General features: G+C 62.4%; 57 protein-coding genes (2 of these 57 cut by a window edge). 21 read left to right on the top strand and 36 right to left on the bottom strand.

The genetic code is table 11. From position 1 onward, the window contains the following. Window positions 1-465 carry the 3' end of an ATP-binding protein gene (locus ASD12_RS15145; RefSeq protein WP_056587309.1) on the top strand. It extends 1623 nt beyond the left edge of the window, so only the last 465 of its 2088 coding nucleotides appear in the window; its start codon lies off the left edge, out of view; the stop codon is at window positions 463-465. A 122-nt stretch (window positions 466-587) separates the two neighbouring features. On the opposite strand, the gene ASD12_RS15150 is transcribed toward ASD12_RS15145, so the two are convergent. Next, window positions 588-998 (bottom strand): hypothetical protein, encoded by a 411-nt coding sequence (locus tag ASD12_RS15150; RefSeq protein WP_056587311.1) that lies wholly within the window; start codon window positions 996-998, stop codon window positions 588-590. Between the two features lie 514 nt (window positions 999-1512). On the opposite strand from ASD12_RS15150, the gene ASD12_RS15155 reads away from it, so the two are divergent. Further along, window positions 1513-2715 carry an aromatic ring-hydroxylating dioxygenase subunit alpha gene (locus tag ASD12_RS15155; RefSeq protein WP_056587314.1) on the top strand — a complete coding sequence of 401 codons (1203 nt, stop codon included), beginning with the start codon at window positions 1513-1515 and terminating at the stop codon, window positions 2713-2715. Window positions 2716-2752: 37 nt separating this feature from the next. Here ASD12_RS15155 and ASD12_RS15160 read toward each other — a convergent pair whose 3' ends face one another. Next, the gene (locus ASD12_RS15160) at window positions 2753-3739 is read right to left on the bottom strand and encodes an ISAs1 family transposase (protein WP_348271719.1); all 987 of its coding nucleotides are present in this window, start codon (window positions 3737-3739) and stop codon (window positions 2753-2755) included. A 184-nt stretch (window positions 3740-3923) separates the two neighbouring features. Beyond that, window positions 3924-5345, bottom strand: coding sequence for an aminotransferase (locus ASD12_RS15170; RefSeq protein WP_056587323.1), 1422 nt, complete (start codon window positions 5343-5345; stop codon window positions 3924-3926). Between the two features lie 256 nt (window positions 5346-5601). Between ASD12_RS15170 and ASD12_RS15175 the strand changes: the two genes are divergently transcribed. The 3 genes from ASD12_RS15175 to ASD12_RS15185 are packed head-to-tail and all read left to right on the top strand — an operon-like array spanning window position 5602 to window position 8451. Continuing rightward, window positions 5602-6519, top strand: coding sequence for an ABC transporter permease (locus ASD12_RS15175; protein WP_056587326.1), 918 nt, complete (start codon window positions 5602-5604; stop codon window positions 6517-6519). Further along, window positions 6516-7340: an ABC transporter permease gene (locus tag ASD12_RS15180; protein WP_056587328.1), complete on the top strand. Its 825-nt coding sequence runs from the start codon at window positions 6516-6518 to the stop codon at window positions 7338-7340. Before ASD12_RS15175 ends, ASD12_RS15180 begins: the two co-directional genes overlap by 4 nt. 37 nt (window positions 7341-7377) lie before the next feature. Beyond that, window positions 7378-8451 carry an ABC transporter ATP-binding protein gene (locus tag ASD12_RS15185; protein WP_056587331.1) on the top strand — a complete coding sequence of 358 codons (1074 nt, stop codon included), beginning with the start codon at window positions 7378-7380 and terminating at the stop codon, window positions 8449-8451. Between the two features lie 69 nt (window positions 8452-8520). Here the strand turns inward: ASD12_RS15185 and ASD12_RS15190 are convergent, their stop codons facing one another. The 5 genes from ASD12_RS15190 to ASD12_RS15210 form a co-directional block, all read right to left on the bottom strand. Continuing rightward, entirely contained in the window at window positions 8521-9810 is a 1290-nt protein-coding gene (locus ASD12_RS15190; RefSeq protein ID WP_056587334.1) for a flavin monoamine oxidase family protein, read from the bottom strand. Next, window positions 9807-10883 carry an extracellular solute-binding protein gene (locus ASD12_RS15195; RefSeq protein WP_056587338.1) on the bottom strand — a complete coding sequence of 359 codons (1077 nt, stop codon included), beginning with the start codon at window positions 10881-10883 and terminating at the stop codon, window positions 9807-9809. Before ASD12_RS15195 ends, ASD12_RS15190 begins: the two co-directional genes overlap by 4 nt. 172 nt (window positions 10884-11055) lie before the next feature. Next, on the bottom strand, window positions 11056-12138 hold the full coding sequence (locus tag ASD12_RS15200) for an ABC transporter substrate-binding protein (protein WP_056587341.1): 1083 nt from the start codon (window positions 12136-12138) through the stop codon (window positions 11056-11058). A gap of 29 nt (window positions 12139-12167) precedes the next feature. After that, window positions 12168-12881 carry a transcriptional regulator BetI gene (gene betI, locus ASD12_RS15205; protein ID WP_056587344.1) on the bottom strand — a complete coding sequence of 238 codons (714 nt, stop codon included), beginning with the start codon at window positions 12879-12881 and terminating at the stop codon, window positions 12168-12170. Window positions 12882-12887: 6 nt separating this feature from the next. Then, on the bottom strand, window positions 12888-13682 hold the full coding sequence (locus ASD12_RS15210; protein ID WP_056587347.1) for a methyltransferase domain-containing protein: 795 nt from the start codon (window positions 13680-13682) through the stop codon (window positions 12888-12890). 200 nt (window positions 13683-13882) lie between these two features. On the opposite strand from ASD12_RS15210, the gene ASD12_RS15215 reads away from it, so the two are divergent. The 4 genes from ASD12_RS15215 to ASD12_RS15230 are packed head-to-tail and all read left to right on the top strand — an operon-like array spanning window position 13883 to window position 18580. After that, window positions 13883-15502 carry an NAD(P)/FAD-dependent oxidoreductase gene (locus tag ASD12_RS15215; RefSeq protein WP_056587350.1) on the top strand — a complete coding sequence of 540 codons (1620 nt, stop codon included), beginning with the start codon at window positions 13883-13885 and terminating at the stop codon, window positions 15500-15502. Then, window positions 15489-17054, top strand: coding sequence for an NAD(P)/FAD-dependent oxidoreductase (locus ASD12_RS15220; protein ID WP_056587353.1), 1566 nt, complete (start codon window positions 15489-15491; stop codon window positions 17052-17054). The genes ASD12_RS15215 and ASD12_RS15220 overlap by 14 nt, the downstream gene beginning before the upstream one ends. A 3-nt stretch (window positions 17055-17057) precedes the next feature. Then, window positions 17058-18317 (top strand): aminomethyltransferase family protein, encoded by a 1260-nt coding sequence (locus tag ASD12_RS15225; RefSeq protein WP_056587356.1) that lies wholly within the window; start codon window positions 17058-17060, stop codon window positions 18315-18317. 2 nt (window positions 18318-18319) lie between these two features. Next, the gene (locus ASD12_RS15230) at window positions 18320-18580 is read left to right on the top strand and encodes a hypothetical protein (protein ID WP_056587359.1); all 261 of its coding nucleotides are present in this window, start codon (window positions 18320-18322) and stop codon (window positions 18578-18580) included. Between the two features lie 6 nt (window positions 18581-18586). On the opposite strand, the gene ASD12_RS15235 is transcribed toward ASD12_RS15230, so the two are convergent. From ASD12_RS15235 to ASD12_RS15250, 4 genes are all read right to left on the bottom strand, one after another. After that, window positions 18587-19645 carry a dipeptidase gene (locus ASD12_RS15235; RefSeq protein WP_056587362.1) on the bottom strand — a complete coding sequence of 353 codons (1059 nt, stop codon included), beginning with the start codon at window positions 19643-19645 and terminating at the stop codon, window positions 18587-18589. Window positions 19646-19787: 142 nt separating this feature from the next. After that, a complete protein-coding gene (locus ASD12_RS15240; RefSeq protein ID WP_056587365.1) occupies window positions 19788-20087 on the bottom strand; it encodes a GNAT family N-acetyltransferase in 300 nt (99 codons plus the stop codon). Window positions 20088-20089: 2 nt separating this feature from the next. Then, complete coding sequence (locus tag ASD12_RS15245; protein WP_056587369.1) at window positions 20090-20710, bottom strand: alpha/beta hydrolase; 621 nt, start codon at window positions 20708-20710, stop codon at window positions 20090-20092. A 4-nt stretch (window positions 20711-20714) separates the two neighbouring features. Next, a complete protein-coding gene (locus ASD12_RS15250) occupies window positions 20715-21647 on the bottom strand; it encodes a VOC family protein (RefSeq protein ID WP_056587371.1) in 933 nt (310 codons plus the stop codon). 228 nt (window positions 21648-21875) lie between these two features. On the opposite strand from ASD12_RS15250, the gene ASD12_RS15255 reads away from it, so the two are divergent. Next, entirely contained in the window at window positions 21876-23441 is a 1566-nt protein-coding gene (locus ASD12_RS15255) for an alkaline phosphatase family protein (RefSeq protein WP_056587374.1), read from the top strand. 112 nt (window positions 23442-23553) lie between these two features. On the opposite strand, the gene ASD12_RS15260 is transcribed toward ASD12_RS15255, so the two are convergent. Beyond that, the gene (locus ASD12_RS15260; protein WP_056587377.1) at window positions 23554-24888 is read right to left on the bottom strand and encodes a PRC-barrel domain-containing protein; all 1335 of its coding nucleotides are present in this window, start codon (window positions 24886-24888) and stop codon (window positions 23554-23556) included. Window positions 24889-25162: 274 nt separating this feature from the next. Between ASD12_RS15260 and ASD12_RS15265 the strand changes: the two genes are divergently transcribed. Beyond that, complete coding sequence (locus ASD12_RS15265) at window positions 25163-26083, top strand: diacylglycerol kinase family protein (protein ID WP_056587380.1); 921 nt, start codon at window positions 25163-25165, stop codon at window positions 26081-26083. Window positions 26084-26112: 29 nt separating this feature from the next. Here the strand turns inward: ASD12_RS15265 and ASD12_RS34890 are convergent, their stop codons facing one another. After that, window positions 26113-26286 (bottom strand): hypothetical protein, encoded by a 174-nt coding sequence (locus tag ASD12_RS34890; RefSeq protein WP_082525448.1) that lies wholly within the window; start codon window positions 26284-26286, stop codon window positions 26113-26115. Window positions 26287-26440: 154 nt separating this feature from the next. Between ASD12_RS34890 and ASD12_RS15270 the strand changes: the two genes are divergently transcribed. After that, the gene (locus ASD12_RS15270) at window positions 26441-27973 is read left to right on the top strand and encodes an HWE histidine kinase domain-containing protein (RefSeq protein WP_082525449.1); all 1533 of its coding nucleotides are present in this window, start codon (window positions 26441-26443) and stop codon (window positions 27971-27973) included. Window positions 27974-28062: 89 nt separating this feature from the next. Here ASD12_RS15270 and ASD12_RS15275 read toward each other — a convergent pair whose 3' ends face one another. From ASD12_RS15275 to ASD12_RS15285, 3 genes are all read right to left on the bottom strand, one after another. Beyond that, a complete protein-coding gene (locus ASD12_RS15275; protein WP_056587386.1) occupies window positions 28063-28521 on the bottom strand; it encodes a hypothetical protein in 459 nt (152 codons plus the stop codon). An 11-nt stretch (window positions 28522-28532) separates the two neighbouring features. Then, complete coding sequence (locus ASD12_RS15280) at window positions 28533-28859, bottom strand: DUF883 family protein (protein ID WP_023811001.1); 327 nt, start codon at window positions 28857-28859, stop codon at window positions 28533-28535. 130 nt (window positions 28860-28989) lie between these two features. Beyond that, window positions 28990-29751: a Crp/Fnr family transcriptional regulator gene (locus tag ASD12_RS15285; RefSeq protein ID WP_056587389.1), complete on the bottom strand. Its 762-nt coding sequence runs from the start codon at window positions 29749-29751 to the stop codon at window positions 28990-28992. Window positions 29752-29902: 151 nt separating this feature from the next. Here ASD12_RS15285 and ASD12_RS15290 point away from each other — a divergent pair, with 151 nt between their 5' ends. After that, entirely contained in the window at window positions 29903-30283 is a 381-nt protein-coding gene (locus ASD12_RS15290) for a response regulator (protein WP_244482855.1), read from the top strand. A 42-nt stretch (window positions 30284-30325) separates the two neighbouring features. Here ASD12_RS15290 and ASD12_RS15295 read toward each other — a convergent pair whose 3' ends face one another. Both ASD12_RS15295 and ASD12_RS15300 read right to left on the bottom strand, forming a co-directional pair. Continuing rightward, complete coding sequence (locus ASD12_RS15295) at window positions 30326-30877, bottom strand: sigma-70 family RNA polymerase sigma factor (protein ID WP_056587392.1); 552 nt, start codon at window positions 30875-30877, stop codon at window positions 30326-30328. A 3-nt stretch (window positions 30878-30880) separates the two neighbouring features. Then, a complete protein-coding gene (locus ASD12_RS15300; RefSeq protein ID WP_056587395.1) occupies window positions 30881-31084 on the bottom strand; it encodes a NepR family anti-sigma factor in 204 nt (67 codons plus the stop codon). A gap of 223 nt (window positions 31085-31307) precedes the next feature. On the opposite strand from ASD12_RS15300, the gene ASD12_RS15305 reads away from it, so the two are divergent. The 6 genes from ASD12_RS15305 to ASD12_RS15325 all read left to right on the top strand — a co-directional run bounded on the left by ASD12_RS15305 (window position 31308) and on the right by ASD12_RS15325 (window position 34785). Next, on the top strand, window positions 31308-32102 hold the full coding sequence (locus ASD12_RS15305; RefSeq protein ID WP_056587396.1) for a response regulator: 795 nt from the start codon (window positions 31308-31310) through the stop codon (window positions 32100-32102). A 209-nt stretch (window positions 32103-32311) separates the two neighbouring features. Then, the gene (locus ASD12_RS33195; RefSeq protein WP_013529282.1) at window positions 32312-32479 is read left to right on the top strand and encodes a DUF1328 domain-containing protein; all 168 of its coding nucleotides are present in this window, start codon (window positions 32312-32314) and stop codon (window positions 32477-32479) included. A gap of 184 nt (window positions 32480-32663) precedes the next feature. Continuing rightward, complete coding sequence (locus ASD12_RS15310; protein ID WP_056587400.1) at window positions 32664-33695, top strand: sensor histidine kinase; 1032 nt, start codon at window positions 32664-32666, stop codon at window positions 33693-33695. Between the two features lie 154 nt (window positions 33696-33849). Then, a complete protein-coding gene (locus ASD12_RS15315; RefSeq protein ID WP_244482856.1) occupies window positions 33850-34014 on the top strand; it encodes a hypothetical protein in 165 nt (54 codons plus the stop codon). 113 nt (window positions 34015-34127) lie between these two features. Beyond that, a complete protein-coding gene (locus ASD12_RS15320; RefSeq protein ID WP_056587405.1) occupies window positions 34128-34454 on the top strand; it encodes a hypothetical protein in 327 nt (108 codons plus the stop codon). 85 nt (window positions 34455-34539) lie between these two features. After that, the gene (locus tag ASD12_RS15325; protein ID WP_015315393.1) at window positions 34540-34785 is read left to right on the top strand and encodes a YMGG-like glycine zipper-containing protein; all 246 of its coding nucleotides are present in this window, start codon (window positions 34540-34542) and stop codon (window positions 34783-34785) included. Between the two features lie 89 nt (window positions 34786-34874). Here ASD12_RS15325 and ASD12_RS15330 read toward each other — a convergent pair whose 3' ends face one another. The 4 genes from ASD12_RS15330 to xylF all read right to left on the bottom strand — a co-directional run bounded on the left by ASD12_RS15330 (window position 34875) and on the right by xylF (window position 40022). Then, window positions 34875-36512 (bottom strand): CHASE domain-containing protein, encoded by a 1638-nt coding sequence (locus tag ASD12_RS15330; protein WP_056587408.1) that lies wholly within the window; start codon window positions 36510-36512, stop codon window positions 34875-34877. A 161-nt stretch (window positions 36513-36673) separates the two neighbouring features. After that, window positions 36674-37474: an ATP-binding cassette domain-containing protein gene (locus ASD12_RS15335; RefSeq protein WP_056587463.1), complete on the bottom strand. Its 801-nt coding sequence runs from the start codon at window positions 37472-37474 to the stop codon at window positions 36674-36676. Between the two features lie 11 nt (window positions 37475-37485). Then, window positions 37486-38838: a sugar ABC transporter permease gene (locus ASD12_RS15340; protein ID WP_056587411.1), complete on the bottom strand. Its 1353-nt coding sequence runs from the start codon at window positions 38836-38838 to the stop codon at window positions 37486-37488. A 143-nt stretch (window positions 38839-38981) separates the two neighbouring features. Then, the gene (gene xylF / locus ASD12_RS15345) at window positions 38982-40022 is read right to left on the bottom strand and encodes a D-xylose ABC transporter substrate-binding protein (RefSeq protein WP_056587413.1); all 1041 of its coding nucleotides are present in this window, start codon (window positions 40020-40022) and stop codon (window positions 38982-38984) included. A 271-nt stretch (window positions 40023-40293) separates the two neighbouring features. On the opposite strand from xylF, the gene ASD12_RS15350 reads away from it, so the two are divergent. Then, entirely contained in the window at window positions 40294-41541 is a 1248-nt protein-coding gene (locus ASD12_RS15350; RefSeq protein ID WP_056587416.1) for an ROK family protein, read from the top strand. Between the two features lie 16 nt (window positions 41542-41557). On the opposite strand, the gene phoB is transcribed toward ASD12_RS15350, so the two are convergent. The 10 genes from phoB to ASD12_RS35325 all read right to left on the bottom strand — a co-directional run bounded on the left by phoB (window position 41558) and on the right by ASD12_RS35325 (window position 53583). Next, window positions 41558-42247, bottom strand: a complete 690-nt coding sequence (gene phoB, locus ASD12_RS15355) for a phosphate regulon transcriptional regulator PhoB (RefSeq protein ID WP_010911896.1) — start codon at window positions 42245-42247, stop codon at window positions 41558-41560. A 19-nt stretch (window positions 42248-42266) separates the two neighbouring features. Further along, window positions 42267-42974 (bottom strand): phosphate signaling complex protein PhoU, encoded by a 708-nt coding sequence (gene phoU, locus ASD12_RS15360; protein WP_056587420.1) that lies wholly within the window; start codon window positions 42972-42974, stop codon window positions 42267-42269. Window positions 42975-42999: 25 nt separating this feature from the next. Next, the gene (gene pstB / locus ASD12_RS15365) at window positions 43000-43803 is read right to left on the bottom strand and encodes a phosphate ABC transporter ATP-binding protein PstB (protein ID WP_056587423.1); all 804 of its coding nucleotides are present in this window, start codon (window positions 43801-43803) and stop codon (window positions 43000-43002) included. Beyond that, a complete protein-coding gene (pstA, locus tag ASD12_RS15370; RefSeq protein WP_056587426.1) occupies window positions 43800-44651 on the bottom strand; it encodes a phosphate ABC transporter permease PstA in 852 nt (283 codons plus the stop codon). Before pstA ends, pstB begins: the two co-directional genes overlap by 4 nt. 3 nt (window positions 44652-44654) lie before the next feature. Further along, on the bottom strand, window positions 44655-45644 hold the full coding sequence (pstC, locus tag ASD12_RS15375; protein WP_056587429.1) for a phosphate ABC transporter permease subunit PstC: 990 nt from the start codon (window positions 45642-45644) through the stop codon (window positions 44655-44657). A 62-nt stretch (window positions 45645-45706) separates the two neighbouring features. Further along, window positions 45707-46765, bottom strand: a complete 1059-nt coding sequence (gene pstS, locus ASD12_RS15380; protein ID WP_056587432.1) for a phosphate ABC transporter substrate-binding protein PstS — start codon at window positions 46763-46765, stop codon at window positions 45707-45709. Window positions 46766-47287: 522 nt separating this feature from the next. Further along, window positions 47288-51853: a PAS domain-containing protein gene (locus ASD12_RS15385; protein ID WP_056587435.1), complete on the bottom strand. Its 4566-nt coding sequence runs from the start codon at window positions 51851-51853 to the stop codon at window positions 47288-47290. Window positions 51854-52497: 644 nt separating this feature from the next. Continuing rightward, the gene (locus tag ASD12_RS15390) at window positions 52498-52734 is read right to left on the bottom strand and encodes a hypothetical protein (RefSeq protein WP_056587438.1); all 237 of its coding nucleotides are present in this window, start codon (window positions 52732-52734) and stop codon (window positions 52498-52500) included. Between the two features lie 102 nt (window positions 52735-52836). Next, on the bottom strand, window positions 52837-53214 hold the full coding sequence (locus ASD12_RS35320; protein WP_244482857.1) for a DUF2865 domain-containing protein: 378 nt from the start codon (window positions 53212-53214) through the stop codon (window positions 52837-52839). A 39-nt stretch (window positions 53215-53253) separates the two neighbouring features. Next, complete coding sequence (locus ASD12_RS35325) at window positions 53254-53583, bottom strand: hypothetical protein (RefSeq protein WP_244482858.1); 330 nt, start codon at window positions 53581-53583, stop codon at window positions 53254-53256. Between the two features lie 514 nt (window positions 53584-54097). On the opposite strand from ASD12_RS35325, the gene ASD12_RS15400 reads away from it, so the two are divergent. After that, the gene (locus ASD12_RS15400) at window positions 54098-54313 is read left to right on the top strand and encodes a hypothetical protein (protein WP_056587441.1); all 216 of its coding nucleotides are present in this window, start codon (window positions 54098-54100) and stop codon (window positions 54311-54313) included. 55 nt (window positions 54314-54368) lie between these two features. Here the strand turns inward: ASD12_RS15400 and ASD12_RS15405 are convergent, their stop codons facing one another. The 3 genes from ASD12_RS15405 to ASD12_RS15415 form a co-directional block, all read right to left on the bottom strand. Further along, window positions 54369-54737 (bottom strand): hypothetical protein, encoded by a 369-nt coding sequence (locus ASD12_RS15405; protein ID WP_056587444.1) that lies wholly within the window; start codon window positions 54735-54737, stop codon window positions 54369-54371. A gap of 361 nt (window positions 54738-55098) precedes the next feature. Continuing rightward, window positions 55099-55932 (bottom strand): glutathione S-transferase family protein, encoded by an 834-nt coding sequence (locus ASD12_RS15410; RefSeq protein WP_056587446.1) that lies wholly within the window; start codon window positions 55930-55932, stop codon window positions 55099-55101. Window positions 55933-55952: 20 nt separating this feature from the next. After that, a protein-coding gene (locus tag ASD12_RS15415; RefSeq protein WP_056587449.1) for a VOC family protein crosses the window boundary here: on the bottom strand, window positions 55953-55961 show its 3' end. It continues 573 nt past the right edge of the window; 9 of the gene's 582 nt are visible here — the last part of the coding sequence; the start codon falls outside the window, past its right edge; it ends in the stop codon at window positions 55953-55955.

The following is a 55961-nucleotide window of genomic DNA, read 5'->3' on the forward strand; positions in this document are numbered from 1 at the left end:
CGTTTTGTCGTCCAGCTGCCCGCCATCGTAGCCGGCCTTGCCACAGCCGGCGAGAACCAGCCGCGATCGAGCGGCCTGCGCCACGCCTTGATCATCGACGACGAGCCGGATGTTGCCGGCTCGCTCTCCGACATTCTCGAATTGATGGGCATCAAGTCGCGGATCGTGCCGGTCTGGGAATCGGGCGCCGCCACCTTGAGCGGTCACATGCCGCCGGACATCGTCTTTTCGGATTTGCGCATGCCTGGCGTCAGCGGCATATCGATCTATCGCGAGCTGCTCGCCCAAAAGCCTGACCTGGCGCGGCGTTTCGTGCTGGTTACCGGCGACCTGATCGGCGCGAAGGCCGAAATCGAGGCCCTGCCCGCACAGCAGCGGCCGCAGATCCTGGAAAAGCCGTTCAGCACGCTGGATGTGCGCAGTGTGCTGTCCGCCATTGCCGAACAGGCGGCAATAAAAGGATAAAAAAGAGGCCCCCAACCGACATCGCGGCGGGAGCCGAAAGGAGCGCTGGAGGAGCGCTCGGGGAGGTCAGAGCACGATCCCCAAAGAGGGAACCGGTTTTCGGGATCATGCTTCGACAGAAGTCAGAAAATGTTCGGCGTGCCGGTCAACGGCGCAGCATTGGCGATCATGCGGATTGCGCGGCTCTTGTGTGCTCCGGACTGCTCCGCAATGGCGCGCAGGCAATCGATGCTCTCGGCGCCCCAGGCCTGCCCCCTGCAGGCAAAGTCGGTCAGCGGCATCGGCAGACGCGCGGTCCTGGTCGTCGTCTGCGCACCCTCGACGAGGTTGGCCGGTGGATTCAGCGAAGCGAAGGCTGGCCCGATTGTCGGCGTGAACGCCATTCCGATGAGGGCGCAAGCAGCCAGCACCATGAACATCGCCATGGGGTGGTCACTGGCCCGCTGGCGCAGCGCCAGTTTCGGACGGCGGTCATTGCGCACTGGAGCCTGAAGGCGGCCCTCGCCGCGGATCGTCTGGACTTTCGCATGCATTGCCTTCCCCTTCGCTGAGTTTCCTTTGGTGATAAAACGAATTTAATCGCACTTGGTAACGGGCGAATGATACGGAGAGCTTGCCCGTGTAACAGCATCGCAACACTGGTAACGGGCATAATCGGGCAAAACCGGCCACGGCCGGATACGCTGGTCTGTTTTGCGAAGCTGTTTCATGCGCGCGATCAGGATATTGCTGGAACGTCGATATCCGGCAGCAAAGCCCAACCTCAGCCGGCGAACTATGAGCAACCTCACACTCCGGACAGGGAAGCAGTATTTTTTGCGAGAAAACGGGCGAGATTTTCTCGGAACGAGCGCTGCCCCTCGCCCAAGACGCTCGTTCCACAAGCCATGTTAAGGCTCGGAATTTCCCGTATTTTCCTCGGTTGCTTCGGTCGAAAATCGACTTCGGCACGGATGAACAGAAATACGATACTTTCACAAGCCATTGCATTTCAATGAAAAATATGATTTTATTGAATGAGTATTCAATAAAAAGAAGAGACGTTTTATGAACCCGCACCTCCGTGACGTGGCGATCCCCAACGATTGGGACCGGCGGGGACTACCGGGCTGGAGTTACCACTCCGATGCCCTTCTCGATCTCGAGAAGGAGCACGTCTTCCGCAACCACTGGCAGATCGTCGGGCATGTCTCAGACGTCCCTGACGCCGGCGACTACCTGACCATGGACGTCGTCGGCGAGCGCGCCTTGATCGTGCGCGGCAAGGATGGAGTCGTGCGCGGTTTCAACAACATGTGCCGCCACCGCGGCAGCCGCGTCGTCGCCGACAGCCAGGGCAATTGCAAGAATGCGCTCGTGTGCCCGTTCCACGGCTGGGTCTACAATCTCGACGGCACGCTGCGCGGTGCCGCACGTCCGCGTTCCTTCCCCGACCTCGACAAGACCGAGTTCGGCCTGATGCCGCTCGATCTGGAAGTCTGGATGGGCTTCATCTTCATCCGCTTCCGAAATGGCGGGCCGCAGCCCTCGGTGGCAGAATTGATGAAGCCGATCGAGCCCGAATTCGCGCATTACAACGCCGCCGACATGGTGCCTTCCTGGGGCATCTGGAACCAGAAGACGCCGGTCAATTGGAAGTCGGTGCGCGACGTCGACAATGAGGGCTATCACGTCGCCATGGCGCATCCCGCCTTGCAGGATCTTTACGGCGCCACCTATTTCGACGAGCCCTTCATCAACGGCGTGTCGCGCTCATTCGCCACCTACAACCCGCATGCCGGCCGGCGGTGGAGCGTCAGGAACTACGTCAAGATCGCGCCGGAGCCGGCGCATCTGCCGGACTATCTGAAGAAGGCCTGGGTCTATTACGGCATCTTCCCCAATGCGGTCATTTCGGTGATGCCGGAATCGGTGCAGTTCTATCAGGAGTTTCCGCTGTCGACGGGTGAGACACTGCTGCGCGGCGCCATCTATCGCTACCGCGACGAAAGCCGCGAGCAGGCCGCTGCCCGCTACCTCTCCTTCCGCATCGACCGCGACACCATGTCGGAAGATGTCCAGCTCTCGGTGTGGTCGAACGAATCCATGCTGTCCGAAGCCTTCGAGGGCTTCTATCTCTCGGACCTCGAATATGGCGTACGCACCCACCACGACCATCTGCGCAAGATGCTGCCGGTGCTGGGCCTGGAGACCGCACCCGAAGAGAAGGACATGTGGAATTTGAACGACGCGCTGAGGTCGCGGTCTTAGGACCTTGAAGCTAGCGGTCTCCCCCACGAGGGCAGGGCTATCGCATATGAGCGATTGCCTGGATGAGATAGTCGTCATTCCAAGCGCATTTCTTGATGCGGTGGCTGATGGGGACTTTGTCGATGTCGGCGGCCTGAAGGATATTTCTGGCGATGCGGTTAATGAGCGCGGTGTTGGCTGGGGCGTTGTCCTTGCGGGCACGGCTGAGGTCTTCATGCAGATGAACGTCGAGCATCCAATGCAGTCCGTTCTCGATCTGCCAATGAGCTCTTGTAAGATCGATCGCCTGCTGTGGCGACAGCAGCGTTGAGGTCATGAACAGGCGCGTCAGCGGCTCGGCTTGATCGCGCCGACTGGTGATGCGGATAAAGGCCTTGTGAGCGGGCATTAGCGGTTCGGCAGCCGCCACAACCTCTGTCTGCCGCCATTCCTTGCGGCCATGGCTGGTCTCGGTCCGCTCAGTGACGGCGGGAATGGTCTGGGCCAGATGTTGTTTGGCCCGAGCCAGCCAATGCCGGCGGTTTCCCTTGAGCGCGAGCAGATAGTCGCCGCCGCGCTGAATGATGGCCTGGGCCATGCGCGTGTGGCAATGGAGCGCATCAGCCGTGACCAATCGGCCAGTAAGATCAATGAGTTCGACGACTTTGAGGGCAGCCTCGACTTCATTGTCTTCATCGCCGGGCGAGACCGCCGCCAAACACAGCCGCGTCTGGCTGGCAAAGGCCGACACCGTCAGGGGTGGGCTGGCCGCAAAGCCTTTCTCATAGGCCCGCCGCAGCGCCTTGCCATCAAGCGAGACCACACCGTGGCGTGCCTGGGCAAAGCCTGCGGCAAAGGCGGCGAACGCACGTCCGAAGGCCTCCGGATCGAGCAGGCGCAACAGCCGCGAGAAGGTGTCGTGACTGGGCGCCTCCTCATAGTCGATCAAGCGCGACAGCGCCTGCTTGCGCTCTTGCGCGAACAACGAGAACTCCGTTGCGCTGGTCGCGCCACATAAGCTCGCAGCGATCATCATCACGATCAGGTCGCCAAGCCGGTGTGTGGCATTGGCCGCGCGCGGATCAGGGACGCGCCGAAATAGCTCTCAAGGCTGGAAATGGCAGTCACTCCTTCGGTGGACTGCCTTCCCAAAGAATCCGTTCTCAAACCAACTTCAAGCTCAAAATCGCCATATGCGATTCCCCTGCCCTCGTGGGGGAGATTGACTGTCATCCCCGCCACACCCCTTCTTTCCGCAAATCATCCATCGTCCTTGAAATGCCTTCGCGCAGGATGCCGACCATGTCGTCGATCTGCTCGCGCGTGATGATCAGCGGCGGCGACATCACGCACATATTGATCAGCGGCCGGACCAGCAGGCCAAGTTCGTGGCAATGGGCGTCGATGCGCTTGCCGACGTCCTTGTCGAGTTGCAGAGGGTTCTTGTTTTCGCGGTCCGCCACACATTCGACGCAGCCCATCAACCCCATCCCGCGCACCTCGCCGACCAGCGGCAGCTCCTCCAACGTCTTCAGCTGCGTCTGGAAATAGGGCGCGACCGCCTGCGTGTGGGCAAGCACGCCCCCCTCCAGCAGGTCGAGGTTTTTCAACGCCACGGCGCAGCCGACCGGATGGCTGGTGTAGGTCAGGCCATGGCCGAACATCGCATCGGGATGGTTCGACCGGCGTAGCTCTTCCAGCAGCCGCTCCGAAATTATGACGCCGCCGAGCGGGAAATAGCCTGAGGTGACGCCCTTGGCGAAGGTGATCATGTCGGGATCGATGCCGAACACGTCGCCCGAGGCGAAGACATGGCCAAGCCGACCGAATGCCGTCACCACCTCATCGGAGACATAGAGGATGTCGTTGTCGCGGCAGATCTCGCGGATGCGCTTGAGGTAGCCATCGGGCGGCACGACGACGCCACCGGATGCCTGCACCGGCTCGCCGACGAAAGCACCGATCCGCTCAGCGCCGACACGGGCGATCGTGTCGCGGAACTGATCGACGAGGAAATCGGTGAAGGCTGTAAGGCCCATGCCGCGCGGGCGGCGGAACGGATCGGGCGAAGACAGCTTGATGACCAGCTCGTCGGCACCGTCCATCCAGTCGCGGTCGCGCGGACGGCCGTTGAGCGAGGCCGACAGGTAGGTCGAGCCGTGATAGGCGCCGCCTCGGCTCAGGATCAGCTTCTTTTCCGGCCGGCCGCGCACATTGTTGTAGAACTGCATGAAGCGCAGCGCCGTCTCGACGGCCGAAGAGCCGCCGGTCGTGTAGAAGACATGGCTGAGATCGCCCGGCGCATGGCCGGCGATGCGCTTGGCGAGTTCGGCCGACGGCGCGTTCATCGTGTACCACGGCGTGTTGTAGGACAGCGCTATCGCCTGATCGTACATTACCTTGGCGAGCTCCTCGCGGCGATGGCCGACATTGACGCACCACATGCCGGCCGGGCCGTCGATCAGCCGCTTGCCGGTGCTGTCGGTGATGTAGATGCCGTCGCCCTCGCCGATCAGCGCGCGTGCTTCGGCACCGACCGAACCGGCGAACGGCCAGGGCTGGATAAGATGGCGCTTGGCCAGTTCGACGGCATCGTCGCCGGACTCCGCGCCGCCCATCTCGGTCGCCTTCAGGTCTCTTGCCGCAGCCATCATCGCCTCACATTGCTTCACAAATTCCATCGGACATGAAGTGCGATGCCAAGCACCGGAAACAGCGGCTTTCTTCACTTCATTTTGAATGTCCGTTCAATCAATATTACAGAATTAGCGCTTGATTTCAATCCAAGGATGCGCGCATGATGAAAGAAAGCCGGCAAGGGGAACAAGCAGCTGGCGCCAGCACAATGGGATACCGCATGGCGGGACAGTCCAGGCCAGCAACCGAGATCACACCCGGAGCCCTGCAATGACGGCGGCCGTGGAAGGGTCGCCCTCGTTGCGCATGACGCGGGCCAGACGAAATGCCCTTCTGCAGTCCGAACCCGTACAGGGTCTTGCCCTGATCAGCCCGACCTTCATCTACGCGCTCATCCTTCTGGTTCTGCCGATCCTGGTGGTCATCGCGCATTCCTTCTGGACGCAGCACTATCTCACCATCGACCGCACCTTCACGCTGGAAAACTACCGCGTCGCGCTGACCGAGCCGATCTACCGCGATCTCCTGTGGCGTTCGCTCTACATTTCCCTGACGGTCAGCCTGCTCACCGTCCTTTTGGCCTATCCAATTGCCTATTTCATTTCCTTCCACGGCGGCCGCCACAAGAGCCTGTGGCTGTTCCTCATCACCATCCCGTTCTGGACCAGCTACCTGCTGCGCGTGATGTCATGGAAGGTCATCCTCGGCTATAATGGCGTGCTCAATTCCGGCCTGATGGGCCTCGGCGTCATCGACGAACCGTCGACCGCGCTGCTCTACAACTCGAGCGCCGTCATCATCACGCTCACCCATGCCTGGGCGGCCTTCGCCATCCTGCCGATCTTCGTCTCGCTGGAAAAGGTCGACCGCACGCTGGTCGAAGCGGCCACCGATCTCGGCGACGGCCCGCTGCGCTCGTTCCTGCGCGTGACCTTGCCGCTTTCGGCGCCAGGCATCATCTCGGCGTCTCTGATCGTCATGATCCCGACCGTCGGCGATTATGTCACGCCGAAGCTGGTTGGCGGCAAGGATGGCGTAATGATCGCCAACGCCATCCAGGCGCAGTTCGGCAAGGCCTCCAACTGGCCGCTGGGTGCCGCACTTTCCGTCACCACCATGCTGGTCGTGACGCTGATGGCGGGCGCTACGGTGCTGATCATCCGTGCCCTGCAGAGGCTGGCGCGATGATCGCGCTGCGACGCTTCCTGTCCGGCGGCTGGCTGAGGGCCTATGCGTTTCTCTACGTCGTCTTCCTCTATCTGCCCGTCATCTTCCTGCCGATCTTCTCGGTCAACACGGCGGCGACACCGAAATTTCCGCTCACCGGCTTCACCTTGCATTGGTACCAGGACCTGCCGCGCACGCCGGCTTTGCTCGACGCCGCCTGGAACAGCCTGATCGTCGGCGTCTCGGCCGCTGTCCTGTCCACCCTGCTCGGCATCCTCGCCGCCCGTTCGATCACCCGCTATCGCTATCCCGGCCGCAGCACCATCCATGGGCTGATCATGGCGCCGCTGGTGCTTCCGGAGGTGATCGTCGCCATCTCGATGCTGCTGGTGATGCTGCAGCTTGGCCTCAGCCTATCGCTGTTCACGGTCGTGCTCGGCCATGTGCTGGTCTGCATTCCCTATTCGATGACGGTGCTGACCTCCGGCTTCGAGGGCTTCGACCGCAGCCTGGAAGAGGCATCCGCCGACCTCGGCGAAAGCGCCTTCGGCACCTTCCGGCGGGTGACGTTGCCGATGGTGGCGCCGGCCATCATCTCCAGCCTGCTGGTCTGCTTCACCATCTCGCTCGACGAGTTCATCATCGCCTTCTTCCTGACCGGCACCGAGGCGACGCTGCCGATCTACATCTGGGGCCAATTGCGCTTCGCGGCCAAGCTGCCCGGCGTGCTGGCGCTGGGCACGCTGCTGCTGGTCGCCTCCTTCCTGCTGATGACCGTCGCTGAAATCCTGCGTCGCCGCGCGGCCGGACGCACCCAGAACGAGGGAGGCCTCTATGCCTGAGCAGCCCCAAATCTTGCGCCCCCAATCCGACCGATCCATGATCGAGATCAAGAATGTCACCCGCAGCTATGGGGCGTTCAAGGCGCTCGACGACGCCTCCTTAACCATCCGGGAAGGCGAGTTCTTCTCGTTGCTCGGCCCGTCCGGCTGCGGCAAGACCACGCTGCTGCGCATGATCGCCGGCTTCGACAATCCGACCAGCGGCTCGATCTCTGTCGGCGGTCAGCCGATGGAGGGCATCCCGGCCAATCGCCGGCCGACCAACATGGTCTTCCAGAGCTATGCGATCTTCCCGCATCTCAATGTTGAACAGAACGTCGCCTATGGACTGAAGCGGCTGAAGCTGCAGGGCGGTGAGGAAAAGCGCCGTGTCGAGGAGGCGCTGGCGCAGGTGTCACTCACGGGCCTCGGCAAGCGCCTAGCCACCGAACTCTCCGGCGGCCAGCGGCAGCGCGTGGCGCTCGCCCGCGCGCTGGTGATGCGGCCCAAGGTGCTGCTCCTCGATGAACCGCTGTCGGCGCTGGACAAGAAGCTGCGCGAGCAGATGCAGGTCGAATTGCGCCGTCTGCAACAGGCTGTTGGCATCACCTTCGTGCTGGTCACGCACGACCAATATGAAGCGCTCGCCATGTCCGACCGCATCGCCGTGATGTTCGGCGGCAGGATCGCGCAGGTCGCCTCGCCCAAGGAAATCTACCAGCGGCCGGTCACCCGCCAGGTCGCCGACTTCCTCGGCGGCATGAATTTCGTCAAGGCGCAGATCGTCGAGGAGGATGGCGCCTCGCTGGTCGTCGACACGCTTGGCTTCGGCCGCATCAAGACTGACAAGCCGAAGGCTTTCGTCCGCAATGGCGGCGGCGCGACCCTCGGCATCAGGCCGGAGCGGCTGCGCGTGCTGTGGGACAATGCGACGGCCAAGTTCGAGGTCGCCGGCAAGGTGGTCGAACGCCACTATTTCGGCGAGATCACTCATCTGATCGTCGAGATACCGGGGCTGGAAAAACCGCTGTCGGTGACCGAAACCAACGATTTCGGCGCCGACGACATCCCGGTCGGCACCTCGATCCGCCTCGCCTACGATCCCGAGGCTTTGGTGGCGATGGCCGACTAGAGCATGATCCCGAAAAGTGGAAACCGGTTTTCTCGGACAAACGGGAACCGTTTTGTGCAGAGATCATGCTCAGCTAAGAATCTGAAGCGCGGCGATCATCTTGCGCGCCGCGATGCGCCCGGCGACGATGGCGCCTTCGACATAGCCCGGAAATGACGGCGACAGTTCCGAACTGGCGAAATGCAGGGGTGGTGAGCCGGCCCGGATTGTCGACTCGGCATCGACAGCCGTCACATCGACGATGAGGTCGCTGTAGGCGCCGCCACTCCAGCGATCATCCGTCCAGTCCCGATAGCTGAAATCCAGGACGTCCGCCGCCTCCTGGCCAAGGGCGTCCTTCAGCCTTGCCGTCACTTCGGCGCGCAGCGCCGTTTCGTCAAGCGCATGCCAACGCAGCGCCAGCGGCCCACCGACGAAGACGACAAGCGCGGCATGGTCCACATCCTTGCTGGCATCGCAGGCAAACAGGCCAGGCAGATCGAGCCACATCACCATGCCGCACAAGTCGCGATCGCGCCAGAACTGCCTAGCATAGCGCACCTGGATCTTGATCACCGCTCCGCTTTCCCACACGCCAAGTGCTTTCCTAAGCAGCGCCGGCAAGGCAGGTGCGAAATCGAGTTTCGCGGCCGTTGCCGGCGGCACGGCAATCAACGCCGCCCGTGCTTCGACAATGCCGTTGAGCGAGACGGTGCGAACACCATATTGTCCATGTTCGATGTGCGTGACCGGTTCGTTCAGCCGCACCCGGCCAACGAGTTCCCCGGCCAGATCCTCGGCCAGCGACTGCATGGTGTCGCGCAGGAAGTATTGCAGCTCCGGCACCTCGTTGGTGATGCGCCGGTCATTGTCGATCAGGTGCCACAGCGGCACCTTGTCGAGCGCCAGGCACCACAGGCCTTCGATCATCGACCGGAAGGCCGCCTTGGCATCGGTTGCGTCCTTCTGACGATCGAGCCAGACCTTGACGGTCAACCCTGCTATCGAGGGATCGTCCGGCTCGATCCTGTTCATGCGCTCGCGGATTGCCATCGCGCCATGATAGGTCCGCTCGGCCTGTTCGACCGACATCGATGGATGGGTGATGAAATCGCCATTCACATAGGTCTCAACGAAGGTCTTGCCGCGCGCCTCGGCCAGCACCATCACCTCGGGCATGTCTTCGCAGAAGAACTGACCGCCGCTATCGAGCCGCTCACCAAGCCCGTCCAGAACGGCCTCCACCCGCCCGCCGACGCGGTCGCGCGCTTCAAGCAACAGAAAGTCGATGCCGGCTGCCTTCAGCTCAAGCGCTGCCGACAGGCCGGTGAAGCCGGCGCCGACTATGACGACATCGGTTTTTTCCGGTTCACCCGTCAATAGCCAGCCTTGATCTTCTCGAACTCGGCCACCATCCGCTGCTTGAGTTCTGGCGCCACCGGCTGCTGGAACAGGGTCTTGTCGAGGAATGTGTCGAGATTGTCGAAGCCGCGCTCGACCAGCACCTTCAGGTCGATCGCTGCCATGCCGGCGCCATTGCCATGGCCATAGCCGAAGGTCTTGACCATGTAGTCCGAGACGCCGGGTGCATTGACGGCACTCAGGAATTCATAGGCTTCATCGAGCTTATCAGGCGCGTCCTTCATCAGCACGTAGCCGCACACCCAGGTCGAAATGCCTTCCTTGGTGTCGCGGTTCATGGCGATCGGCATGCCTTGCCCCTTGAGCGTCACAAAGGTCTCGTTCCAGCCCCAGACGAGATCGACCTCATTACCGATAAAAGCCTGGTTGAGGTCGGTGTCGTCGGTCCAGTAGAAGCGGATGTTCTTGTGCACGTCGCGCAGGAAGGCGGACGCCTCCTGGAACTGCGCGTCGGTCATCTTGGTCCAGTCCTTGAGGCCGACCACCAGGCTTGCCAGCGCATAGGCGTCATCGACATTGTCGCCGATGGTGACACGGCCCTTGAACTTGGGATCGGCGAAGATCCTGAGCGACTGCGCCTCTTCAGCCGTCACCTTGTCGGTGCGGTAGAGCAGCGATGTGTTGCCCCAGTCGAACGGCATGAACCAGGCCTTGCCGTCGGCTGTGGTAGCGAGATCCTTCATCGCCATGATGCCGGGATTGAGGTCCTTCCAGCCTGATATCCTGGAGGTGTCGAGCGGCTGCAGCATGTCGGCCTCGCGCCATTTGACCACGCTTTGCGAGCAGGGGTGGGCGATGTCGGCCTTGAAGCCAGCCCGCATCTTCTCAAAGGCTTCGTCCTCGTCGCCGAAGAAAGCGAAGGTGGGCTCGGCGCCGTATTTGGCGGTGTAGGCGGGATGCAGCAGCGGATCCTCATAGCCCGACCAATCGAACACGACGAGATCACCGCCGCCTTCGGCCAAGGCGTGGATCGCGCCTGCGCCGATCGTGCATGCGGCGGCAAGGGTAAGGCGGCGTAGCATCGATTTCATGGCTGAGAATTCCCCCGGGTCGCGAAAAAATGCGGTGAGGTTAGGAGAATTCGGCTCGATTGGCGAGCCCGTCCACCGCCATCTAGGCGGCGGGCGGGCAGTCGAAACAGGACTCAAATTTATTTGAGCATGATCTCTTCCGAAAACCGGAGTCCACTTTTCGGGATCATACTCAGTACCCTGCTTTGATCTTCTCAAACTCGGCAATCATCTTGAGCTTGAGGTCGGACGGCACCGGCGACTGGAACAGCGTCTTGTCGACGAATTTCTGCACGTCGTCATAGCCCTTTTCCTTCAGCACCGCCTGGTCGACGCCGGCCATGCCCTTGGCATTGGCCTGGCCATAGCCCCAGTCCTTGACCAGCACCTTGGCGGTCTCGGGATCGTTGACGGCGTTCAGGTAGTCATAGGCCTTGTCGATATTGCCGGGCGCGTCCTTGAACAGCACATAGCCGCAGACCCAGGTCGAGATGCCTTCGTCGGTGTCCTTCTTCGCCATGATCGGCACGCCGGCGGCGACCGATTGCACGGTGGCGTCATTCCAGGCCCACGCGAGGTCGACCTCGCCGCCGCTCAGCAGTTGCACGACATCGGTGGTGTCGGTCCAGTAGGAGCGGATGTTCTTGTGCACCTGGCGCAGGAAGTCGGACGCCTGCTTGAACTGGTCGTCGGTCATCTTGGTCCAGTCCTTGAGGCCGATGGCGAGGCTGGCCAGCGCATAGGCATCGTCGACATTGTCGCCGATCGACACCCTGCCCTTGAACTTGGGGTCGGCAAAAGCCTTCAACGATTGCACGTCCTTGGGGTCGATCTTGGAGGTGTTATAGGTGAGCTGGGTGTTGCCCCAGTCCCAGGGCATGAACCACGCCTTGCCATCCGGCGTGGTGGCAAGATCCTTCATCGCCATGATGCCGGGATTGAGGTCTTTCCAGCCCGTGATCTTCGACGTGTCGAGCGGCTGCAACAAACCGGCTTCGCGCCATTTGACCACGCTTTGCGAGCAGGGGTGGCCGAGATCGGCCTTGAAGCCGGAGCGCACCTTCTCGAACGCCTCGTCCTCGTCGCCAAAGAAGGCGAAGGTCGGCGAGTCGCCGTTCTTCTCGACATATTTCGGGTGGAAGCTGGGGTCCTCGTAGCCGGACCAGTCGAACACGATCAGGTCCTTGTCGGCGGCGACCGCAAGTGCCGCGGCCGAAGCCGCCAGCGCGCCAGTCAGCGCCAGGGTCAATGTCAGGTGTCGGGTCAGTTTCTTCATTGTTCCATCCTCTGTCCGTTCTGGTGTTCTTATGGTTTTGTCGCGCCGCCGGCCTTCGACGGATAGTGTTTCGGGAAGGCCACCGACAGGAATTCATTGGCCGCCTGCAAGGCGGTCTCACGGGTGGTGTCCTCGGTCCCCATCATCAACCGCAGCCACAGCCCTTCCAGCATCGCACTGAGCGCCAGCGCCATGACCTGTGGCTCATAGGCATAGGAGCCACTCAGCTTCAGCGTCGCGCACAGGTCGATGAAGATGGTTTGATAGACGGCGTCGCGCGCGCTGCTCAGCGCTTGGTAGGTTGGCCGCGACTTGGCCTCGCCCCAGAAGGCGCACCAGGCGGCCAGCTTGCGCTTGTTGCAGATCGACCGGTCGAAATCGGCGGAGACAAGCGCGTGAAGCTGATCGGCGGGGTCATCGCCTGCCTTATACAAGGCGTTGCGCCAATGCGCCGAGTACTCGTCATACATATGCTGCAAGGTCGCGATGAGCAGCTTTTCCTTGCTTTCGAAATGGAAGTTGACGATGCCGCGCGACAGGCCGGCGCCGTCGGCGACATCGGCCATCGTCGTTTCCGAATAGCCGCGCTTGGCGAGCGAATCGATCGTCGCCTCGATGAGCTGAAGCTGCCTGACCTCCTTCGAGGCCTTGCGTCCACGCTTCTCGGCCTCGCTTTTCCGCACCGATTCAAGGAGGGCTTCCTTGACGACTGCTGTCTTCATGGGTCTGATGGTCTCCAGCATCGCCGGCTATCCAACCGGCTTTCGACCGCGAAGATGAGTGGGACGGTGTTCGCCACTGTCAAGCACCTTCTGCATGGCTTCCCAAGTTCGTATGTTCTTGTCGACATATGCCGCGCCGACTGCGGCCGCGACCGTCGGGTAGAGTGGCCCCTTCAGCCTTTCCAGTTCGCCGCGCGCGACGTCGCGGTACCAGGGATTGCGGTCCCTAACGGCGACATCGGTAAAGCCGGCGCTACGCATCGCCTGCGCATAGCGCACCGGTGAAGCCATGGCGAAGGACAACCCTTCCGCCGCGATATAGGCCTTCATCTCGGGCGATGGTTCGCCGTCATGCGAGATCATCCAGTTGGAGGCGGCAAAGACGCCCCCCGGCCTGAGCACGCGAAAAATCTCGGCAAACAGCGCGTCCTTGTCCGGCACGTGCAGCAGCGCATCCTTGGAGAAGACGACATCGAAGGCGCGATCGGCGAAAGGCAGTGATCCCGGTGGCGCCTGGATGAAGCTGACACGATCCGCGAGCCCTCGCGCAGCGGCTCGCTGCCTCGCCGTCTCGACCACCGGCTGTTCGACATCGAAGCCGGTGGCGTGGGCGGCACCGTGGCGCTCGACCAGATGCAGCGTGATGCCGCCGGAGCCGCAACCGATATCGAGTATCACCTTGCCCTTGAGTGAAAGTCCTTCGACCACCCGGTCGACCTCGTCGGGCCCGCCCGGCGACAGATAGCCGTCGCCCCACAGCGCCTCGAGGAAGCGGATGGCAGTATCGTCATACTCCGGCTCGGCACCTGCCGTCTCAATCATCGGATGTCGTCCCCGTCAGCCGATTTAAGCACCTTAGAATGCCGGCAAAGCGTATCTCAAGGATGAGAAAACGCAACACCATTTGTTGAACATTCATTCAGTATGGCTGGACAGAATGACTGATGCCGTGCCAAATTCTCCGCATTCGGGAACAGATCACGCAAAAATGAAGAGCGGTCGTACGGGAAGACTGGGCCAAAATGAAAGCTTGGGATGCGATCATCATCGGCGGCGGACACAACGGACTGGTCAACGCCTGCTACTTGCAGCGCGCCGGTCTTGACGTGCTGGTGGTCGAGAAGAACGACTGGGTCGGCGGTGCCGCCACCAGCAGGGAACTGACGCCGGGCTTCCTCTACTCCAACTGCTCCTATGTCTGCTCGCTGTTCCGCCCCGAGATCATGCGCGACCTCGAGCTGCCGCGCTTCGGCCTGCAGGTCATCTCCTACGAGGGCGGCGCGGTGTTCACGCGCGACGGCGACTACCTCGCCAACTACCGCGATCACGATGCGCACCGGCGCGAATTCGCCCGCTTCTCCAAGCGCGACGCCGAAGCCTATGACCGCTACGCCCGCGACGTGACTCGGCAGTGCCGCTTCATCCAGCCGTTGTTGATGCGCACCGCACCCGACCCGACCAGCCTGCGGCCCCGCGACCTCGGCGAGCTGCTCTATCTCGGCAAGAAATTCGCCGGCCTGTCGGCTGAGGAAATGGCGCTGACGCTGCGCTTCTGGACCATGTCGATCTCGGAGTTCCTCGACGAATATTTCGAGACCGACGTCATCAAGGCGAACTTCGCTTTGTCCGGCATCATCGGCACCGCGCTCGGGCCGATGTCGCCGGGCACGGCTTACGTTCTTCTGCACCACTATATGGGCGAGGTCGACGGCTCGGTCGGCGCCTGGGGCTACGCGCGTGGCGGCATGGGCGCGGTGACCAAGGCACTGGCCGCATCCTTCAAGGCGTCGGGCGGAACCATCCGCACCGGCGCCGAGGTCGACCATGTGCTCATCCAACGCGGCAAGGCCAAAGGCGTGGTGCTGGTCGGTGGCGAGGAGATTTACGGCAGGCTCGTCGTCTCCAACGCAGATGTGAAGCGCACCTTCCTCAAGCTGGTCGAGGAGAAGGAACTGCCCGACATCTTCCTGCGCCGGGTCAGGAACTTCAAGATCCGAGGCTCCTCCGGCAAGGTCAACATCGCGCTCAATTCGCTGCCGGAATTCCCGGCGTTGCCGAAGGATTCGCCGGTTTATCGCGGCGACATGCATTTCACCGATTCGATGGAGCGCATGGAGCGCGCCTATGACGACTGGAAAGCTGGCCGCTGGTCGGCCGATCCCTTCCTCGACATGGTCATCCCGACGACGCTCGACCCGACGATGGCACCGCCGGGCAAGCATTTCATGAGCTGCTTCGTGCAATACGCACCGCCCAAGATCGGCGGTCGCGAATGGACCGATGCCGATCGCGACGGCTTCGCCGAAAGCGTGATTGCGCAGATCGCGGAATACTCGCCTGGCTTCCGCGACCGCATCGTCCATATGGAGGTGCGCACGCCGCGCGAGATCGAGGCCGAGGTCGGCCTCACCGAAGGCAACATCTTCCAGGGCGAACTGACCTTCGACCAGCTTTTGTTCAACCGGCCGGTACCGGGCTACGCGCAGTACCGCTCACCGGTAGGCGGCCTCTATATGTGCGGCTCCTCGACTCACCCTGGCGGCGGCGTCATGGGTGCGCCCGGCCGCAACGCCGCGGCGGAAATCCTGCGCGATCTTGCCAAGTCGACCTCCCACATGAGCCCGGCCCATGACGTCATTTGAAACAATCGTCATTGGCGGCGGCCACAATGGCCTCGTCGCTGCGGCCACGCTGGCGAAAGCCGGTCGCAAGGTGCTTGTGCTGGAAGCCGGAGGCGAAATCGGCGGCGCCGCGCGCACCGAAGAATTCGCGCCGGGCTTTCGCGCCTCCTCAGTCGCTCATCTGCTGAACCGTCTGCATCCCGATGTGGTGAAGACGCTGGAGCTGGAAAGGCACGGACTGCAATTTGCTCGCGCCGACTTCGTGCCGTCGGTGGCTTTGTCGAAGGACAGCCCGCCGCTTGTCCTGCATGGAGCCTATGGCGAGGTGCTGACCGGCGCCAGTTCCTCCGAGCAATCGGCCTGGAAGGACCTGCGCGCGCAGCTGCTGCGCTATGCCGGCATCCTGAAGCCCTTCCTCTCTCGCCGGCCGCCCGATCTTGCCGGCATGTCGCTGCTGGAGACCGCTTCCCTCGGCCAGACCGCACTGGCGCTGAAGAAGCTCGGCAAGGAAGACATGCGCGACTTCCTGCGTGTGCTGTTGATGAATGTCGCCGACTTGCTGGACGAACAGCTTGAAGATGATCGGCTGAAAGGCCTGCTCGCCTTCGATGCGACGCTGGGCAGTCACCTCGGCCCGCGCTCGCCGACCTCGCTGCTCGGCCTCTACTATCGGCTGGCGGGCGAGACCGGTGGTACGGCCGGCGCTCAAGTCCTGCCGCAAGGCGGCATGGGCGCGGTCGTCGCCGCCATTCGTGCCTCGGCGGAGAAGGCTGGCGTTGAAATCCGCACATCGGCGCCCGTAGCAAAAATCATCGTCGAGAAAAGCCGCGCCGTCGGTGTCGCGCTCGACAATGGCGAAGTGCTGCGCGCGAACACGATCGTCTCCGCCATCAACCCAGCGACGACTTTCCTCGACCTCGTCGGACCGCGCGAGATCGACACCGGCTTCATGCGCAAGGTGAAAAACATCCGCATGAAGGGCGATGCCGCCAAGCTCAATCTGGCGCTCGACCGGCCGCCGCAATTCACCGGTGTCGATGCAGCCAGCCACAAGGGCCGGCTGGTCATCGCCCCCTCGCCCGATCACGTCGAGCGCGCCTTCAATCCCTGCAAATATGGAGAGTTGTCGCCCGAGCCGGTGATGGAGGTTACGCTGCCAAGCCTCGCCGATCCATCGCTCGCCCCCGCCGGCGCCTGCGTGCTGTCCGCGGTCGTGCAATACGCTCCCTATGCGCTGAAGGAGGGTTGGGATGCCGGCAAGCCGAAATTCCTGAGGGCGATCATGGAGCAGCTCGAAGCTTACACGCCTGGCATCGGCAAGAGCGTGGTCCGCGCCGAGCTCCTGACGCCAGCCGATATCGAGACGCGCTATCGCATGCCGGGCGGCCATTGGCATCATGGCGAATTGCAGGCCGACCAGATGCTGGTCTCGCGCCCGGTCTCGGGCTGGTCAGGCTACGATACGCCGGTCGAAGGGTTGTTCCTGGCCGGCGCCGGCTCGCATCCCGGCGGTGGCGTCTCCGGCGCGCCTGGCCTCAACGCCGCGCGGCGCATCATCGCGATGAAGGGATAGGCCATGGCCCAGGCAACCAGAAGGAAACCTGTTGCAAAGGCAGCCGGCGCGACCGTTTCCGCCCGCATCGCCGCCCAATCTCATTTCCAGACGCTGCGTCTGGGCACACCGTTCCAGCCGCGCATCGACGCGCTGGCCAAAACCCAGGACTGGTACAATTGGGCCGGCTACCGCGCCCCCCACTCGCTGTGGGACGAGGAGCTCGAATATTTCGCCATCCGCAGCCAGGCGGCGCTGTTCGACATTTCACCGATGACCAAATATCGGATCGAGGGACCGGACGCCGAAGCCTTGCTCAATCGCGTCACTTTGCGCGATGTCACCAAGCTCAGGCCCAGCCGCGTCCACTACACCGCGTGGTGCGACGACAAGGGTTTCGTCCTCGATGACGGCACACTGTTCCGTCTGTCGCAGACCCGCTTCCGGCTGTGTTCGCAGGAGCGGCATCTGCCCTGGCTGCTCGACAGCGCCGTCGGTTTCGATGTCAAGGTTGAGGAGGAAACCGAAGCTGTCGCCGGGCTCGCCTTGCAAGGCCCGACCTCCTTCGCCGTGCTGCGCGATGCCGGCTTCGCCGGCATCGAGAGGCTGAGAATATTCGACCTTGCCGACTTCCCGCATGGCGGCGGCACCGTCAGCATATCGCGCACCGGCTTCACCGGTGATCTCGGCTACGAGTTGTTCGTGCCGGCCGACAAGGCGCTGAGCCTGTGGGACCGGCTGATGACATCAGGCGAACTGCGCGGCATCCGCGCCATCGGCTACACCGCGCTCAACCGCGCGCGGCTCGAGGCCGGGCTGATGGTTGCCAATGCGGATTTCACAACCGCCGAGCACGCCATCCGCGCCGACCGCCTGCGCATGCCCGACGAAATCGGGCTCGGCTTCATGATCGATCTGGAAAAGGGCCATTTCAACGGCCGCCGTGCCATCCTCGAGGCGAGAGCGAAACGCAAGTTACGCCATGTGCTGGTCGGGCTGGAGATCGACGGCAACGTCCCGGCCGAACACGCCATCGTCTACCACAAGAAAGCCCAGGAGGTTGGCCTGGTCAGCGCCGCCATGTGGTCGCCGATGGCCAAGCGCAACATAGCCATCGCCTCACTGGCGCGGCCATACGGTGATACAATGGTCGAGGACCTCTGGGTTGAGATCTACGCCATGCGCGAGCTGCAGTATCAGAAGCTGATGAAGCGGGCCAAGGTGGTGGCGCGACCGTTCATCAATCTCGACCGCCGCACGGCCAATCCGCCGGCGGACTTCTGATCATGACCGACGAAGCCGACAAACAGCAAGACGATGAGGAAGCCGCCGAACAGTGGGAGCTGGTCAACACGCCGCTTGGCGAGAAATGGTCGGGCCGCACGCGCTATGCCGCCGCCATGTTCTTCTACAAGCGCGACGAGATGACCTCGGAGACGCTCGAAGTCTACCGCATCTGCGCGCGGCTCGATTCCGAAGATCCGCTGCCGATCATCCGCGATCGCGGTATCGGTAAGGACTGGTTGAAACGCATGGGCTTCCAATAAGCCGTTCTAACCTATCGTTTTCTCGAGCATGCCCAGCCAGTTGCGATAGGCGATCTTTTCGATCAGCGCGCGGCCAAAGCCACGCGCCGCCAAGGCATCGATCAGCTTCGGCAGGCCGGCAACGTCGCCGATGACGGCCGGGATCATGGCGCCGTCGAAATCGGAGCCGAGGCCGACACCGTCTTCACCCAAAGCCTGCAGCAGCGAATCGACATGGCGCACCATGATATCGAGGCTGGTGTCGGCATTCATGCGCCCGTCCTCACGCAGGAAGCCGGTGGCGAAGTTCAGCCCGACCATGCCGCCTGACTCGCGGATCGCGCCGAGCTGCCAGTCGGTGAGATTGCGCGAATGGCCGCAAATCGCATGCACATTGGAATGGGTGGCGACCAGCGGCGCATCGCTGAGCGCGGCGACATCACGAAAACCCTTCTCGTTGAGATGCGAGAGGTCAATCATGATCTTCAACTGGTTGCAGATCTTGACCAGCGCCTTGCCCGCATCGGTCAGGCCGGGCCCGGTGTCGGGCGAGGACGGAAAGCGGAACGGCACGCCGTGGCCGAAAGCATTCGGCCGGCTCCAGACGATGCCGAGCGAGCGCAGGCCGGCGGCATGCAGCACGTCGAGCATGGTGAGCTCGGTGTCGATCGCCTCGACCCCTTCGATGTGGAACACAGCTGCGATCGACCCTTGCGCCATGGCGTTGCGCACATCGCCGGCACTGCGGCAGAGGGTGAGCGCTCCGGCCCGTTCCAGCCGAAACAGGATCGAGGCCATCGCGATCGTCGAGGTCAGCGCATCATTGCGCGGAACCTCGGGCGGCAGCGGCTCGGCAGCGCTCGGCGCCAGGGGCACGGCGCTGCGCCTGGATTTCTCGACCGGCGGCGGGAAGATAGCGAACATGCCGCCGGCAAAGCCACCGGCTTTGGCACGCGGCAGGTCGATATGACCGCCCGATTTCCCCTCGATGAACAGCTTTTCGACGTCCGTGTCTTTCGACTGGTAGAGTCTGAGCAACGTATCGTTGTGGCCGTCGAAGACGGGAACGAGGTCGGTTTCGGTCATACGGGGATCATTCGGTTCGTTTGTCGGCAAGGGGCTGAGATACACCATACCTACTTAGGCAGGATGTGCCACCCGCGCAAATGCCAAAGCCATCCCGGTGGATGGCAGCCACTTGCCGCGCCGCTTCCTGACGACGAAAATCCTACTGCTTCAGCACGTCGGCCCATTCCTGATGGCGGCGGAACTGGGCGTTGGCGAAGGGGCAGAGCGGGATGATCTTCTTGCCCGCCGCCCGCGCATCCTCGACGGCGCGGGTGACGAGCCGAAGCCCGGCACCCTGGCCACGAAACGCGTCCGGCACCTCGGTATGGTCGATGATGATCTGGTGCTCGCCGATCTTGGTGAAGGTCATCTCGGCCTCGGCGCCGCCGGGTCCGCGCAGGACATAGCGACCCTTGGAACCGCGGTCCTCAAGTTCGATCTCAGGCAGTTGGTCAGGCATCGCTATGCTCCTTGGGCAGCATCGGCAAAGAACCGCCGCGCCGCCTCGATTTCGTTCGGCCGCACCTCGTGCCCGCCTTCATGCCATTCCACTGTGACATCGGCGCCGTCGGCACGCAAATAGGCTTCGAGCCGCGTGGTCAGGTTCGGCGGACAGATCGGATCGCGCTGGCCGGCGGTCAGCAGGATATGGCGGCCGGCGAGACTGCCCTTCACCTCCGGTTCGAACGGGATCAGCGGATGCATCAGCACCGAGGCGTCGAACAGCAGCGGTGCTACAAATACCACCGAGGCCAGCACGTTGGCGCCGTTGGAGTAGCCGAGACCCAGCACGGCTGACGGCTTCGCCGCCTCGACATGGGCCTTGACGAAGCCCGCCATCTTGTCCGTCGCCCGTGCCAGATCGTCCATGTCGTAGACGCCCTCGCCGGTGCGGCGAAAGAAGCGCGCGGCACCTTGTTCCGACACATCGCCGCGCGGCGAGATGATGGTTGCCTGGGGCACGAGATCGCGCCCCAGCGACAGAAGCTGGTTCTCATCGGCTCCCGTGCCATGGAAGACGAACAGCAATGGGCCATCAGGCGAACCGGGCAGCAGCTTGTGGATGTAAGCGTCCTTGCTCATGGCCTCAGCCTTCCAGCTTCTGCAGATGCTGTTCAAGATAGGGCCGCAGGTGCTGGTGCTGCGTCGGCAGCTTCAGCGCCTCGCCGAGATGAGCGGTGTCCTCATCGCGATCGAAACCCGGCTCGTTGGTGGCGACTTCGAACAGCACGCCACCCGGCGTGCGGAAATAGATCGCCCAGAAATAGTCGCGGTCGATCACCGGCGTCACGCCATAGCCGGTATCCATCAACGCCTTGCGCACTTCGAGCTGCTTGGCGCGATTCTCGACGGCGAAGGCGACGTGGTGGACGGAGCCGGCGCCGAGATCGGCGAAGGCAGCAGCCGGTAGGGATTCGATGTCGACGACATCGGCGCCGTTGCCGTTCTTCAGCGCCAGCCGCCTGACAGGGCCGGACCTGTCGACTTCCTCATAGCCCATGAACTTCAGCAGCTCCTCGGTGGCGCCGCCATCCTTCAACCGGAGCGACACGGAATGAAAGCCGCGGATCGCCTCATCAACAGGGACACCGCCTTTCGCCCATGGCGCTCTGCTGTCACCCTTATCCTCGACCAGCGCGAAACCGTCGCCGTCCGGTCCGGCAAAGGCCAGGCGATTCTCGCCGAATGTCTCTTCGCGCGACAGGCCGGTAACACCCTCATCGGCAAAACGCTTTTCCCAGTAGGCGAGCGTGCCTTCCGGCACCGAGTAGACCGTGGTACCGACTTCGCCGACGCCATGCCGGCCCTTGCCGATGTCGGGGAACGGGAAATAGGTCATCACCGAACCGGGCGTCCCGGCCTCGTCGCCATAGTAGAGGTGGTAAACATCAGGCGCGTCGAAATTGACGGTCTTCTTGACCCGGCGCTGGCCGAGCTTTTTGGTGAAGAACTCATTGTTCTGGCGGGCATTCCTTGCCATCGATGTGACGTGATGCAGGCCTTTGATCTGGTCGAGCATTGTCTTTGCTCCTTCCCTTGGTGCTTGTGCGGCCCTCGCCGCTGTCCACGCCAATATGAGGACGCGAGCGCTCTAGGCAAAGGCGGCAAACACAGAATGGACTGTGCTACAAAAATGAACAATAGAAAGCGGTTTGTTCACCAATCGCCTCGCATGACAGGCTTGCGCCAGCCCCAGAATTCGGTTCCATGAGGGGCGTTCGACCATCCCAGGACAAGGGTATCGCGTGTGACTGGAAAAGCCAGGCGACCTAACATTTTGCTGATCACATGCGACCAGTGGCGCGGTGATTGTCTGTCGTCCGCGGGCCATCCGGTTGTGAAGACGCCGAATGCCGACGCGCTGGCCGCGGAGGGTGTGCTGTTCAAGCGGCATTATGGCGCTGCGGCGCCCTGCTCGCCGGCCCGGGCCTGCCTCTACACCGGCCTCTACCAGATGAACAACCGCGTCTGCCGCAATGGCACACCGCTCGATGCCCGTCACGGCAACATCGCGCTGCACGCGCGCGGCCTGGGCTATGATCCGACGCTGTTTGGCTACACCGACGTCTCGCTCGACCCGCGCCTGCTGGCGCCGGGCGACCCACGGCTGCAAAGCTATGAGGGCGTGCTGCCGGGCTTTACGGTGCGCCAGTTGCTGCCCGAACATCAGAAACAGTGGTTGTCCTGGCTGAAGCTGCGGGGTATCGATGTCAGCGCCGGATCTCCAGATATTCATCGCCCGGTGAACGATGGCGGCGCGGCCGGTGCCGTCAGCTACTCCCCACCCATTTATTCCAGGGACGAAACGCCCACTGCCTTCCTGACCAGCGAATTCACTCGCTGGCTCGGCGAGCAGGAGCAGGATGCACCGTGGTTCGCGCATCTGTCCTTCATCAGCCCGCACCCGCCTTTCATCGTCCCGGCGCCATACAACACCCTCTATGATCCGGCTGACGGCCCCGCGTTCCACCGTGCGGCAAGCTGGCAGGAAGAGGCGCAAAGCCATCCTTACCTCGCCTATGACATCGGCCAGCAGAAGCAGGCCAAATTCCGTCCCGACGCCAGGGGCAAGGTGCACGACTGGAGCGATGACGACTTCCGCCGCATCCGGGCGATCTATTACGGCATGATCTCCGAGGTCGACGCGCAGCTCGGCCGCGTCTGGCAAGCGGTCAAGGCCGCGGGCGCATGGGACGACACCATCATCGTGCTGACGTCAGATCACGCCGAGATGATGGGCGACCATTTCATGCTGGGCAAGGGCGGCTACTTCGACGGCAGCTACCACATTCCGCTGATCATCCGCGACCCGCGCCACGGCCAGGCGGCCGGCGACAGCGTCGATCGCTTCACCGAGGCGGTGGACATTGTGCCGACGCTACTCGACCTGCTCGGCGGCGATGCCGCGCCACACCTCGACGGCACCTCGCTGAAGCCGTTCCTGAGCGGAGGGAGCCCTGCAGACTGGCGCGATGCCGTCCATTGGGAGTTCGATTTCCGCTCGATTGCCGAAGGCGAGGCCGAACGCCATTTCGGCATCAACTCACGCCAATGCAACCTCGCCGTCATCCGCACGGAAAAACTCAAATATGTGCATTTCAGCGGCGGCTTGCCTCCACTGCTGTTCGACCTGGAAACAGATCCGGGTGAATTGAACAACCTGGCCAAGCACCCGGCTTATCTGGGCGTGCGGCTGGAGTTCGCCGAGCGGCTTCTCGCCTGGCGGGCTGAGCATCTTGACCAGTCGCTGGCGCTGGCTGAACTGACGGAGCACGGCGTTGTCGGCCACGTCGCCAGGGCCGCAAGCGAATAAGGCAGTAGGGGAACACCGAACCGGTACTACGACGGGCCGACCCTACTGCCTACTGCCTACTGCCTACTGCCTACTGCCTACTGCCTACTGCCTACTGCCTACTGCCTACTGCCTACTTCACAATCAAGCGCTGCTGATCCCGCTTCTCGGCATAACTGCCCTTTTCATAGGCGGTTTGAGCCTCGAGCTGTTCCTTGGTGAAGGTCGTGTACAGGTACTTCTTGCCGTCCTTGTCGGTCATGAATTTGAGATTATCCATGCCAACCGCGACCTCCTTCTCGCCGATGCCGAGGAAGCCGCCGACATCGACGATCACCGCGTCCGTCTTGTTGTCGGGCGCGAGCACGACATCGCCGATTTCGCCGACCTTGGCGTCGTTGGCGCCGTAGACAATGGTGCCCTTCAGATCGTCGGCACGGATCTCGCCAACCGGCATTTCCGTCAGCGTCGACTTGTCGATAGCTGCCGTCTGCGTCTGGTCGGGAGCCGAGGCATCAGGGGTCGTCGCTGCGGGAGCCTCGGTCGTCTTGTCTGCGACAGCAGGAGCCGTCGCATCGGACGGCACAGCGGTCGGGACGGTTGCAGCGGGCTCATTAGATGCCGTTGTCGCGGGTACCGCATCATAGGCCTTGCGGTTGAAATCCGGCTGCGTCTGCAATTCTTCCTTGGTGGTCTGGGCCACCAGCCAGCGGTCGCCATTCTTCTCGGCCCATTGCGCCTTGGAGAAATCATAGGCGACATTCTTGGCACCTAGGCCAAGGAAACCACCGACCCCGATGACCAGCGACTCGGCCTTGCCTTCCTTGGTCAGAACGATGTCGTTGACGCTGCCGATGTTCTGCGCGTCATCGCCGGTGCCATTGTAGACGGTTTCGCCGATTATGTTGGTGGCGAGATTGCCATCTGCGCGCTTCACGGGTTCCGCCGGAGCGGCGTTTAGATCGACAGGCTTCTGCGCCGTATCCGTCGTCGCGGGTGCCGTCGGAGCTGCTGCGTCGGTCGATGCTGCAGGGGCTGGAGCCGGGCCATAAGGCTTACTGTCGAACTCCGGAAGCGCCGTCAGCTCGTCCTTGGTCGTCAGGGCGATCAGCCAGCGGTCGCCGTTCTTCTCGGCCCATTTCAGCTTGTCATAGTCGAAAGCGACGTTCTTCGCTCCGACGCCCAGGAAGCCACCGACGCCGATGACCACTGATTTCGCCTGGCCATCCTTGTCGAAGACCACGTCGCTGACCTTGCCGATGTTCTCGGCATCACCGCCAGTGCCGTTGTAGACGGACTCACCGATGATGTTGGTGACAATGCTGCCCTCGGCGCGTGTTACCGGAGCTGCGGCGGGCTCCTGCACGACAGGGGCATCGGCAGGTGCTGGGGTTGTCGCGCTCTGTGCATAAGCGCCAGTTGCGATCAGTGTTGCGAGTGCGGTCGTGGCTAAAAGATTGCGGATCATGATAGTCTCTCCTCGTGCGTGATCTCATGCACGCCGCGCCCGGTTGAACCGTCGCTGGGGAGATCGGACGCGGCATCTACATGTTCACAACGTCGCGACCATGCTGTTGTTCCGACAAAAGCGCGGGAGTCCGTGGCAATCAACAAGCGTCTCCGCCGCAGCCGTAAGACCGATCGCGCGTTTCGCCGCACACGGAACCTTTCCGGTCTCGCCGCGTTGCAGCCTGCGGCTGGGTTCGTCCCGGTCCGACTATGGTCGAATAACGGAGTGGGGTATGAAATTCGCAGCGGTGCTGAACCGGGACGGCGGCACCTTGCGGACCACTGATCTTGCAGCTTTCTCCGAAAGGATGCGTCAGGCGCTGGAGACTGCAGGTCACTCTCTCAGCATCGAGATTGTTGCCGGCAAGGATGTGGTGGAAACGCTCGACCGCGTGGCTTCACGCCGCTCCGTCGACGTCGTGCTGGCCGGTGGCGGCGACGGAACCATTTCCGCCGCGGCCGCCCGGCTGATGGGGACGAAGAAGACGCTTGCCATATTGCCGGCCGGCACCATGAACCTCTTCGCGCGCGGGCTGGGCATTCCGCAGTCCCTGGATGCCGCGCTGAAGTCCTTCACTGACGGCGAAATCATCGCGGTCGACATCGCGACGGCCAACGGCCGGCCGTTCGTTCACCAGTTCTCGATCGGCATGCATGCGAAGATGGTGCAACTGCGCCAGAAGATGGAGTTCGGTTCTCGCCTGGGAAAGATCCGTGCCTCGGCCAAGGCGGCTTGGGCGACGATCAACAATCCACCGGCGATGCACGTGACGCTCAGCATCGGCGAAGCCGAGATGGCGGCCCGCATTACCGGCATCGGCATCACCAACAATTTGTTCGGCGAAGGCCACTTGCCGTACGCCGATAACCCGGCGGGCGGCGTGCTTGGCGTCTATGTCACGGTGGCGCAGCAGCGCGCCGAACTGGTCAAGTTCTTCTTCAACATGGCGCGCGGCAAATGGCGCGACAACGAACATGTCGAAATCCATCAGGCAGGTAGGACGGTCCTGAAAATCCATTCTGGGAGCAGCAAGTTCCGCGCCGTCATGGACGGCGAACTGGTCAGGCTTGAGCGTGCAACAACGATCGAAATCCAGCCAGGCGCGCTCAATGTTCTGGTGCCGGCCAGCGTCGCCGAGGCAAAGGCTGCTTGATGCGATTCGAACCCATTGCAGCCGACAAGCTAGCCGCCGGGAGCGCTGCCCTGTTGGGTCGTGTCCTTCTTGATCAATTCGCCATAAATCTCGGCAGCACCCCAAGCGACAAAGGCCAGCAGCAGCGCAGCGATCAGAATGCGCAGGCCATGCCGGCCCCACCCCCCCTGACGGGCTTTGTCCTCAGGAATGATCTTGATCATGGTCGGCCCTCGGATCGTTTTGCGCCAGCTGATGCGTCGGGCAAAACAACATGGTCGGGTAACGGTTCGTCGCTAGGATGGTTCCGGCCGGCCGGCTGGTTCTGGACAGACAGACCGGCGAAGCGACTACGAAGACGGGGCAACGGGGACCTGGGTGAATAATAAGGCGGAAAGAGTGCCGGATCTGCCGGCTGACGTTGCGCGGGCGGTTAGCGCCGAAGACCGGCTGGCCGTGCTACATGGGCTGGAGATGCTGGATACGGCGGCAGACCCGGATTTCGACCGCATCAGCAGCCTTGCCGCAGCGGTGATGCAGGTGCCAATCGCCCTGGTCACGCTCGTCGACCACGAGCGGCAGTGGTTCAAATCCTGCTTCGGGCTGGACGAGACCGAAACCGCGACCGACATCTCCTTTTGCGCTCATGCGATTGCCGCCGGCGACGAGCCGATGGTGGTGGCGGATGCAACGACGGACCCTCGTTTCAAGGCCAACCCGCTGGTCACCGGCAAGCACCATGTCCGCTTCTATGCCGGCGCGCCGATGGTCGTGGCAGGTGCCCGCATCGGCACGCTGTGCGTTCTCGACCGCAAGCCGCATGCCTTTCCATCCCGCGCCGAGCTCGACCAGTTGAAGGCGCTCGCCAGCCTCGCCGCCAGCCTGTTCACCTTGAAGGACGCGACCCGCAGCGGCGCCATCGCCGAGGCCGCACTGGCGCGTGAGGAGAAACGACGCGCCATCGCGCTCGACGCGGCGTCGCTCGCCAGCTGGGCGTGGGACATCCGCACCGACATCATCGAATGCGACACCTTGCTGTCGGAGCTGTTCAACTTGCCGCGCTCGAACCGGCTGCGGGCGCGCGACATCCTCACCGCCATCGATCCGCGCGACGTCTACCAGACCGAAACCCGCTTTCGCGACGCCTTGACCGGCAGCGACGACTATTTCGGCGAATACCGGGTGAAGGGCTTTCATCCGCCGCGCTGGCTCGTCACGCGCGGCCGTGTCATCGAGCGTGACGGCGACGGCAAGCCGACGCTGATCTTCGGCGTCAACTACGACATCTCGGAGCGCAAGCTTGGCGACGAACGGCAACGGCTGTTGCTGCGTGAGCTCAACCATCGCGTCAAGAATACGCTGGCGACCGTCCAGGCGCTGGCGACGCAAACCGTGCGCCATGCCCGCCAGCCGAGCGAGTTCCTCGAGGCCTTCGGCGCCCGGCTTCAGGCCCTGGGCATCGCCCACAATCTGTTGTCGGACCGCGAGTGGCGCGGCATCGGCATCCGCGAACTCGTCCAGATTGAGGTCAGGCCATTCGAAACGGCCGAGCAGCCGCGCATGACGATCTCCGGCGACGACTTGCTGCTGTCGCCCGACCAGGCCGTCGGGCTTGGCCTGATCCTGCATGAACTGGGCAGCAATGCACTGCAATATGGATCGCTGTCGGTGGTATCGGGCAAGGTTGATCTCGGCTGGAAGACGCAAGGCAGGAAGGGTGCCCGGCGCCTTGTGCTGACCTGGCGCGAAAGCGGCGGTCCGCAAGTCGCCCCGCCGGAACGGCACGGCTTCGGCTCGATCCTCATCCGCCGCAGCCTTGCCAAGGTCATTTCAAGCGAAGTGACCCATGAGTTCCGGCCGGAAGGGGTGTTTGCCGAAATATCGATGCCGCTGGAAGATCTGTCGAAGTGACAGACCATGATCCCGAAAAGTGGAAACCGGTTTTCGCGGACAAACGGGTTCCGTTTGTCCAGAGATCATGGTCAAAGGAAAACACAGGTCTATTTCCGCTCGCTCTCATCCGGATCGTCGGATTTCACATTCTCGCGGTAGATCGCATAAGCCGCGAGCGCTACGGCTGGACCCAGAATGACGCCGAGACCGCCTTTTCCCTTGAGCAGCGTCGGCAGCACGGCGAGTGCGGCGGTGATGCCGATCGCCTTCATGTCGGCATTGCGGCGTTGCGCCCGACGCCGGGCGCGCGAGCCTGCGGATATCTGGTAAATCAGCAGGATCAGCCCGGCAAGCACCAGAAAACCGGCGCCAAAGCCCAGTGCGGCGGCAAGCGACCCGTAGCGCATCGCCGCCCAGATATAGGCTGCCCCGACCAGAAAGCCGAGACCACAAAGCGCTGCCGACAGGGCGAGCCCATAAACGATTGCCGCCGTGCGCGCCCGGCGCATGGCGGCAACGGTTTCGCCCGAGGCGAGACCTGAAAGTAGGGATGCGAGCATTCCCATCTGCGAACCGACTAGCGACGTGCGATGAGCGCGAAGAGGAAGCCGACGCCGGCAGCGATCGCCAATGACGTCACCGGCTTTTCACGCACGCTTGCCATCATCTGCGCTTCGATGTCCTTGGCGTTGCTGCGCAGACTGTCAAAGGCTGCTTCGCCCTGCGCGCGCAGCTGCTCGACCCCTTCCGTGGCCGCGCGACGGGCAGTGCCATAGCCATGCTCGCCGGTCTTGGCCAATTGCTTGGTGAGCTTGTCGATGTCGGCCTTCAATTGCCTGATGTCGGCTTCCAGGTCCGCATTTGCGCGGGCGTCGTTTGCGGTCTTTCCTGCGGCAGTTGCCATGGCTTAACTCCTTGTGATTGCTCGATTTCAAACGCGCCGCGCGCCTCAAGGTTCCGGCATTGGGGGACAAAGTAGCCGAAAACGCATCCGCGCGCACCCGATCCGACGGCTCTGGCAAAAACGCGCTTCGTCAGATCAGCGGCCGGCGCGCCTCGCCCAGCCCTTCCCATCCAGCGAGCCGCTTGAGCCCTTCAATGTCGGTGACCTCGCAACCGCCGTCGCGCCAGACGATCAGCTTGCGATCCATCAGCTTGCGGATCGTCTTGTTTGTATGAACCAGCGACAGGCCGAGGGTGTCGGCGATGTGTTGTTGCGTGATCGGTATCTGGATGGACTGCTTGCCGTTCAGCCCGACGACCTTGGCCCGGCTGGCGATGAAGGCGATAAGATAGGCGGCGCGCTCGATCGCGCTGCGACGCCCGAGGCTGAGCAGATTTTCATCCAGCATGCGCTCTTCGCGCGAGGCGATCCAGGTGATGTCGTAGGCCAGCCCTGGATGATTGCGGTAGAGCTCGTGCAGATACTCACGCTCGAAAACGCACAGTAGCATCGGCGACAGGGCCTCTACGGAATGCTGCATCTCGCCCATCACACTGCCCTGCAGGCCGATCAGATCGCCGGGCATGAGATAGTTGAGGATCTGTCGGCGACCGTCTCGCAACAGCTTGTAGCGGAATGCCCAGCCGGAGAGAACGGTGTAGAGATGGGCGCTGTGGCTACCCTCGACCAGCACGGTAGCCCCCTTGTCGACGGCGAGTTCGCCCTTCTTGAATGTACTGATGAAGGCCAGCTCCTGTTTTTCGAAGTCGCGAAAAATCGGCAACGGCCGCAACGGGCAGTTCTCGCAAGGATATTGGCGGCTGGAGAAGGCGCGACTGTTCTGGGCTGACATTTCGACCCCTCTTCGAAAGCCCGCTCTTTGGAGGAGCTGCGTTTCAACGCGTTGCAAGGATTGAGGTTCCGCCACTGCCCACATGTCTTTTTTAAATGACAGCACGCCAATTAGCGATCATGACTCCATACGTTTCAAGGAGTCCTTGCCTGTGCCCACATTGCTTGACGGATTGCGGATTCTCGTCCTGGAGGACGAATTTCTCATCGCCATGGATGTCGAGCAGCTTTGCCGTGACCACGGCGCCGGCGAGGTGGTCATCGCCCGCGATCTGACCGAGGTCGATGGCCGGGAAGTCGCCACGCAATTCGACGCGGCCATTGTCGACCTCATGCTGGGAGGCACCTCGACACTCGATTTCGCCTCGGGGCTGCGCGCGGCAGGCGTACCTTTCGTGTTTGCGTCGGGCTATTCGGATGCCGATGAAATCAAGGCATCCTTTCCGGGCGTCAGGCTGGTCGGCAAACCCTATTCGGGTGAAGACCTCGTGCAAGCGGTGGCGGCAGCCTGCGGACGCGCTTCTCCCGGTTGAGCGCGATCCCGATCATTGCGGATGGCGCCTGGCGATTGCAGGTCAGCTGGCCGGCGAGCCCGTTACCTGGGTCGAAATCGCATCCGGACCATACTCGTCTTCGCCTGATATTTTCAGGATCTCCTGCAAGCGTGTGCGGGCTCGGCTGACGCGGCTCTTGATCGTCCCGACCGCGCAACCGCAAATCTCGGCGGCCTCCTCGTAGGAGAAACCCGACGCACCGATGAGGATGATGGCTTCGCGCTGGTCCTCCGGCAATTGCTCCAGCGCCCCGCGAAAATCCTTCAGGTCGAGCTGGCCATGCTGAGCCGGATGAACGGCAAGCCTGGCCGTCATGATGCCGTCGCTATCTTGCACTTCACGTCCACGCTTGCGCATCTGCGAATAGAATTCATTGCGCAGGATGGTGAAAAGCCACGCCTTGAGATTGGTGCCAGGCTGGAAGCTTTCATGCTTGTCCCACGCCTTGACCAGCGTTTCCTGGACGAGGTCGTCGGCCTTGTCGGCATTTTGCGTCAGCGATACCGCAAAGGCGCGCAGGCTTGGGATCGCCCCAAGCAGATCGGTCTTGAAGCCTTGGGAGACCGCTGCCATGCCTCAGTCCTTCTTCTGTGTGGGTTCGGCCTGTTCCAGCTGGCTAAGCAACTGGGAAAAGCGATCCGGCACATCGTCGGAGACCAGCTCGTCGTAATATTGTTTGAGTTTGCGCCCGATTTCGGAGTTCGGCCCAAGGGCGTCACCGGCACCATTCCGGCGCCTGCTCTCGGCGCCAGCCAGAATATCTTTCGTCATATCCTTCATTCTGCCCTTGTATTCCCAGCGCCCAAGCCGCTCACAATATTACTCGACACAACGCAAGCGACACCCTCGTCTGGTTGCCCATCCCGACTTCAAACGCAGTCGCGACGCATTAGTTCCATCGAGGCCGGAACTTTTTCTCAAGATCGGCGTTGTTTGACCGGGCTTGCAATCAGCTTGACCTGCAATCTATGCAATCACGTCATTCTGAGGGAGACGTCTTATCATGAGTTTATCCGCCACCATCGCACCAAACCTGCCATTCCTGCGCCGCTTCTCGCGGGCCGTTTCCGGATCGCAGGAGAGTGGCGATGCGCTGGTCGCCGCAATGCTCGAAGCCATCATCGCCGATGTCGAGATCTTTCCCGAGGCATCGACCGACCGCATCGCGCTGTACAAGGTTTTTGCCAAGCTGTTCACATCGGTGGCGATCCGCGTCCCACAGGAGCACGCGCAATCGGCATGGGAACAGCGCGCCGCGGCCAATCTGAATGCAATTGCGCCGCGCCCGCGCCAGGCCTTCCTGCTCGTTGCCGTCGAAGGCTTCAGCGAGGACGAGGCGGCCGAAATTCTCGACGTCGGCGACCAGGAGTTTTCCGAGTTGCTTGCCCAGGCAAGCAACGAGATATCCCGTCAGGTGGCAACCGACGTGCTGATCATCGAGGATGAACCGCTGATCGCCATGGATATAGAAGAAATGGTCGAGAGCCTCGGGCACCGCGTCGTCGGAACGGCGCGCACCCATGCTGAGGCGGTGATGATGTTCGGCAAGACACGGCCGAAAATGGTGCTCGCCGACATCCAGCTTGCCGACGGCAGTTCGGGCATTGAGGCCGTGAACGAGATCCTGTCGTCGACATCGGTGCCGGTCATCTTCATCACCGCCTTTCCCGAGCGTCTGTTGACTGGCGAGCGTCCCGAGCCGGCCTTCCTGGTTACCAAGCCGTTCAATCCCGACATGGTCAAGGCGCTGATCAGCCAGGCGCTGTTCTTCGACCGTCAGGCCAAAGCCGCGGCATAGGCTCGCAGTACGTCCTGACAGCACGACACGATATTGAAGGCCGCTTGATGCGATGCATCGGGCGGCCTTTTGGCAAAGCGGAACCGTCGTCAGCGAAATTCATGCGCCCTCCTGCTCCGAACGATTTGCAAGCATCGTCTTTTTCCGCAAAGGGTGGAACAAACCGCATCTACTCACGTTTTCATCGCACCATTCGAAGGAGATGGATCATGCTTTACTGGGCGCTCGTATTTCTCGTCGTGGCGATCATCGCCGGCGCGCTTGGTTTCGGCGGCATCGCCGGTACGTCTGCCGGCATAGCGCAGATATTGTTTTTCATCTTTCTCGCTTTCCTGGTCATTTCGCTTCTTGCGGGCCTGTTCAAACGGGCATCGTGAGGACGAACGGCGACCGAACACTGGAAGCCGCACCCCTCAAACGGTTTCCAGCCACCGCCGGGCGGTATCCTGCAAAGGGCACCGTCCGGCGGACCGTTTTTGGCGGCTGATTTTCGGGAAACCTCTTTTGGGAACCCATTCAACAGTGAGCCGTTCAGCCTGAGTTGGGTGGACAGATTGGCCTATGCGTTCCAGAACCGGAGATAGGAAAGACGACGTGCAAAGCGATGAAGTCATCGCCCTGCATCCTGCCGAAAGCGGCATGCAGCTTGGACGGGCTCTTCTCCATGCGTTGCACAATGCCGGTATTTCTGTTCTCTATCAGGATCGCGAGATGAAAACCGTATGGGCGCGCAACATGCGCGCGCCCTGGGTTTCCGACACTGCCGACGGCAACGGCATACTGCCGGCGGCGCAGGCCGATCGCATTGGCGAAGCCAAGCGCGACGTCATCGCATCCGGCAACCCGCAACGTCTCGAGATCAGCGTTCCCGTCGAGGATGGCATCCGTTGGTTTTACGTCTGGATCGATGCCGACCATGGCGATGGCGGCACGGTGCAAGGCGTCGTCACCACGATGGTCGAAACGACCGAGCAGAAACGTCGTGAGCAGACCCTGACGACGCTGTTGCGCGAAGTCAGCCATCGCTCGAAAAACCTGCTGGCGATCATTCAAAGCATAGCCACCCAGACCGGGCGCTATTCCGACGGCATTGGTGATTTCCTGACACGCTTTCGCGGCCGGCTGCAATCGCTGGCTTCGTCTCAGGATCTCGTCACCTCTTCCAACTGGCGGGGTGCCGCACTTCGCGAACTGGTATCGGGCCAGGTTGGCCGCTACGGCGGGGATCCGGTGAGAAGCCTGCGCTTTCAGGGGGCAAACCCTTATCTCAATCCGAACGCTGCCCTGCATATCGGCCTTGCCATGCATGAACTCGCCGTCAACTCGGTGAGCTATGGCGCCCTGTCGCGGCCCGATGGATTCGTCGAGGTTACAGCCAACCTGACCGCCGACCACACTGGGACCTCCCTGTCTCTGACATGGGCCGAAGCGATCGGAGCCAATGATAACAGGCGTAGCGAGAAGCGCTTTGGCAGTGTCACACTCGAACGGGTCGTGCCGGCATCGCTGAATGGTAAGGCGACGCTTGAAATCGCGGCTGGTCGCCTAGAATACCGCCTTGTCGTTCCGCACGGCAATTTCGAGACGGACTGAGCGACCCGCATCTACGCCAGTTTCTTAACCGGCGGTTCACCATAAAAGCCGATGCTGTGTTTCCCAAATACCGCCGGAACCTGTTGCATCTTCGGACATTTCCGCAGCAGGACTTGCAGCATGGTGCGGGAGGAATGCCTTGACGGTAGCCGGCATGAACAGACTGGAACAGGCCGCTCGGATGTCCATGGGCGAGTTTGAAGACTCCGAGGCATCCGCGCCACCGCTGCCGCCTGTTCCTCACGCTTCGTTGCACCTTGTCGCTCTGGGTCTGGCCGCGGCTATCGTCACGGTCGTCCTCTTCCAACTGGCTTACTGACGTCCGCGCCACCTGCGGCCTTGGTCGATCCCATGTTAATTCGCCGGTAGGTCTCGCAGCGCAGGAACTTTGCGGAATGTGGACCGTTACCGTGGCGAGAGGACATTATCGTCATGGAACACATTGCTGCATTGCTGCTGGTCATCGGCTGCTCGAACACGATGGCCGATTGCCGTGAGCTGCAGATCCCTGTCAGCGTTTTCGAAACCGCCGACCAATGTGTCGCCGAACGCCCGTTCGCCATGGGCGACGTTGAAGGACAGGCTCAGCACATCGTCGCCAAATGCCTTGCGGTCGACCCGGCGCTCGAAGACGACTACGATCAGGTGGTGTGGAAGGTCGGCCGGGACGGTAGTCTCGACGCATCCTTGGAGATTTCGAATATCGTGGTTGCGTCGAACTTGACGCGCCCCGAAAAAGACTATCTTAGCCAACAATAAATTCGAGCGGGCAAAGGGCGCCATTTCATGCTAAATCGCGGTCGGAGCTTATTTAAAGTGAGGACAAAAAGTGAGGAGTGACTCTATGCGGAAGATACTTATCGCCATGGTTGCTGTGGTCGCGGTCAGTGGCTGCACCTCGACCGAACAGGACGTGGTTGGCGGCGGCCTGATCGGCGCCGGTGTCGGCGGTCTGGTCGGCGGCGGCAAGGGCGCGCTGATCGGCGCCGCAGTCGGTGCCGGTTCCGGCCTGCTGGTGCGCAACCTGCGCAATGGCTATTGCCAGTATCGCGATCATCGCGGCCGGATCTATACGGCGCGCTGCAACTAGTTCGAGCGATAATCGAAACGTCGATCCGGAGACCGGTCCGTCGGTCTCCGGATTTTCGATGTTTGATGCTGGCCGCCTGACGATCGCCGTCAGTTTGCCAGAGGGATTCTGATTTCCACATTCAGCCCATTGGCCCGGAAATCACGCTTGATCGTGCCGCGCAATTCGCGCGTGACGTTGAGATCGATCAGCTTGGTGCCGAATCCGGTCTTGGCGGGCGCTTCGAGTTTCTTCTGTCCGGTTTCGCGCCAGTTGAGAGCCAGCGTCCTGTCGCGCCCACGCCCTTCCAGCGACCAGTCCACCTTCAGAGACCAATCTCCCTTGAGCGAATCGCCGGGTTCGCAGTATTTCAGCGCATTCGTCGCCAGCTCGTGGAATGTCAGGCCGAGCGCTTGCGTCGTGGTTTCGTCGAGCAGCACTTGTGGTCCCGACAACAGCCCTTCGGGCAACTCCTTGCCGAACACCTGACCCAACTCGATGCGCAGGAGATCGCCAAGATCGGCCTTCTGCCACCGCGAGCGTGTCAGCATGTCCTGGGACGCCGCCATCGCCTGCAGCCTGGCCGAGAAAGATTCGGAAAACTCATTGACGTCGGTGGCACGCGATGCCGTCTGGCGTGCGATCGCCAGGACCCTGGTGATCGAATTCTTGATGCGGTGCTTCATCTCCTGCAGCATCAGGTCTTTTTCGAGCAGGCTCTTTTCCGTCGTTTCGTGCAAGCGCGACGCCGCCTCATAGGCCCGCTCCTGATACCGTGCCACCAGCGCGATGGCGCCCGCCAGCAACAGGCCGAATAGCCCCAGCATCACCGGAACGGCGCGCGACGACGGCTGCGAGAAGGCGCTCGTCGGCCGGAACAGGACAGTCCATGGCCGGCCGGCCACCATGATCTTGCGCGTGACCAGCAGTCTGTCCCCGAAGGTCGAAGCCGGGGGCGTCTCCGACCGGAACAACAGATTATCGCCATTCACCGCACCGTCGCCGTCGTAGATTTCGGTGTTGACCGGCAGCAGCGGCGACCGGCTGAGCGCGGTCTGGAAAAGGTCGCGAGCCCGAAAGGCCGCATAGAGAAAACCGGCCGTGGAGGATCTGGACGCATTGATGACGTCGGGTGCGGTTTCAATATTGAGCCGCACGAAGACGAGGAAGCCGGTGAACGTCTGCGCGGCACCGGTGTCCTGGCCCAGCTGCACCAGCCCGCTGGCGTGCTGGTCGTCGTCCGACATTGCCTTTTCGATCGCCGCCCGCCGCACCGGTTCGCTGAACATGTCGTAGCCGATGCAGCCCTGGTTGGACGGGTCTAGCGGCTCGAACAGCACGATGGGCGCGCGCCAGGGCTGCGTGGTGTCAGGAAAGATTGGATGGTTGACGCCATGGTCGTGCAGCATATCGCGCTCGACCGCCGCCTCGTCTCCGGTCTTCGCAAGCCTGAGATAGCCGATACCGCGCAAGCCGGCAAAATTGTTGTCGACATCGAGCGCTTTGAAGAACGCCTTGAACTCGTTGCCGGAAATATCGCCGTTGCGGGCGTCGAACAGGGCTCGCATCGAGCGCAGCAGCGACAAGTGCAGGTCGATGCGGCTCTCGATCCGGTTGAGCGCGTCGTCGGCCGTCGCATCGAACTTGATGCGGGCGGCCTCCTGCGTCGCAAAATAGGCGAACCCGGCCATCGTCATGCTGATCAGCGCAACGGCAATGAACGCGACGATTGGAAAAAGCTTCTTCAACGGATGATGCGGTCCCTGAGCATGTCGGGCCTTTATGAGCAACTCGCCGTGCCAACACAATGGCAAGGCCAAGCCATCCTGACGGCTGGCATATCACATGGGCGGCAACCAGCGATCCTGCACCCTGTTTGGCCAAGAGGGGCGGCGTCAGCCGGAAGGCTTCAGGCAGCGATCTTCAGCGCGCCTGGTCCGGGAATGGCGCCGGGCGGGCATTTGCCCAGAATGATCATGCCGAGCACTTCGTCCTGGGTCACGTCGGTGGTGCGCGCGGTGCCGACGACCTGGCCGTTCTTCATGACGCAGACCCGGTCGGCAAGCTCGAACACATCGTGGATATCGTGGCTGATCAGGAAGATGCCGATGCCGTCGGACTTTAGCTGCTTGACCAGTTCGCCGACCTGCGCCGTTTCCTGCGGGCCAAGCGCTGCCGTCGGCTCGTCCATGATCAGGATGCGTGCGTTGAACAGGATCGCGCGCGCGATCGCCACCGATTGCCGCTGTCCGCCCGACAGCTTGATCACCGGCTCCTTGAAGCGCTGGAAGCGGGGATTGAGCCGGCCCATAACCTTGCGCGCCTCAGCCTCCATGGCGACGTCGTCGAGCGTGCCCCAGGCGGTCATCAGCTCACGGCCGAGGAACAGATTGGCGGCGGCATCGACATTGTCGGCCAATGCCAGCGTCTGGTAGATCGTCTCGATCCCGTATTTCTTGGCGTCGCGCGGGTTGGAGATCGATGCCTCCTCGCCATTGACGAAGATCTGGCCCGAGTCGCGCTTGTAGGCGCCGGACAGGATCTTGATCAGCGTCGACTTGCCGGCGCCGTTATGGCCGAGCAGCGCCACGACCTCGCCGGGGAAAAGATCGATCGAGGCGTCGTCGACGGCGCGAATGCCGCCAAACGCGATCGAGATGTTGCGCATATCGATCAGTGCGGTGGCTGCAGGAGCAATCTTGTCTGTCATGGCCATGCCTCCTAGACGCGCTTGCGATAGACGGTGTCGAGCCAGACGGCGACAACCAGCACGGCGCCGACGACGATGCTCTGCAGCGGCGAATCGACGCCGAGCAGCACCATGCCGGACTGCAGCGACTGCATCAGCAGCGCGCCGAGCATGGCGCCGATGATCGTTCCCGAGCCGCCGGCGAGCGACGTGCCGCCAATGACGGCGGCTGCAATGACCAGCAGCTCGTCCAGCGTTCCAAGCACGTTGGTCGCCGAATTCTGCCGGGCCGAGGAGATCGCGGCGGCGATCGTGGCCAGCACGCCCATGATCATGAACACCTTCATGGTGACCCAGCGCGTGTTGATGCCGGCGAGATTGGCAGCCTCCGGATTGCCGCCGATGGCAAAGACATAGCGGCCGAACCGGGTGCGGTTTGTGATGAAGGTCATGACCAGCCCGACGGCGATCGCCATCAGCACCGGTATGGCGATGCCATGGGCGATGAACAGGCCGCCTTCGGGAACGGTGATGTTGTTGGCGGCCGCATACCTGTTGACGATGCCGATCGGCCAGGGATAGGAATTGGCGAGCCAGACCGCGCCCATGATGACGGCGCAGGTGACGACGCCGAGCAGCGCTTCGGCCCAGATCGGACGTAGCGGAAACCGGAAACGCTTGCGCTGCACTCGACCGTTGAACAGTGCAGACACCACGGCAAGGCAGGCGACGATCCCGACGACCCAGCTCCAGGTCGCGCCGATCGAGCCCGCCGGCCCGCCGCCCATGAGCTGAAAGGTGGCGTCAAGCGGCGCCACCGTCTGGCCGCTCGTGACCCACCAGGCGGCACCGCGCCAGACCAGCAGGCCGCCCAGCGTCACGATAAAGGCGGGCACTTCGAGATAGGCGATGACGAAGCCTTGAAAGGCTCCGATCAGCAGGCCGAGCGCCAGGCCGATGACCAATGCCAGGACCCAGATCCACGGATTGCCGAGTTCGAGCCCGACAAACCGCACCAGGAAATGCACCTGGGCAAAGCCCATCACCATGCCGATCAGGCCCTCGGCGGAACCGACGGACAGGTCGATGTTGCGCATGACGATGACCAGCACCATGCCGCAGGCCATAATGGCGACCGCCGATGTCTGCACCGACAGGTTCCACAGATTGCGCGGCGTGAGAAAGGTGCGGCTGTCGAAATCGAAAGGATTGACGCCGAGGCGCAGGCTGGAAATGACATGCAGCCCGATCCAGATGATCAGCAGGGCGCCGATCATCCCGAGCATGCGGGTATCGATCTCGGTCGCCTTCAGGAACCGGGCGACCGCGCCGAGCTCCGAGGCACGCGCTGTGTCGGCCTGCGGGTTGGACGTCGTGTCGGTCATGATTTCCTCCCACCGGCTGGCCGTCTGACGCGGATGCCGGACCCAGCCTAGAAGCTATCTGCGTGATGCGGAAACACAAATCTATTTGAGAAAACGCCGCGGCTTTTGGGCCGCGGCGTTCAGATATTTCGAAGTGATCCAGATCAGTTGCAGGCCGCGACGCTGCCGGCGGCGACGCCCGCGCAGACTTCGTCCTTCTTGATCCAGCCGGCGTCGATGACGACGTTGAGATTATCCTTGGTGATGGCAACCGGGGTCAGGAACAGCGACTTGACGGTGTTGCCGCCCGGCGTCGTGAAGTCCTTGGCGCCGGCAATGTCGCTCGTCTTCTTGCCATCGGCGAGCTGTGAGGCGATCTCGGCGGCGTTCTTGCCGAGTTCGCGCGCGTCCTTCCACACCGACACGGTCTGTGTGCCGAGCGCGATGCGGTTCAGCGCGGCGTGGTCGCCGTCCTGACCCGAGACCGGCACGGTGCCGGCCAACCCTTGGGCCGTCAACGCCGCGACGACGCCGCCGGCGGTGCCGTCATTGGCCGCGACCACGGCATCGACCTTGTTGTCGTTGGCGGTGAGGAACTGTTCCATGTTCTTCTGGGCGTTGGCGGGCAGCCAGCCGTCCGTATAGGCCTCGCCGACATTCTTGATCTTGCCGCTGTCGATGGCTTCCTTGAGCACTTCCATCGAGCCCGAGAACAGGAAGTCGGCATTCGGATCGGCACCCGAGCCCTTGATGAAGACATAGTTGCCTTCCGGCTTGACCTTGAACACTTCGCGGGCCTGCATGCGGCCGACTTCCTTATTATCGAAGGTCAGATAGAAGACGTCCTTGTTCTCGATCAGACGGTCATAGCCGACGACCGGAATGCCTTCGTCCAGCGCCTTCTGCACCGCCGGGCCGATGGCCGAGGCATCCTGCGCCAGGATGATCAGCGAGTTGGCGCCCTGCGAGATCAGGCTTTCGACATCGGTAAGCTGCTTGCCGGGATTGGACTGCGCATCGGCGGAGATGTACTTGTCGCCAGCTGCCTCGATCGCCGTCTTCATGGCAGCCTCGTCGGTCTTCCAGCGCTCTTCCTGGAAGTTGGACCACGAGACGCCGATGACCTTGTCCTTCGCCTGCGCGACCGACGCGAGCGTCAGCGACATGGCGACACCCGCCAGGATGGCGGCTGTGAATCTTTTCATAATATCCTCCCTGCGCCGCGTATGGCGCGACCAGACTGACCCTAAGGCCGGCACAGAGGCTCTATTTTTTCGAGCCTCGAAAAAATACTGGTCCAACACCCGAACGCTGTCAACATCGATTCTGATGGATTTTGATGTCCTTCCGAATTTTTTTCGAGCCTCGGAATAAATAAATGACAGGGCCGACCGCTTCTGCCAGTATTTGACCGCGTTGACGGCAGCGTTCCAGGAGCAGGAAAGAACCGCGGCGACCCGGAGGATGTGAAGAAACATGTCGGTCGGAATCCGCCACGACGATTTGCGCCGGCGCAACCGGGCGATGGTGATTGCGGCCGTGCGCCGCGCCGGACAGCCGTCCCGCACCGAGATCGCGGCGACCACGGGCCTCAGCCATTCGACCATCTCGGCGATCTCGTCCGACCTGATCGGTGAAGGCATCCTGACCGAAAGCAAGCCAAGCGAAGCCGGCTCACTCAGACGCGGTCGGCCGCAGGTCGGCCTCAGCCTCAATCCGGAAGCGGCGGCGGTGATGACCGTGGTGCTGTCGCTGAATTTCCTCTCCGTCGCCGTCATCGACTACGCCGGCCAGGTGATATCAGAGGAACAGCGCCGGCTGGACACGCAGACAATGTCGCGCGACGCGCTGATCGGCGAATGCGTCGGCATCGTGCGGCGCCGCCTCGAAGATCCCGATCTTGACGTCCGCAGCGTCGCCCGTATCGCGCTGGCGATCCAGGGCATCACCGATACCCATGCTCGCGCGATGCTTTGGTCGCCGATCACGCCGCACACCGACATCGCCTTCGCCGACATACTCGAAGACGAGTTCGGCATTCCCGCCACCGTGGAGAACGACTGCAACATGATGGCGATAGCGCTGCGCTGGCGCGATCCTGATCGCTACCGCGACGATTTCATCGCCATCCTCTTGTCGCACGGCATCGGCATGGGCCTGGTGCTGAAAGGCGAGCTGTTCACCGGCACCCATTCCTCGGGCGGCGAGTTCGGCCACATGATCCATCAGCCGAACGGCGCTCTGTGCCGCTGCGGACGGCGTGGCTGCGTCGAGGCCTATGCCGGCAACTACGCCATCTGGCGCAATGCAAGGCAGCTGGGCGAGGACGCAGAACCTGTCGCCGACGTCAGCGACGCCGACATGCGCGCCCTGGCGACCGCGGCCCGCGAAAAGGATGGCCCCGAGCGCGAGGCCTATCGCAAGGCTGGCGAAGCGCTCGGTTACGGCCTCGGCAGCCTGTTCGCGCTGATCGATCCGGCGCCCGTTGCCATGGTCGGCGTCAGCGCCGCCGCCTTCGACCTGATCGAGCCCGCATTGCGCGAGGCGATTGCCCAGACCGCCGGCGGCCAGCACTCGAAATCGATTTCCTTCGACACCGAGCCGAACGAACTGCCGCTGATCCGCGAAGGCTGCGCCATGCGCGCGCTGACCTTCGTCGACCAGGAGATTTTCGCGCCGGGCGCGCAGGCGAGAGGAAGCGTCGTAGGCAAAAACGTGGCGTGAATTCAGACGGGCGGGTTCAGTCCTCGCGGATCGCGTAACCTGCCCCGCGAATGGTGCGGATGACGTCGGGCATGCGGCCGTTGTTGACCGCCTTGCGCAGCCGGCCGACATGCACGTCGACCGTGCGCTCGTCGATGTAGATCGTCTCGCCCCAGACATTGTCGAGCAACTGGCTGCGCGAGAACACGCGGCCGGGATGGCGCATCATGAACTCGAGCAGGCGGAACTCGGTCGGCCCGAGTCGGATCTCGCTCTTCTTGCGATAGACCCGGTGCGATTCTCGATCGAGCACGATGTCGCCGACCTTCAGCACGCTGGACAGCACTTCCGGCTTGGCGCGGCGCAGCAGCGCCTTGACCCTGGCCATGAATTCCGGCGTCGAGAACGGCTTGACCAGATAGTCGTCGGCGCCGGTCGACAGGCCGCGTACGCGGTCGCTCTCCTCGCCGCGCGCAGTCAGCATGATGATCGGCAGCCGCTCGGTCTCGGGGCGCATTCTCAGCCGACGACAGAGTTCGATGCCGGAAACCGCCGGAACCATCCAGTCGAGCACGAGAAGGTCGGGAACGTTCTCCTGCAGCCGGATCTCGGCCTCGTCGCCGCGCGTCACCACCTCGACCTGGTAGCCTTCGGATTCGAGATTGTAGCGGAGCAGCACGCCTAGCGGCTCCTCGTCCTCCACCACCATGATGCGTGGCGCGATCATCGACTGGTCACCCCTGTCGTCATGCCGCCGGCGCGGACATCGCCGTTTCGTCCTGCTTCGGACGATTGGCGGGCAGTTGCGTACCGGTCAAAACATAATAGGCATTTTCGGCGATGTTGGTCACATGGTCGCCGATGCGCTCGAGGTTCTTGGCGCAGAACAGCAGATGCGTGCAGGCCGTGATGTTGCGCGGGTCTTCCATCATGTAGGTCAGGAGTTCGCGGAACACCGAAGTGTACTTGACGTCGATGCGTTCGTCGTCGGCACGCAGTTTCGCCAGGGCAGCGGCGTCGCGCGCCGCATATTCCTCGATCACGCCCTGCACCTGGATCAGCACCAGCTGCGCCATCCCGTCGATCGAATGCGACAGGTCGCGCGGCGTTACGCTGAGGCCGACGGTACCGACGCGCTTGGCGATGTTCTTGGCAAGGTCGCCGATGCGTTCGAGATCGCCGGCCATGCGGATCGAACCGACGACATGGCGCAGATCGTCGGCCATCGGCTGCCGCTTGGCGATCAACGTGATGGCGCGGTCATCGAGCTCGCGCTGGCGCGCATCCATGATCGCATCGTCGGAGACGACGCGCTGTGCCAGGGCGTTGTCGGAATTCAAAAGCGCCTTGGTCGCACCGCCGACCATCGAGCCGGCGAGATCGCCCATGTCGCTGATGAGCCTGCTGATCTGACCGAGATCTTCGTCGAAAGAAGCGACGGTATGTTCGCCCATGATCTTATCCCTCGTATGCCTGAACTCAGCCAAAGCGGCCGGTGATGTAGTCCTGCGTGCGCTTCTCGCGGGGCGACGTGAAGATCTTCTCGGTGCGGTCGAACTCGACCAGTTCGCCCAGATACATGAAGGCTGTCTGCTTCGACACGCGCGCCGCCTGCTGCATGTTGTGGGTGACGATGACGATCGTGTAGTCGGCTTGCAACTCGTCGATCAGCTCCTCGATCTTGGCGGTCGACAGCGGATCGAGCGCCGACGCCGGCTCGTCGAGCAGGATGACTTCCGGCTTCACCGCCACGGTGCGGGCGATGCAGAGCCGCTGCTGCTGGCCACCGGAGAGGCTGAGGCCGCTGGCGCTGAGCTTGTCCTTGACCTCGGTCCAGAGTGCCGCGCGCTTCAGCGCCTGCTCGACACGGCCGTCCATCTCGGACTTGCTGAGCTTCTCGTAGAGCCTGATGCCGAAGGCGATGTTTTCATAGATCGACATCGGGAACGGCGTCGGCTTCTGGAACACCATGCCTATCTTGGTCCGCAGCAGGTTGAGATCCTGCGAGCGGTCGAGAACGTTCTGGCCGTCGAGCAGCACCTGACCCTCGGCGGTCTGGTTGGGATAGAGTTCGTAGATGCGGTTGAAGACGCGCAGCAGCGTCGACTTCCCGCAGCCCGAAGGCCCGATGAAGGCGGTGACGCTGCGCTCGGGCAAGGACAGCGTGATGTCCTTCAGCGCCTTGCTCTGGCCGTAGTAGAAGTTGAGGTTCTTCACCTCGATCTTGACCTTGGCTGCGGCCTCGGCGGCGATCGTCATGTCTGGAGACAACATCTGGCTCATTTGTCCTCTCTGCGTCCGGTCAGGCTGCGAGCAACGATGCTGAGCGCGAGAACCGTCAATGTGATGATGAGTGCACCGGTCCAGGCCAGTTGCTGCCATTCCTCGTAAGGGCTGAGCGCGAACTGGAAGATGGTGACAGGCAGGCTGGCCATCGGCGCGTTGAGATTGCTAGACCAGAATTGGTTGTTGAGCGCTGTGAAGAGCAGCGGTGCCGTCTCGCCGGAGATGCGGGCGATCGACAGCAATATGCCGGTGACGATACCGGAAAGAGCGGCGCGGTAAGCAACCGACTTGATGACCACCCAGCGCGGCGCGCCGATCGCGGTGCCGGCCTCGCGCAAGGCGTTCGGCACCAAATTGAGCATGTCCTCGGTGGTACGCACGACAACCGGGATGACCAGGATGGCAAGTGCGACGGAACCGGCAAGGGCCGAGAAATGCCCCATCGGCCGCACCAGCAGTTCGTAGACGAACAGGCCGATGATGATCGACGGCGCCGACAACAAGATGTCGTTGATGAAGCGCACGATCGTGGTGAGGCGTGAGAAGCGGCCATACTCGGCCATATAGGTCCCTGCCAGCACGCCGATCGGCGTGCCGACGATGACGGCGATGACCGTCATCACCACGCTGCCATAGATGGCGTTGAGCAGGCCACCGGCATCGCCGGGCGGCGGCGTCATTTCGGTGAACACCGACACCGAGAGGCCGGCGAGGCCCTTGTAGAGAAGCGCGCCGAGAATGAGCGCCAGCCAGGCAAGTCCGATGCCCGCCGCGACCAGACAAAGCGTCATCATCAAGGAATTCGTCGTCTTGCGACGGCGGTGAAGCGATGTGGCTGTCGACATCGGTCAGGCTCCGGTGCGGCGATCGATGCGCATCAGCATGTAGCGTGCGATGGCAAGGATCAGGAAGGTGATGACGAAAAGGATCAGGCCAAGAGCAATCAGCGATGACGTGTAAAGCTCGCCATCGGCCTCGGTGAATTCATTGGCGATGGTCGCCGAAATCGTCGTGCCGGGCGCGAACAGCGAGGCGCTGATGCGATGCGCGTTGCCGATGACGAAGGTCACCGCCATGGTCTCGCCAAGCGCCCTGCCCAATCCCAGCATGACACCGCCCATGATGCCGACGCGGGTGTAGGGAATGACGACGCGGCGCGTAACCTCCCAGGTCGTGCAGCCAATGCCGTAGGCGGACTCTTTCAGCACCGCCGGCACCGTGTCGAAGACGTCCTTGGTGATCGAGGTGATGAAGGGCAGCACCATGATGGCAAGGATCATCGACGATGTCAGCAGGCCGATGCCGTAGGGCGGGCCGGCAAACAGGCTCGATAATACCGGGACGTCATGGAAAAGGTTGATGAAGAAAGGCTGGATCGTGGTCTGCACGAAAGGAGCGAAGATGAACAGGCCCCATATGCCATAGATGATCGACGGGATGCCGGCCAGAAGTTCCACCGCGATGCCGATCGGCCGGCGCAGCGGCCGCGGGCACAGCTCGGTCAGGAATATCGCAATGCCGATGCCGATCGGCACCGCAATCAGGATGGATATGGCTGCGGTGACGACAGTACCGTAGATCGGCGCCAGCGCGCCAAACTTCTCGGTAACCGGATTCCAGCTCTCGGTTGTCAGAAACGACACGCCAAAAGTCGACATCGCCTGCCATGATCCGACGAACAGCGAAATCGCGACGCCACCCAGGATCAGCAGAACGAGAATGGCGGAGAAGCGTGTGGCCGCCCGGAAAATCGCATCCGTGAGCGCGAAGCGCCGCACCGTTGCTTCCCTGGCCTGCATGGCGGCTAACGATGGCATGGCTTCGGAAACGGTAGTCATCTAGCCCTCGCGTTCAAAAGAAAATCGGGAGGGCGCCTGGAAGGCGCCCTCCCCGTCAAGGATTACATGGCCGAGTAGATCGGCTTGCCGTCGCTGCCGACGACGTCCTTGGCCCAGGTGTCCTCGATGCTCTTGACCACGTTGTCAGGCATCGGGACGTAGTCGAGTTCGCTGGCCATCTCGTCGCCCTTGGCATAGGACCAGGCGAAGAACTTGAGCGCTTCACCCGTGGCAGCGGCATCATCGGGCTTCTTGTACAGAAGAACCCATGTCGCCGCCGTCATCGGCCAGGATTCCGCACCTGGCTGGTTGGCGAGAATCACGCCATAGCCCGGCTGCGAGCTCCAGTCGGCATTGGCGGCTGCGGCCGAGAACGCTGCCGCCGTCGGCTCAACCTTCTTGCCATCCTTGTTCATCATGTCAGTGTAGGTGAGCTTGTTCTGCTTGGCATAGGCGTATTCGACATAGCCGATCGCACCGCCGGTCTGCGAGACGTTGTTTGCAACGCCCTCATTGCCCTTGGCGCCGATGCCAACCGGCCACTCGAGAGCCGTGTTGACGCCGACCTTCGACTTCCAGTCGGCGTTGGCGTCGGCGAGATAGTAGCTGAAGTTGAACGTGGTGCCCGAACCGTCGGAGCGATGCACCACCGCGATCGCCTGCGAAGGCAGCTTGGCATCCGGATTGAGCTTCTTGATCGCGGCGTCGTCCCACTGCGTGATCTTGCCCATGAAGATGTCACCGAGGGTCGGGCCGTCGAGAACCAGTTCGCCCGGCTTGATGCCTTCCAGATTGACGACGGGGACGATACCGCCCATCACCATCGGAAACTGTACAAGCCCGATAGACTCGAGATCCTCGCCTTTCAGCGGCGCGTCGGAGGCGCCGAAGGTAACAGTCTTGGCCTTGATCTGCTTGATGCCGCCGCCAGAGCCGATCGACTGGTAGTTGAGACCGTTGCCAGTCTCTTTCTTGTAGGCATCAGCCCACTTCGCATAGATCGGATAGGGGAAAGTAGCGCCAGCACCGGAGATGTCCGCGGCCATTGCAGCGGAAAGGGTGAGAGTGGACGCCGCGGCCATTGCAATTGCAACGGCCGCCGAGCGGATGAAATGTCTCATGTGGCCTGCTCCTGTTCGGAAGATGGTCTCTCGGCGCCATTCCTCTCGGCGCCCGCTGAGGCCAATAGCCTTCGATTATTACAGTCGCATGACAGTTTGATGTCACCCCGGTAACGCGTCATCGGGGTGGAGAAAACGCCGGCCAGCCGGCACTCCCGATTGAGCCCGGCTTTGCTCCCGGAATCAGGCACTTGCGCCGTTTCAGGCCGAGACCGGCCTGAAGTTTCGGGGCTGCCGCCTCGGCAAAGAAAATCCGGACGGGAGCGCGTTGCTCTCGGCCAGACGGTGTCGTGGCCGGGCCATCGCCGAAAACAGGTCCGTTGGGGTAGGTTGACGCTGTCTCATGCCGGCGGTCGCTGCTCCCGCCCGTAACTGGAAAGAGCGGAATTCGAATGTCTCCATTGTCTCGGCTGGTTGCCGCCTTTGATATGGTGCGATCGCGCCATAGTCTTGGCCGCTGGCGGGGGCGCGAATCTTCGCCGCATTCCCCGCAACCGGCCGGAACCGGCGCGACGTCGGCCCTTAGCCGGCGTTGCGCTGAGCCTGGCGGCTGACGCCGACCCAGCGCTCGACCTTCTCGAGCAGGGCGCGGGGACTGATCGGCTTGGGCAGATAATCGTCCATGCCGGCCTCCAGGCAGCGCTCGCGATCACCCTTCAGGGCATGCGCGGTGACGCCGACGATCGGCACATGCGTGCCGGTCTCTTCCTCCAGCCGGCGAATGGCGGCGGTTGCCTCGAGCCCGTTCATCTCGGGCATCGAGACGTCCATCAGGATCATGCACGGATTGAGCCGGCCGAAGGCGTCCAGTGCCTTGCGGCCATTGCCGACGATCTCGAAACCATAGCCGGTCTCGCCGAGAATCTGGGTGAACACCATCTGGTTCACCTCATTGTCCTCGGCCACCAGGATATCCAGCCTGTCGCCGCCCCCCGTCACGGGTGGCCGGGGGCGAATCGAAGGCGGTTGCAGCAGTGCCCGCTGTTCGGACGGCGCCGAGGGCTGTGACCGCGCAACATTGCTCGCAGCGACGTCGGCTGCGAGCGGCAGCGCGTCGCTGCCGCTCGTGTTGTGGCGATGCCGCTGGATGGTGGCGACCAGCGTTTCCAGCAGCACCGAAGAGCGCGCCGGCTTGATCAGCTGGGCATCGATGCCAAGATCGCGATAGCTGGTGTTGGCGAGCGACTGATCGACCGAGGTCAGCATGATGATCGGCGTCTCGGCGAGGCCGGCGGTGTTGCGCACGACCCGCGCCATTTCGGCGCCGCTCATCTCAGGCATCTGGTAGTCGAGCACGACGCAGTCGACCGGCACGCCATAGGCGGCGGCGGCGACGAGCACCTTGAGGCCCTCGGCGCCGCTCTCTGCGGCGCAGGAATCGAAGGTCCACGATGTCATCTGCTCGGTCAGGATGGCCCGGTTGACGGCATTGTCGTCGACGATCAGCACGCGCGCGCCGGTCACGTCCACCGGCATGATGCGCTGCGCATTCTGTTGTCCGGCCTTGGGCAGCGTCACCGTGAACCAGAAGGTCGAGCCCTTGCCTTCGGCGCTCTCGACACCGATGTCGCCACCCATCAGTTCGACCAGCCGCGAGGTGATGGCAAGACCAAGTCCGGTGCCCTCATGCCGCCTCGTCGAGGAGGTGTCAACCTGGCTGAATTTTTCGAACACCAGTTTCAGTTTCTCCGCGGGGATCCCTATGCCGGTATCGGTGACCGAGATGGTCAGCTTGGTTCCCGTCGGAACCCGTTCGCCGGTCACGTCGACCAGCACATGGCCCTCGTCGGTGAACTTCACCGCATTGCCGAGCAGGTTGGTGACGATCTGCCGGATGCGGCCGACGTCACCGATGAAATGGTCGCCAAGCCCGGGCTCGACGCGCACGATGAGCTCGAGGTCCTTCTCCTTGGCGCGTGTCGATACCAGCGTCGCGACGTCCTCGATCGCCTCGGCAAGATTAAAGGGCGCCGGATCGAGCACCAGCTGACCGGCATCGATCTTGGAGAAGTCCAGGATGTCGTTGATGATGGTGAGCAGCGCGTTGCCCGATTTCACGATGATGTCGGTAAATGTCTTCTGCTTCGGGTCGAGGTCCGATTTGGCCAGGAGTTCGGCCATGCCGAGCACCCCGTTCATCGGCGTGCGGATCTCGTGGCTCATATTGGCGAGGAATTCCGACTTGGCGCGATCGGCGAGCACGGCGCGCTGCCGGGCCTCGCGCAGTTCGGCCTCGCGCGTCTTCAACTCGGTGATGTCGGTGGTCGAGCCGATCAGGTAGAGCGATCCATCGGAGGCGATCATCGCCCCCTTGCGAGCAAACTGATGTCGCACGCTGCCGTCGGCCGCCGTCACCGTCTCTTCGACTTCTTGCGTTTCACCGGTGCGCAGGACCGCAAGGTCGCTGTCGACGAAGGCTTGGCCATCCGGCCCGAAGATCTCGATGTCGGTCTTGCCGATAGCCTCTTCCTTGCTGAAGCCGGTGAGATCGCACCAGCCCTTGTTGACGTAGAACTGCCTGAGGTCGGAGCGCTTGGCGTAGATCGACACCGGCACATTGTCGATCAGGCTGCGGAACACCTCGTTCTCGCGCATGCTCTCTTCAAGCGCGCGCTCGCGCGCCTTGACGTCGGTGATGTCGGTGCTGGAGCCGACCAGATGCACTGACCCGTCCAGCGCCACCAGACGGCTCTTGCGCGTCATCAATTGCCGAACCGTGCCGTCGAGATGGGTGACGGGTTCCTCGACCTCCTTGCCGGCGCCTGTCAGGGCGACTTGCGTGTCGTCCTGACTGTAGCCATCGGCGTCCTGCGCGCCGAATAGCTGGCGGTCGGTGCGGCCGATGACATCCTCCTTGGCGAAGCCGGTTATCGCGCACCAGGCCTTGTTGACGAATTCGATGCTGAGGTCTTGCGCCTTGATGAAGGCGGCCACCGGCAACTCGTCCAGCACGTGCCGGAACAGATCGATCTGGCGCATCGAGTCGCGCAATGCCGCCTCGCGGCTCTTTATATCCGTGATGTCGACGCGCACGCCGATGAACGTGCCGTCATCGGTGCGCATGTCGTAGACTTGGTACCAGCGCCCATCGGCATTGAGGCGCTCGTAGGACGAATTTGGCAGACGGTAGCGCGCCAGCACGCCGTCCGACCAACGTTCGGCATCGACCTCGTAGAGCTTGTCGAGCTCGGGATCGCCACACGAGCGGAAATAGCCGACCGAATGGCCGAACTCTAATGCTTCGCGGAAGGTGCGGCCGGGCTGCCAGAACGGCTTCAGCGCCGGCAGCGTGTCCTGCAGCTTGCGGTTGGCGAAGACGAACTTATCGTCGCGGTCGTAGATGATGACGGCGGCCGGCAGGGATTCCAGCACGGTTGCAAGGTTCTTACGAGCATCCTCGGCTTCCGTCTCGCGGCGCTTCATTTCGGAAATGTCGAACAGGAAACCGGCAACGTAGTTGCGGCCGCTGGCCATGCCGACGCGGCTCTTCCTGACGATACGCGAGCGGTTGGCGCCATCGGCCTCGAAATTCTCTTCCACTTCGTAAGCGCGTCCGGTGGCAAGCACGTCCCGTTCGCTCTGCTCGAAAAGCGCGGTGTCGTTCGTTGACAGGAAATCGCCGCCGGGCTTGCCGAGCATGGCTAGCGGCGTCTGGCCAAACAAGGCGGCGAACGCCTCGTTGACGAAGACGAAGCGCAGATGGTCGTCCTTGACGAAGATCGGATCCTTGACGGCGTTGATCACGGCTTCCGCCAGTCGCGCTTTCTCCAGCGCGTCGGCAAGTTCGGCCTCGCGGTCCTTCATATCGGTGACGTCGACATAGGAGATCAGCCGCCTGCCGCCGGCCAGCGGCGCCATCGACGAGATCAGCGTGCGGCCGTCATTGCGCGGGAACTGCCGCGATCCGGTGGTCCCGGCCCTGATTTCCGCCTCGCGCTCGGCTATGTGCTGCTGCCATGTCGCATCGTCGGAACCATACGGGTCGATATCGCGGCTGGCGTCCATAAGATCGCGGAAGCTGCAGCCGATCTCGGCGCGCCGGGCGTCGATCTGCCAGAAATCGTAGAACGCACGGTTGATGACTTCGGCGCGCATATCGGCATCGAGGACGAGGACACCGATCGGCATCTGGTCGACCATGGCGCGGAGATTGGCGAAGGTCTCTGCGATTTTGGCGTTGGCGCTCTCGATCTCGGCATCGCGATTCTTGATCTCGGTGACCTCATAATAGGTCAACAGCCGCTTGCCCCCGGACAGCGCCGTCACCGAGAACATCATCGTCCGGCCGTCGGCATGTGCAAACTCGCGCGGCGCGACGGAGCCGGCGCGAATCTCCTCGGTACGGGTGGCGAGGTAGCGCTGCCATTGCTGTTCGCCGATGTCGCCATAGATACCGTTGCGGCGGTTGAGTTCCATCAACAGGCTGAACGGTGCGCCGACGGTCACGGCACCGTCCGGAATCCTGGAGAGGTCGCGATAGGCCTTGTTGACGATCAGCGTGTCGAGCCTGGCGTCGAGAAGCACGACGCCCATGTGCATGGCGTCCATCGTCCGCTCGAGATCGGCCAGATGCTGGTCGGGTTCGCCATCCGCCGATGGTCCCTGCTCCTGACTTTTGAAGGCGCCGGCCAGTGCGGTGACATTACGCCCGATGCCGCGATAGCCGGCAAATCTTCCCTCGCCGTCGAACCTTGGAAAGCCCGATGTCAAAACCCAGCGGCAATCGACGCTGCCACCCTTGAACTCATAGACGAAGTCGCGAAAAGGCCGGTGCGCCTGCAGGTCATCCAGATGCGCGGCGCCAGTGCGGTCACCGTTCAGGACCTGGTTGAGGAAGTCGAAGCGGAACCGGCCAAGCACGTTTGCCGGATCGATGCCGGTGGCTGCCTGATAGTTTTCCGAAAGCCAGGAGAAGCGCAGTTCGGCGTCGGTCTCCCAGACCCAGTCCGAACCGGCTTCGACAAGTTGGCGAAGCGTATCGGTCGAATCCATGCAAGTCGCGGACGACGATGCATCATCGCCATGCGCTGTGGGTTTGCGAGGCCCCCGCTTGCCGCGCGCGCCGATTGTTTCGTCTGCTTCCGCCATGCCGTCCCCACCCCGAAAACCAAGGCCGAACCCTCCCCCCGCGGTTCGTCGGCGGAATGTGCCCGAGAAGCATTAACGACCCGCTAACCTTAACGGCCGGTTAGACAGATCGCCCGGCGCGGCATGCGTTGTTCCGACCCGTTGTCGGCGGGAGCAAAGCCGCTATATAAGCAACGGCAGGGGTATTGCTGATGTGTGGACGGATTGTGCCTTTTTTCATGGGGCTGGCGCTGCTTTTGGGCAGCGGCTGCTCGCGCAGTTATGACGGGACCGTCGTCATCCCGAGACCGCTCGATGTCCGGCGTTTTTGGGATCGTCCGCCACCGAACGTCGACTATGGGCCATCCGAGGTCGAAAACGGCGTCTTTCCGGTGGCGCCACAGCCGCCGGGGCGGTATTCAGAGCGCCGGGTCATGACGCACGCCGCGCCGCCCAGGCGGCACCAGACGAGGTTGCCCGCGTCAGCGTCCCTGTCCGCCCCGGCGAAACCACTCACATGCAGGAACGTCAGCGAACCCGGCAAGAGAGCTCGGATGATCTGCGACTAGAAGCATGATCCCTAAAAGTGGGAACCGCCTTCGGATAAGATTACAGGAAAACGATCGGTAAATAGCTTTCGTAACTAGCTTTCGGTGAACCTGCGTTCACAGCGAGGCGGCGCCCTTTTTCGGCTCTTTCGCACCGAGCTTGTCGAGTGCGAGACGAACCCGACGCAGATCGTCCTGCCAGCCGTCATCGTCGGCCATCGGGCTCTCCGAGGCCGCCCGCTGAAGCCCGCGCGCCTCGGATTCAATCTCGCGCAGTTCAGCGATTTTCTGTTCGGCGGTCAGGGAGCCGTCTTCGACGATCTCCAGCACCCGCATTTCCCTGAACGTGGCCATGGCGTTTCTCCTGGCTGATGTCGATCACAACGCCGTGAGCGCCTCTCTGTTCCAGGCAGATTTCATGATCCAGCCGGATCGCAAAAGGCTTACGGCAGCAGGTCATCCGTCAATGATGGTCAGTCGGCAGGGAAGAAGGCCGGGCCGACCACACGCACCGGCCGCTTGCCAGCCTCGATCGACTGATGCTGGGCGGCGCTCGGGGCTTGGGCATCGGGCACCGGAACGGCTGCCACGGTGCCAAGATCTGGGTTGCCGAGATCCGGGGTGCCAAGATCCGGCTTTGCTGTCGGCGTTGCTCATGTCGGCGGGCGTCACCGTCCTGGCGCGCAGTTCTGTGACCCGCTGGTAGTAGCGCTTGACGTCGCATGCCTTGAAATTCGCGTCATCACGGTATCTGAAGGCGGCCGGCAGCTCGGTATAGGGCTTGCGCGTATCGAGCGCGACCATCTGGTCGGTTTCGAGGCTGGCGTCGCTCAACGTGTAGAGCTCGACGCTGGGATCATCGCAGATATAGCGTCACTGATCGGCCGTCTCCTTCAGATCGCCGCTGGCGGCGAATTGCGACTTTGGCGCAGGGAAGAAGTACCCGTCCGACAGGCGCACGCTAAACAGCATCGCATTGCCGCCGCGCGCCGCACCCGCCGATTGGGTCCCTGGTGTGGGGGGTGTGGGCCGTTGTTGCTTTGCCGAAGGCGCGCAGCCGAGTGCGACGAACCGCGCTCGCAGGCCCGCTGTATCCCCACCCGAATTCGCCGCGGCAGCGATCCGGCGCTGCACATCCGTGCGGCTCCTAGTGAGGTCGGCGTAGGCATTGAAGAGGCACCGAGCGAACTTTTCGCCGTACACTGTCGCTGTCTCTCGATATTCTGGATAGCGGCGAGTTGCCGGCGCAGCTGGGCAAGCTCCGGGCTCGCCCCGCCGCTGCGGCCGGCCGAAAGCAACTGGTTTCTGATTGCGCCGCAGCTGTCCGCGTAGGACGAAAGCGTGCCGAACAAAACCGCCGAACCGATATCAGAGCGATCATCATGAGAGACCAGAAACGGATCATCGGGACGACTTGGTCCTTCTTGCTGAGAACCTGGAATTGCGACCCTTGACTTCGGTGAGCTTAGACCAAATGAGTAACGTCTAATTTTTGCAAGCTTTTGAGCCTGAATAGACCTTCACATAGTGTATTAGGTCGCCTCCTGTAAATTCGATATTATATTTTTATTTCAAGATTGAGACGAACCCGAAAACAATGCGACGACGATTGTCGAGAGTCCGCAGCGACGAACCCAGGATCAATCCCCCGTTACCGCCAGGCGCATTTGAAACCTTTGCCCGGCCTCCGGCGTTGAATGGCCAAAGGAGAACACAGATGTCGATCCACTTCACGGTCTCGGACCTGACAAGAAACCTTTTTCACTCGCTGGGGCTGGATCATGAGCGCGCGCCACGGCCTCTCAACCCCGAGCAAAGCCTGTTGCTGGAATGCTATCTGGCTGGCCAGGTTCCGGAATCGGCCTGGAACGACTACGTCTTCGAGACGCCCGACCTTGCCCGGCATGCCGAGGCAAGGCGCAGTCACCATTGAGCCGTGCGGCACGGGCCGAGCGCACCTTGGCAATGCGGCTTGCGCCGCTCGTGAGTTATTTGGGAGAGGCGAATTGCAACGTGAACACGTTGCCGGCGATCCCTTGCGCCAGCTTCGATGAGAAGGTCAGGGGCAGGCAATTCTGCAAAGTCGCTGTCGCGGCGTCGACAAACGATTTTTTCGCCTTGGCATCGCCATCCACCTTGATGGCTGTCGGCCTCGGCGGGCCAATCAGCGTGCCGTCCCGCTTGAAGCTGAAGCTCAAGGTGACGCTGGCAGTTCCGGCGTCCGCCGGCGGTGTCCAGCATGCCTGGATGGCGGCCCCGACATCGTTCATGGTGTTGAGTTCGGCCGCATTTGAAGGATGAACGGCGCCCGCCAGCATCACGCCCGCAACCGCAACCCGCCTCGCAACGCTTTTCATCGCCAGCCCTCGTCTCACGCCTGACCGACATCCTTGCCGAACTGGATGGTAGGGCCAATGCCGGCAATGACAATATCTCTCTCGGCAAAAGTTGACGCCAAAAAAAGGCGACACCGGACGAGGCCTGTGGCCCGATCGCTGCTCGACCCCGCCCCGGCGATAGAGCAATTCCAGGAAAAGGTGAAACGGTTTTCCGTCCCGGAATTGCGTCAAACAAAGAGGTGGCGCGCGAAAAGCAAAAAGGCCGGCATAGCGCCGACCTTTCCTATCGCTACGACGTTCCGCGCCAGTACATCCGTGGTCGCGGCCCGAAAGCGAATTGCCTCCAGTAGACAGGGCTTAGGTTAACGAATCCTTAAGCTCAGGCCTTGGCCTGCGACTTCACATGGGCGATGTAGCCGCGCACGTCGCCGGCCGGCTCGCTATAGGCGTTGCCGAGCTTCTTCTCGACCGCCGCCATATACTCCTTCGCCCATTTGGGCAGGGGATAGTCGATAACCGCCAGGAATTCGAGCGTCGCCGCCAGGCGGATATCGGCGATCGACGGGTGCGTGCCGCCGATGAACGGCTTGCCGTCCCGGAAGAAGCTGTGAAACACCTCCAGCGGCTCGGCAATCGCCGCCATGGCTGCCTTCTGGGCCTCCGACTTCTTGTCGGGGTGGGCGTCGCTGTGGCCGACCTCGCCGGCATAGTGCGGGAAGCCGAGAGCCGGATAGGTGGCCCGCGCCACATAGGGGTAGAGCGTACCGACCAGGTAGAACATGGCGCTGTCGACCATCGCCCGCTTGGCCGGCGCCTTCGGATAGAATTTCCCCAGCCCATGCTTGTTGGAGAGGTATTGCATGATGGCGCAGCTTTCCCATAACACGCCTCTGGGAAGGCCCTTGTCCTCGATCATCGGCGTCAAATGGGCGGGGTTTCGCGCCATGAATTCCGGCGAACGGGTGTAGCCCCAGGCATCGGTCTCGGCGGTGTCCAGCCCGGCCGCGCGCGCGAATACCCGGACAGTCATGTTGTTGACGCTGGGCTTCAGCATGCTGAGCTTCACGGCAGGTTTCTTCGCCGGCTTCGCCTTGGCCTTCGCGGCAGGCTTGGCGGCTGCCTTGGCCGTCGGCTTTGCCGCGGCTTTCGCCGCAGGCTTGGCGGCTGCTTTGGCCGCTGGTTTCCTAGCACTCTTCGTCGCTGTCTTGGCCATGTGTTCCTCCTCTGGTCTCTTCAGTATGG

Origin of the sequence: Mesorhizobium sp. Root102 (assembly GCF_001425625.1) — a bacterium.
Classification (GTDB): Bacteria; Pseudomonadota; Alphaproteobacteria; order Rhizobiales; family Rhizobiaceae; genus Mesorhizobium.

Excerpts from the sequence above, each read along its gene's own strand:
- ASD12_RS15150 (WP_056587311.1), bottom strand. The coding sequence starts at position 998 with ATGCATGCGAAAGTCCAGACGATCCGCGGCGAGGGCCGCCTTCAGGCT.
- ASD12_RS15155 (WP_056587314.1), top strand. The coding sequence starts at position 1,513 with ATGAACCCGCACCTCCGTGACGTGGCGATCCCCAACGATTGGGACCGG.
- ASD12_RS15170 (WP_056587323.1), bottom strand. The coding sequence starts at position 5,345 with ATGGCTGCGGCAAGAGACCTGAAGGCGACCGAGATGGGCGGCGCGGAG.
- ASD12_RS15175 (WP_056587326.1), top strand. The coding sequence starts at position 5,602 with ATGACGGCGGCCGTGGAAGGGTCGCCCTCGTTGCGCATGACGCGGGCC.
- ASD12_RS15180 (WP_056587328.1), top strand. The coding sequence starts at position 6,516 with ATGATCGCGCTGCGACGCTTCCTGTCCGGCGGCTGGCTGAGGGCCTAT.
- ASD12_RS15185 (WP_056587331.1), top strand. The coding sequence starts at position 7,378 with ATGATCGAGATCAAGAATGTCACCCGCAGCTATGGGGCGTTCAAGGCG.
- ASD12_RS15195 (WP_056587338.1), bottom strand. The coding sequence starts at position 10,883 with ATGAAATCGATGCTACGCCGCCTTACCCTTGCCGCCGCATGCACGATC.
- ASD12_RS15200 (WP_056587341.1), bottom strand. The coding sequence starts at position 12,138 with ATGAAGAAACTGACCCGACACCTGACATTGACCCTGGCGCTGACTGGC.
- betI (WP_056587344.1), bottom strand. The coding sequence starts at position 12,881 with ATGCTGGAGACCATCAGACCCATGAAGACAGCAGTCGTCAAGGAAGCC.
- ASD12_RS15210 (WP_056587347.1), bottom strand. The coding sequence starts at position 13,682 with ATGATTGAGACGGCAGGTGCCGAGCCGGAGTATGACGATACTGCCATC.
- ASD12_RS15215 (WP_056587350.1), top strand. The coding sequence starts at position 13,883 with ATGAAAGCTTGGGATGCGATCATCATCGGCGGCGGACACAACGGACTG.
- ASD12_RS15220 (WP_056587353.1), top strand. The coding sequence starts at position 15,489 with ATGACGTCATTTGAAACAATCGTCATTGGCGGCGGCCACAATGGCCTC.
- ASD12_RS15225 (WP_056587356.1), top strand. The coding sequence starts at position 17,058 with ATGGCCCAGGCAACCAGAAGGAAACCTGTTGCAAAGGCAGCCGGCGCG.
- ASD12_RS15230 (WP_056587359.1), top strand. The coding sequence starts at position 18,320 with ATGACCGACGAAGCCGACAAACAGCAAGACGATGAGGAAGCCGCCGAA.
- ASD12_RS15235 (WP_056587362.1), bottom strand. The coding sequence starts at position 19,645 with ATGACCGAAACCGACCTCGTTCCCGTCTTCGACGGCCACAACGATACG.
- ASD12_RS15240 (WP_056587365.1), bottom strand. The coding sequence starts at position 20,087 with ATGCCTGACCAACTGCCTGAGATCGAACTTGAGGACCGCGGTTCCAAG.
- ASD12_RS15245 (WP_056587369.1), bottom strand. The coding sequence starts at position 20,710 with ATGAGCAAGGACGCTTACATCCACAAGCTGCTGCCCGGTTCGCCTGAT.
- ASD12_RS15250 (WP_056587371.1), bottom strand. The coding sequence starts at position 21,647 with ATGCTCGACCAGATCAAAGGCCTGCATCACGTCACATCGATGGCAAGG.
- ASD12_RS15260 (WP_056587377.1), bottom strand. The coding sequence starts at position 24,888 with ATGATCCGCAATCTTTTAGCCACGACCGCACTCGCAACACTGATCGCA.
- ASD12_RS15265 (WP_056587380.1), top strand. The coding sequence starts at position 25,163 with ATGAAATTCGCAGCGGTGCTGAACCGGGACGGCGGCACCTTGCGGACC.
- ASD12_RS34890 (WP_082525448.1), bottom strand. The coding sequence starts at position 26,286 with ATGATCAAGATCATTCCTGAGGACAAAGCCCGTCAGGGGGGGTGGGGC.
- ASD12_RS15275 (WP_056587386.1), bottom strand. The coding sequence starts at position 28,521 with ATGGGAATGCTCGCATCCCTACTTTCAGGTCTCGCCTCGGGCGAAACC.
- ASD12_RS15280 (WP_023811001.1), bottom strand. The coding sequence starts at position 28,859 with ATGGCAACTGCCGCAGGAAAGACCGCAAACGACGCCCGCGCAAATGCG.
- ASD12_RS15285 (WP_056587389.1), bottom strand. The coding sequence starts at position 29,751 with ATGTCAGCCCAGAACAGTCGCGCCTTCTCCAGCCGCCAATATCCTTGC.
- ASD12_RS15295 (WP_056587392.1), bottom strand. The coding sequence starts at position 30,877 with ATGGCAGCGGTCTCCCAAGGCTTCAAGACCGATCTGCTTGGGGCGATC.
- ASD12_RS15300 (WP_056587395.1), bottom strand. The coding sequence starts at position 31,084 with ATGAAGGATATGACGAAAGATATTCTGGCTGGCGCCGAGAGCAGGCGC.
- ASD12_RS15305 (WP_056587396.1), top strand. The coding sequence starts at position 31,308 with ATGAGTTTATCCGCCACCATCGCACCAAACCTGCCATTCCTGCGCCGC.
- ASD12_RS33195 (WP_013529282.1), top strand. The coding sequence starts at position 32,312 with ATGCTTTACTGGGCGCTCGTATTTCTCGTCGTGGCGATCATCGCCGGC.
- ASD12_RS15310 (WP_056587400.1), top strand. The coding sequence starts at position 32,664 with ATGCGTTCCAGAACCGGAGATAGGAAAGACGACGTGCAAAGCGATGAA.
- ASD12_RS15315 (WP_244482856.1), top strand. The coding sequence starts at position 33,850 with ATGAACAGACTGGAACAGGCCGCTCGGATGTCCATGGGCGAGTTTGAA.
- ASD12_RS15320 (WP_056587405.1), top strand. The coding sequence starts at position 34,128 with ATGGAACACATTGCTGCATTGCTGCTGGTCATCGGCTGCTCGAACACG.
- ASD12_RS15325 (WP_015315393.1), top strand. The coding sequence starts at position 34,540 with ATGCGGAAGATACTTATCGCCATGGTTGCTGTGGTCGCGGTCAGTGGC.
- ASD12_RS15335 (WP_056587463.1), bottom strand. The coding sequence starts at position 37,474 with ATGACAGACAAGATTGCTCCTGCAGCCACCGCACTGATCGATATGCGC.
- ASD12_RS15340 (WP_056587411.1), bottom strand. The coding sequence starts at position 38,838 with ATGACCGACACGACGTCCAACCCGCAGGCCGACACAGCGCGTGCCTCG.
- xylF (WP_056587413.1), bottom strand. The coding sequence starts at position 40,022 with ATGAAAAGATTCACAGCCGCCATCCTGGCGGGTGTCGCCATGTCGCTG.
- ASD12_RS15350 (WP_056587416.1), top strand. The coding sequence starts at position 40,294 with ATGTCGGTCGGAATCCGCCACGACGATTTGCGCCGGCGCAACCGGGCG.
- phoB (WP_010911896.1), bottom strand. The coding sequence starts at position 42,247 with ATGATCGCGCCACGCATCATGGTGGTGGAGGACGAGGAGCCGCTAGGC.
- phoU (WP_056587420.1), bottom strand. The coding sequence starts at position 42,974 with ATGGGCGAACATACCGTCGCTTCTTTCGACGAAGATCTCGGTCAGATC.
- pstB (WP_056587423.1), bottom strand. The coding sequence starts at position 43,803 with ATGAGCCAGATGTTGTCTCCAGACATGACGATCGCCGCCGAGGCCGCA.
- pstA (WP_056587426.1), bottom strand. The coding sequence starts at position 44,651 with ATGTCGACAGCCACATCGCTTCACCGCCGTCGCAAGACGACGAATTCC.
- pstC (WP_056587429.1), bottom strand. The coding sequence starts at position 45,644 with ATGACTACCGTTTCCGAAGCCATGCCATCGTTAGCCGCCATGCAGGCC.
- pstS (WP_056587432.1), bottom strand. The coding sequence starts at position 46,765 with ATGAGACATTTCATCCGCTCGGCGGCCGTTGCAATTGCAATGGCCGCG.
- ASD12_RS15385 (WP_056587435.1), bottom strand. The coding sequence starts at position 51,853 with ATGGCGGAAGCAGACGAAACAATCGGCGCGCGCGGCAAGCGGGGGCCT.
- ASD12_RS15390 (WP_056587438.1), bottom strand. The coding sequence starts at position 52,734 with ATGGCCACGTTCAGGGAAATGCGGGTGCTGGAGATCGTCGAAGACGGC.
- ASD12_RS15400 (WP_056587441.1), top strand. The coding sequence starts at position 54,098 with ATGTCGATCCACTTCACGGTCTCGGACCTGACAAGAAACCTTTTTCAC.
- ASD12_RS15405 (WP_056587444.1), bottom strand. The coding sequence starts at position 54,737 with ATGAAAAGCGTTGCGAGGCGGGTTGCGGTTGCGGGCGTGATGCTGGCG.
- ASD12_RS15410 (WP_056587446.1), bottom strand. The coding sequence starts at position 55,932 with ATGGCCAAGACAGCGACGAAGAGTGCTAGGAAACCAGCGGCCAAAGCA.